The organism is Staphylococcus sp. GDB20D11A (genome assembly GCF_016893255.1).
In the GTDB taxonomy this organism is placed as follows: Bacteria; Bacillota; Bacilli; order Staphylococcales; family Staphylococcaceae; genus Staphylococcus; species Staphylococcus aureus.
On the sequence record NZ_JAFEPJ010000003.1, the window covers coordinates 204,564 to 262,234 of the forward strand.

Sequence of the window (57,671 nt, forward strand, 5' to 3'; positions counted from 1 at the left end):
GCATAAAAGCCCCTAACAACCAGAGGTTGTAAGGGGCTTTAAATGTCAGATAGTATTTTTTAAATTGATTTTAAATATTCTTGACCTTTTGCTTTGTCATATACGTTTTCCCATTTAGCTATAACGATTGTTGATAATGCGTTACCAATAACGTTTACACATGTACGTACCATATCTAAGATACGGTCAACACCAATAATTAATGCTAAACCTTGTGCCGGTAAGCCCATGGCACCTAATGTTGTTAATAAAACAACGATTGAAGTTCCTGGTACTGCCGCCATACCTTTAGACGTAATCATTAATGTTAACATCAACACAATTTGCTCTGATAATGTTAAGTGCATTCCATACATCTGTGCAACGAATAATGCTGCAATAGATTGATAAAGTGCTGATCCGTCTAAGTTAAACGTATAACCAATTGGTATAACAAAAGAAGTAATTTCTTTTGGAGAACCGAAGTTTTCCATTTTCTTCATCATTACAGGAAGTACAGCTTCCGAACTTGATGTAGAAAATGCTAAAAGTAATTCACTTTTCAAGATTCTAATAATATTCATGATATTAATACCACACATCCATGCAACTAGTCCTAATATAGCGAATACAAAGAACACCATTGCAAAGACAACAACTAATACTAATTTTAATAGTGGTAATAATGCGGATGCACCGAATGTAATAATTGTAGTACAAATGAATGCAAACACTCCAAGTGGTGCTAATTTTAAAATTTTATTAATCATCCAGAACACAGCTTCAAGCGATCCGCTTAAAAATTCTTTAACTGGTTCTGCTTTTTTACCTACTGCAGCTAATCCTAATCCAAAGAATACTGCGAAGAAGATAATAGGTAATAATTCACCCTTATTTAAAGCTTCAAAAAAGTTTGTCGGAATAATATGTACAATGGTATCAATAAAATGATTTCCATATGTAGATTGTTCTGCTGCATGTGCAGTTGATTGATATTTAGAAATATCACCTTTAGGTAATTTTGTTGGGTCTAATCCAGCACCTGGTTTAAATAGGTTACCGAAGATAATCCCTAAACCTATTGCGATTGTTGTAATAATTTCAAAGTATAAAATTGTTTTCCAGCCATAACGCCCTACAGTTTTCGATTCCCCAACGTTCGAAATAGAAAGCGCTAGTGAGCAAAATACAACTGGTATAACGATCATTTTAATTAAATTTAAAAATACGTCACCAAATGGTTTAATGTAATTTGCTACGTTTTCTTGTCCATATAATAAAAGTCCTACGACAACACCTAACACTAATGCAATAACAACTTGCATAGGTAGGCTAATTTTTCTCTTGAATAGAGCCATAGTACAAACTCCCCTTCATCTGACATCACTCAATTATATCAGAAAATTGATAATTATCTATAAAAAATTAAAATATTTATCTTTTATAGATGTCAAAAATCACTAATTTCCATACAAAAACTGTTTACCTCAAATAATTAAAATTGAAGGTACTAAACTGTTTCACCAGTTATACGTCACACTATTTTGATGGTTTATAATTTTGATTAAAATATTTATGCTTTGCAGTTTTCAAACTTTTCTTAGTCTCTGTATCAAAGCCTTCAACAAATAATCCTTTATTAGTACTGATTGGTTGCACAACATAAGTTACACCAGGTTCATCTTTAAACGTAACTTCCTTATAGAAGAGACCTTTTTTAGCACTATACTCTGTTTTTTCTGATTTAATTTTATCTTTTAGATTTTTCTCTTCCAAATAACTGTCAATTAGTTGAATATTCTTATGGCCTTGATATGTTTTCAGACCAAAGAAAAATGCTACAGCAACAATTAATGAAATAAATAATATAATGATAACTTTAATCGCGTTTTTTTTCTTCTTCATTATGTAACTCCTTTTTGCTTATCTGTTCAGTATGAACGAATCAATTTATTTAATAAAGAGTTTTTACCAGATTGTAACAAATTTTTTTATTCTCAATATTATTATAGAAATCGAATTACATACACGATGCTTTTAAAAAATTTAATAACAAATTTCATTTTACTATCTATCAAAATAATTGACTACTTTTAACAATTAAGGATGATACAATTACATTTTTTTCAATTTAAAAAATCAGTCATATCAGTCATTACCGATGAAAATACTAAGATATCGATATGTTTTGCATTATTTAACATTTAAATTCAATTATAGACAATTCAATAATTGCGATGAAATCAGTACTTGACAACTATTACACTTCATAATATTGTTTATTTTAACAAGGAGTGATTGGATGTATGTAGAAAACAGCTATCTTAGCAAACAGTTGTGTTTTTTATTTTATGTTTCTTCAAAAGAAATAATTAAAAAATACACAAACTATCTTAAGGAATATGATTTAACCTATACTGGTTACATTGTTTTAATGGCGATTGAAAATGATGAAAAACTTAACATCAAAAAATTAGGTGAACGTGTATTCTTAGATTCTGGAACACTGACACCATTACTAAAGAAATTAGAAAAGAAAGATTACGTTGTTCGAACACGTGAAGAGAAAGATGAAAGAAACCTACAAATTTCTCTAACAGAACAAGGTAAAGCAATAAAAAGCCCTCTTGCTGAAATTTCTGTTAAGGTCTTTAATGAATTCAACATTTCAGAACGAGAAGCATCAGATATAATTAATAATTTGCGGAATTTTGTTTCTAAAAATTTTGACTATTCCGACAGAAAGTAACTCCCTATCATAAGGTGATGGGCAGAAGTATGCATCGCTATGTTTATTCATTATCTTTATTGCTTGTATAAATCTCGATGCTCAGTTCTTTTGCCCTGATTCCTTATCAGGCACAATTCTACCCATTTATAACTTTTTTACCTCCCCTTTTACTTTATCTTTTTTAATACTACTCATATAATGGCTTTGTAATACAAATTTATATAATGGAAGTGATGATATTGAACTTCAATCAATTCGAGAATCAAAACTTTTTTAACGGTAATCCAAGTGATACATTTAAAGATTTAGGTAAACAAGTATTTAATTACTTTTCAACACCTTCATTTGTAACGAATATATATGAAACAGACGAATTATATTACTTAGAAGCTGAACTAGCAGGTGTAAATAAAGAAGATATTAGTATCGATTTCAATAATAATACGCTCACTATTCAAGCTACTAGAAGCGCAAAACACAAATCTGAACAACTCATTTTAGATGAGCGTAACTTCGAATCATTAATGCGTCAATTTGATTTTGAAGCTGTTGATAAGCAACATATTACTGCTAGTTTTGAAAATGGGTTATTAACTATTACCTTGCCTAAAATCAAACCAAGCAATGAAACTACTTCATCTACATCTATTCCAATTTCATAGTTAAATTTAAAATGAATACACTACTAAAGCCTTAATGTCATGCTACGAATATTGCGCATGATATTAAGGCTTTGTATTTAACTAAATGAATGTCATGTATTACATATCAACCGTTTTTCAATGAGCCATATTCTTTTTGGTATAAATGACGCATGGTAAATAATGCAATACATCCAAATACCGCTAAGAAAATAAATGCTAAATGACTTGATCCTGTTAAATTAGCTACGTATGTGATTACTAGTGGTGGGAAAAATCCTCCTAAACCACCCATCATTGATACGATACCATTTGCGGATCCCGCTTCATTTGAGAAGTATGATGGTACTAATTTGAAGATTAAGCCGTTACCAATACCTGCACAAATACTTATTGTTAAACAACCTACAGTGAATAATGCGATATGGTCTGAAATACCTAAAATAATGGCACCGATAATCATAACAACAAAATCAATCATCAATACTTTAACTGCATTAAATTTATCACCTAAAATGCCACCTATTGGTCTTAAGAATGTTGCCAGCGCAATGAATACACCTGATCGAATACCAGCATCTACTTTGTCAATTCCAAAATGATTTACTAAGTAGTTAGGTAAGAAAATACCAAATGCTACAAAAGCACCAAAAGTAATGAAATACCAATAACTCAAGTAATATAATTTGTAGTTTTTAGATAATGTTTTCATTTGTGCCATTAATGGCACTTTAATTTTACGTTCTTGTGTATCACCAAATATAAACATAATTAATGCAAATAAAGCGATAATAATTAAGTAACTTCTAACAGTTGTTTGCCAACCAATAATACCCGCAATTGGCGGTGCTAAAAATGAAGAAACTGCTGTACCGATATTCCCCATACCATAAATACCATTTGCTAGACCTACTTTTTCTTTAGGGAAATATTTAGGAACTGATGTAACGCCAACTGAGAAAATTGCACCACCTACACCAAGGAAAAACCCTGACGCCATTAACATACCCGGTGTTTGTGCTTGGCTTAAGAAAAATATCGGGAATAACAATACGATAAAACTAGTAAAGAATATCCACTTAGCGCCAACAATGTTTGTTAGATAACCAAATGGCACACGGAGCACCGATCCCAAAATAACTGGTATCGCTAAAATGATTGATATTTGACCTTCAGTAACATTGACATCTTGTTTAATAAAGGGCATTAATGGCGCAATTATACTCCAAGCCATAAACCCAACCACTAAACTTAATGTCTGTAATGTAAGTTGAAAGCCACCTTTTGTTTTGTACATACGTTTCACCTTCACCAAAATCATTTATTTTTTAATAGATATCAATACTCTGCCTATATATTAGAGGTCAATGTTATTTAAAAATGCTTTCATTTATATGAAAACATTCAATATAGACAAAGTATTGACTACATATATATTTTATTATGATTGTGAAAAAGTGAACATAAGGATTTTCCCTTATTTATGAAGTGATTTACCCTATACAATGTCCCTTTAAGATACTTTTAGACACTTATTCGCCATCATTTTAATCATATTATTTAGGAACACTCACATACTTTTCTTTAAATTTTTTCAATTAGTTACAGTTACTGCTTGAAAATCACGTTACGTTACCCTTTATGCTGACAACATAAGGAGGTTTATCATGTATAAAATCAATATTATTAGATCAGATTCCGTCTATAAGAATATACTCAAGGCACCATTAAACGATCGTGATTCAATTTTCACTAAAGAAATATTAGTACCTTTTAAAAAGAAATTTGAAGCACAACATATACCTATTTATAATGATGCCAAACAGACAATGAATGCAAATCATTTTTTAAATGCCTTTCAAATTCCACCCAAAGATTTACGCATGTCTGACCAAATATCAATACAATACCTGAATAATGATTTCTGGAGTAATTGCGAAAAATATTTAAAAGTTGCTATAGATCAATTTTCAAATTATAGTATCTCATCTCAAGTTTCTAATTATCATTTCACAGTATTACTTGGAGATAGCCAAAAACCACTTATGTATCTAAATAAAAATCGCGGTGGTGATGGTGGCATACCAGGTTATATTATGATTTATTTAGTGCCGAGTACAAGTACAATTAATTCTATGAAAAGCTTAATTGCACATGAAGTAAATCATAATATGCGCAATCAATATATTGATTGGGATGGAGGAAGTTTGATTGAATTGATTATTGCAGAAGGATTAGCTGAAAACTATGTAGAATCATTGTATGGTAAAGCGCATATTGGACCGTGGGTAACAAATACTAATTGGAGTCGTGATAACGTAAAAATTAAAAATACTATTTATAATCATTTACATTTAAAACATATATTTGAATCGATGCCTTATCTCTATGGTGATGAAATTAATAAACTTCAAGGTAGGCCTATCGTTGGCTTATCTCATGCTGCCGGGTATGCATGTGGCTATCACTTGGTGAAATACTTTTTACAAAAAACAAACATACCTATTGAAGTTGCCACAACACTTCCAGCACAAAAAATAATAAATGAGGTGACTGAATTTTGGCATACACATACACTTTAAAAGATATTATTGAAATTACAGGTGTAACTAAAAGAACTTTACATTATTACGATGAAATAGGATTATTAGTTCCAGATAAAAATGATAAAAATTATCGCGTTTATAAACAGCAAGACTTAGAAAAATTACAAAAGATTTTAATACTCAAGTCTTTTGATTTTGATATCGCTAAAATAAAACAATACATTTCATATGATAATGAACAATTGCGAAAGTTATTATCAGAGCAAGTAAGCAAGTTAGATAAAAAGATTTCTGACTTACAATTAATTAGACTCTCTGTATGTGAATTTATTAAAGGACACTCTCTAATTGATACCAGCATTTTAAACAAGACACTACAGTCACAATATGATAAAGAAGCATCTATAAAATATGGTCATACGAAAGCATATCAATCATTTATTAGACGTAAAGACAGCTTACAATCACAGGATATCAGACATAAATTGACAACTATCTTCAATAAATTTAATCATATGTCTTTGAGTCATTATCCAATCCAAAATTGTAGTGATCTCGTATTTGAGTGGAAGGCATTTATGAACATTATCGCTGATTTTGATGATGAAACATTATGCTGTATTGCCAAAACATATGAAGATGATACGCGTTTCAAAGATTACTTTAATTCATATGATAATCAAAATTTAGCATCATACATTTCAGAGGCTGTTAATTATTTTTTGAGCAATGTGAATAAGAGCGACAATTTTTAATCCTCATACAGATGCTACAACACTGAATACACCAACTAAAATACTTGTTCAAAGTAGAAAACTAATCATTTATTCTCTAAATCAATAACTATATTAAAAGTTATACCTTTGCAAAGCGAATTAGTATAGGTTACCGAAAGGAGAAGGATTAAGTTCCATTCGATTTATAAAAAAATATATTTCGAAACATACAAAAGCGCCAGAAGATAATCATTTCCTCTCGCGCTTTTATACTGAATTATATTAATTTCAAGCTCTAAAACTCTAATAATTTCTTTTTCAATGCATATTCAACTAGCTCAGGTTTACTCTTTAAGCCAAGCTTTGTCATAATATGCGTCTTATGTGCTTCTACTGTTTTCACAGATACAAATAATTTCTCTGCAATTTCTTTATTCCCGTAACCTTTGGCAATAAGTGGCAATATTTCTAGTTCTCGTTTTGATAAGATTTTAAAAGGATCTGATGTGTTTGCAGTGTCCTGATTTGAATTAGATACAAATTCATTCACTAAAGATGTTGTAAGTTTCATATCTACATATGTTTCACCTTTATATACAGTTCGAATAGCTAACAATAATTGTTCATCAGGTGCATTTTTCAATATGTAACCTTTCGCACCATTACGCAACACATGGAACAAATACTCCTCATCATCAAACATTGTTAGTATTAGTATTTTAGTTTCAGGAAAACTGTCAGCAATTTTACTCGTAGCGATAAGACCTGACTCACCTGGTGGCATACTTAAATCCATTAGTAACACATCAGGTTTATATTCCATTACTTTTTGGTAAGCTTCGACGCCATCTGCAGCCGTTGCAACAACTTCCATATCATTTTGATAATTTAAAATCATAGAGAACCCCGTACGGACAACAGCGTGATCATCGGCAATGACTATTTTCAATTTTATTCCCCCAATGTATGTTTCAAATTGGAATGTTCAATGTAACATTGGTACCCTCACCAATTTTCGTTTCAATATTGACGCTACCGCTGACTAACTCAGCTCGCTCATTCATTCCATATAAACCGAGTCCAGAACCTTTAGGCTTAGAACTTGGATCAAAACCATTTCCCGCATCTATCACTTCTGCTACCAAATGGCGCCCAGTTTGACGGATACCTACATTTATTTCATTTACATCAGCGTATTTCAACGCATTTAGAATAGCTTCTTGCACTACTCGATAAACAACCGTTTCAATATCACTATCAAAGCGGGTATTTTTAATATTTGATGTATATATGATTTTTATTCCATAATTTTCTTCAAACTGTTTAAAATATGATTTAAAAGCTGCTTCAAGGCCTAGATCATCCAAAGAAGCGGGTCTTAATTCAACCGACATATTACGTATATCATCAATTAATTTAGCGACAATATATTCAATATTTTCTGCGTCTTCCAAAAGCTTAGTTGTATCTTCTTGATATTTTAATAATCTCAATTGAACATCTACATTGAGCATTTCTTGAATCACACTATCATGTAACTCTCTTGAAATTCGCTTTCTTTCATTTTCTTGGGCTGAGATTGTTTTACGCATCATACGTTGTTGATGTAATTTCTCTTGCTGTTCAATTTGTGATGAAACATTTTGAAGCGTAAATGCATGAATTCCCCTGTCTTGATCAATCAACTGATATGTTGCTGTAAATGGCATCACTTTTTGATCTTTCGTCTTCATAAATACTTGGAAATTCGTAGCTTGTACTTGCATCGATTCTAAGAAACAGTCTTTACATGATTGTACATCATAGGCATTTGTATACCCTTCACATCTGTGACAAATCGCATTCGCCACAGCACTGTAATTATCTTCTTCAGATAATATATCTTTAGCAGCATCATTCATTGCAATAATTTTACCGTTATCATCAGCAAAAACTATCTTTTCGATTGAATGCTCATAATATTTTTTCAATAAAGTATCTAACTGTATACTGTCCTCATTAATCATGACTTACACCCTAATTCATCTCATTATTTATCATCATTGAAAATACCAAACTTACGTTGAATATCATCATTATCAAATATTTTTGGTAAAGGACGACCATCTCTTTGACCAAATAATAGTACGCCATACACTTGATTCTTATACCAAAGCGGCACTGCTAAAACTGCTGTTAATGATTCGCTCAATAAAATTGGATAGTCAATCTTTTCTTCAGGCCCTAAAGCTAAACCAACATTGGCTATTACCATACGCTTTCCTGTTTTCATTACAGTTCCAGCTAATCCACGACCTTTTCTTAGAATAATCAATTTAAATCGATTATTTTTATTACCTGAAACATAGTGCCATTTTATTGGAGATGATGGTTTGTTAGATTCATAGAAAGCGATTGCCGCAAAATCATAACCCTCTTCTTTGCGTATTTTATCTAATGTCTCTTGAAATCTACGATCTTCAATTATTGCTTCTGGTGTCAAATCCTTTCACCTCTTATGCTTACACTTTATTCTTACGGTAAATAATATATCTGCGATTTATATATGTCAAAGGTACACTCCAAACATGCACCAAACGTGTAAATGGCCAACAAGCCATAATAGTGAAACCTAACAATATATGCATTTTAAATGCAATCGGTACACCACTCATCAATGACGCATCTGGTTTTAACATAAATAATTGTCTAAACCAAATTGATAATGAAGTTCTGTAGTTAAAATCTGGATGTTGTATATTTGTTACTAATGTTGCATAACATCCCATAAATACGATAAGTAATAATAAGAAATTTACAAATATATCCGACGCTGAACTTAATCTTCGAATACTTTTCGTAGTAACACGTCTCGCTGTTAATAAAAACATCCCTACCAAAGTAATTATACCAAAGATGCTCCCAATATAAACAGCGCCTATATGATATAAATGCTCAGACACACCCACTGCATCCATCCATGATTTCGGTATTAACAATCCAACTACGTGTCCAAAAAACACTGGAATAATACCTAAGTGAAATAATAAACTTCCCCACATCAACCTTTTTCTTTCTATTAGTTCACTAGATTTAGCTGTCCAAGAAAATTTATCATAACGATAACGTGCAATATGACCTGCGACAAAGACAACTAAACATAAATACGGAAATATAACCCATAAAAACTGATTAAGCATGATGTTTCACTCCTTTTGGTGATGTCAAACATAATTTCAATGTTTTTCTAAGTGCTTGAATCACATAGGCATATGGATTGTTATCTTCACCAAGTGCATTCGCCATCACATATGTTCCATCCTCAATAATCATAATGATTAATTGAATATTCTCTTCAGCTCTTGGATCATTTCGCCATTCTGCCACTTGCAAAAATTGAAGCATCAACGGTAGATAATCAGAAAGTTCATTATCTACCATTTCTAGTCCAAACATTTCATATAATACCTTTAATTTAGCTAACATTTGCCCACGTTCTTTTTGCGTATCAAATTTGTTATACGTCATATATAATGGTGCTTTTTTCGTAAAATCAAATGTATCTGTATAAATCGCTTTGATTTCTGATAATGAAAATGTCATCATTACATTTCTAAATGCTACTAAATCTTCATATGCTGGATGATCTTTCGAAATTGTTTCTTCAAAAGTTTTTGGATGAAAAGTTAATTTTTCTGGAAAACATAACTGTTGTGCCATATATCCAAAACTTTCTTGATATTTTTTAAAATTATCGAAATTAATCACGGAAAATCCCTCCATAGAAATTCTCATTATAAATTTCTTGACCAGTTTTCCCTGAACCTACTGCAACGCCACAGCCTTCACAGTTATCTCCAAAATGCTCGCCACCGTAATTGTATCCTGTACTACCTTGTGCGTGATACGTATCTAAATAGGTTTCTTTGTGTGATGTTGGAATAACAAATCGATCTTCATATTTGGCTAGTCCTAATAAACGATACATGTCTTTAGTTTGGCGCTCCGTTATACCTAATCGCTCTAATCGAGACGTGTCAAATGGCTGTTGAGTAACTTGAGATCTCATATAACTTCTCATCATTGCCATACGTTGTAGGGCTCCTTTTACTGGTTCTGTATCTCCTGCAGTGAAAATATTAGCTAAGTATTCAATTGGTAAACGCATTTCTTCAATGGCTGGGAAAATCGCATCTGGATTTTGAGTTGTATTTTTACCTTCAAAATAGCTCATAATTGGGCTAAGTGGTGGGCAATACCAAACCATCGGCATCGTTCTAAATTCAGGATGTAACGGAAATGCAAGTTTATATTCAATTGCTAACTTATAAATTGGAGAGTTTTGTGCAGCTTCAATCCAATCGTAACCAATACCATCTTTTTCAGCTTGAGCAATGACTTCTTCGTCAAATGGATTTAAGAATATATCTAATTGTTTTTCGTATAAATCTTTCTCGTCTACTGCTGAAGCTGCTTCATGAACTCGATCTGCATCATATAATAAAACACCTAAGTAACGCATACGTCCTGTACAAGTTTCAGAGCATACCGTAGGCATACCTGCCTCGATTCTCGGGAAACAGAATGTACACTTTTCAGCTTTGTTCGTTTTCCAATTGAAGTAAACTTTCTTATATGGACAACCTGTCATACAGTAACGCCATCCACGACATGCGTCTTGGTCAACTAATACAATGCCATCTTCATCACGTTTATACATAGCACCTGAAGGACACGATGCAACGCAACTTGGATTCAAGCAATGTTCACATAAACGTGGTAAATACATCATAAAAGTTTCGTCAAATTGGAATTTAATATCTTCTTCTATTTTTTGGATGTTAGGATCTTTTGGACCTGTAACATGACCACCTGCTAAGTCATCTTCCCAGTTAGGTCCCCATTCAATTTCAATGTTATCCCCTGTAATTTCTGAATACGCTCTAGCAACTGGCGAATGCTTCCCTGATTTCGCAGTTGTTAAATGTTCATAATTATAGTTCCATGGCTCATAATAATCTTTAATTAATGGCATATCTGGGTTATAAAAAATTTTACCTAAAGCAATTTTTGAAATTCTACTTCCAGATTTTAATTCAAGTTTCCCTTTACGATTTAGTACCCAACCACCTTTGTAGTGTTCTTGGTCTTCCCAACGTTTCGGATACCCTACACCTGGCTTCGTTTCTACGTTGTTGAACCACATGTACTCAGCACCTGGACGATTTGTCCAAGTGTTTTTACATGTCACACTACACGTATGGCATCCTATGCATTTATCTAAATTTAATACCATCGCAACTTGCGCTTTAATCTTCAAGCCAATTAACCTCCTTCATCTTTCTAACTGCTACATATAAATCCCTTTGGTTCCCAATTGGTCCATAATAATTAAAGTGATAACTAATTTGTGCGTATCCTCCGACTAGTTGTGTTGGTTTCAAATGGATTCTAGTCGGCGCGTTGTGTGAACCACCACGTGTATCTGTAATTTCTGACCCAGGCGTTTGAATATGTTTATCTTGTGCATGATACATAAACATTGTACCTTTAGGCATACGATGCGAAATAACTGCTCTTGCCGTTACAACACCATTACGGTTATACACTTCTAGCCAATCATTATCTTGGATATCGTGTTTTTCAGCATCTTCATTTGATATCCAAACCGTTGGACCACCTCTAAATAGTGTCAACATATGCTTATTATCTTGATACATTGAGTGTATATTCCATTTACCATGTGGCGTTAAGTATCTGAGTACTAACGCATCTGTACCACCTTTAATTTTCTTATCTCTATTCCCAAATACCATTGGCGGCAATGTCGGTTTATATACTGGTAAGCTCTCCCCAAATTGTTGGAAAACTTCGTGATCCACATAATAACTTTGACGTCCTGTTAATGTTCTAAAAGGTACTAGACGTTCTATATTCGTTGTAAATGGTGAATATCGTCGACCTTCTTTATTTGAACCTGGAAATACTGCTGTCGGTATTACTTCTCGTGGTTGTGAAGTTATATTTAAAAACGAAATTTTCTCAGCAGCGCGTTCGCTAGAAATATCTTTTAACGGCATTCCAGTTTGTTCTTCGAGATCTTCATAAGATTTTTGTGATAATTTACCATTCGTAGCAGATGAAATACTTAGTATTGCATCAGCTACATTACGTGCTGTATCAATACGTGGACGATTCGCTCTCACAGAATCATCATTTGTATCACTCCACGTACCTAACATACTTTTTAATTCTTCATATTGTTCACTGACACCGAAACTTACACCATGTGCTCCAACTTTCCCTTTTTCAAGTACAGGACCAAGCGTGACATATTTGTCGTAAATTTTAGTGTAGTCGCGTTCTACAATTGCAAAGTTAGGCATTGTACGTCCAGGTACCGCTTCAATTTCACCCTTCGACCAATCTTTCACTACGCCGTATGGTGTTGAAATTTCTTGCTTAGTATCATGACTAAGTGGCGTTGTCACAACATCTTTAAACGTTCCAGGTAAATAGTCTTTTGCCATTTCTGAAAATGCTTTTGCCAACGTTTTATAAATATCCCAGTCTGAACGCGATTCCCATAATGGATCAATAGCTGGATTAAACGGATGTACATATGGATGCATATCTGTAGATGACAAATCATGCTTCTCATACCAAGTCGCTGCTGGCAATACAATGTCAGAATATAAAGGTGTTGCTGTCATTCTGAAATCTAAAGAAACGACTAAATCTAATTTCCCTGTTGTTTCCTCACGCCACGTAATTTCTTCTGGCTTTTCATCTTCATTTGGTGTAGCTAATAACCCTGATTTTGTGCCAAGTAAATGCTTCATAAAGTATTCTTGACCTTTTGCAGAACTTGAGATTAGATTTGAGCGCCATATAAACAGTGATTTCGGATGATTCTTTTTCAAATCCGGATCTTCTATCGCAAATTGCGTTTGTTTTGACTTAACTTCATCTATCGCGCGTTTTAAAATTGCCTCATTCGACTCAATGCCTTCATCTTTAGCTTCTTCTGCAAACAACAAACTATTTTTATTAAATTGTGGATATGATGGTAACCAACCAAGTCTAGCTGCTAAAACATTATAATCAGCTGGATGTTGATGCTTTAACTCCTCTGTTTTAGCTAATGGAGATTTTAAACGATCTACATTTGACTCTTCATATTTCCATTGGTCTGTCGCAAAATAGAACCAACTTGTTCCGTTTTGCAAACGTGGTGGTCCTTGCCAGTCTTTCGCAAATGCGACAGTACTCCATCCTTCAATCGGGCGACATTTTTCTTGTCCCACATAGTGAGCCCAACCGCCACCATTCACACCTTGACAGCCACATAACATAACTAAGTTTAAGATTGAACGATAAATCGTATCTGAGTTAAACCAATGGTTAATACCCGCACCCATGATAATCATTGAACGCCCTTCAGTATCGATAGCGTTTTGCGCAAATTCTTTAGCTACTTGAATGACAACACTTTGTTTTACGCCTGAAATGGCTTCTTGCCAAGCAGGTGTATATTTTGATTCTGCATCGTCGTATCCTTTTGATTCTAATTTATGATCAAAACGACGCACGCCATATTGACTTGCCATTAAGTCAAAAATTGTAGCAATACGGACTTTGTCACCATTTGCTAAAGTGACTTGTCGAGTTGGAATTGGACGATTGAATATCCCATCTCCATCACTATCAAAGTATGGGAATTGAATTGTTTCTAATTCGTATCCACCTTCTGTCATTGATAATGTAGGGTTAATTTTAGAACCATCTTCTGTTTCTAGTTTTAAGTTCCACTTCTTACCTTCTTCCCAACGTTGACCCATTGTGCCATTAGGTACTACTAAACTATCGCTAATTGCATCATGAATAACTGGCTTCCATTCGCCTTGCTCTGTTGTTTGACCTAAGTCACTCGCTCTTAAAAATCGACCCGCTTTATATCCATTTTCATCTTCATCCAGCATGATAAGAAACGGCATATCTGTATATTGTTTGGCGTAATTTATAAAGCGTTCATTAGGTTGATTAACATAATGTTCTTGTAAAATAACATGCGTCATTGCTTGTGCAATTGCAGCATCTGAACCAGGATTCGGTGCTAGCCAGTTATCTGCAAATTTCACATTTTCTGCGTAATCTGGTGCTACTGAAATAACTTTTGTACCTTTATAGCGGACTTCCGTCATAAAATGTGCATCCGGAGTACGTGTTAAAGGTACATTAGAGCCCCACATAATAATGTATGAGGCGTTATACCAGTCACTTGATTCAGGCACATCTGTTTGTTCTCCCCAAATTTGTGGAGAGGCAGGTGGTAAATCTGCATACCAGTCATAAAAACTAAGCATTTCACCACCAAGCAAATTGATGAATCGAGCACCTGCTGCATAACTAATCATTGACATCGCTGGAATAGGTGTAAATCCTGCGATTCGATCTGGACCATATTTTTTTATTGTATACAGTAATTGTGCTGCGATTATCTCTGTAACGTCTTTCCAATTTGAACGCACGTGCCCTCCCATACCTCGGGCTTGCTTATATTGTTTGGCTTTGTCTTCATTTTCAACAATAGACGCCCATGCAGCAACGCGATTACCATTGTTTTCTTCTAATGCTTCAGTCCATAAATCCCAGAGTTTTCCACGAATATATGGATATTTGATTCGAAGTGGACTGTATTCATACCAAGAGAATGACGCACCTCGTGGACATCCTCTCGGTTCATATTCAGGCATATCCGGACCACAACTTGGATAGTCAGTTTGTTGATTTTCCCACGTAATAACACCATTTTTCACAAATACTTTCCAAGAACATGAGCCTGTACAGTTAACACCATGTGTTGTTCTTACTTCTTTATCGTGGCTCCAACGTTCTCTGTACATTTTTTCCCATTCTCTACTTTTACTTTCTAGGATCGACCAATTCCCATTAAATTTTTCTGTTGGTTTAAAGAAATTCAATCCAAATTTTCCCATATTTATATCCTCCTACGTATAAAAATACGATGTGTAGATGTCGTGTTTTTAAATACTTTAAAATGCCCAAGACTATTGCTTTAATTAGATTGTACATTTTTTCACAAACATAAAATATTAGGGAATCACCTAATTACTTAAGGAATTTCCCTATCAATAACGGGATTTCATTGAAATAATACACAATCATGTATGGTCATGCTTATTGCCAATCTAAATCGTTCAAATTTGGCACAACGACAAATAAGGCTTCAACACGAATATATTCTCTCGGTTGAAACCTTACTTATTCATTTATTTTTTATAAATTAGTGACACAACACTGTATTAGCATCTGCACGATCGGTTGAAATATATGTTACATTTTCTTGCTGCTTAATAAATGCATCATAGTAATCATATTGCGACGAATGATATGTGCCATTCGATGTATCATTTGGGTTTAGCAAACAGCCATAACCTTCGTCATATAAATGTTCACAGAGCATAAGGGCGTCATGTTTAGAACCACTTACTACATAAAATTGCTTCGCAGGATCATATGATTTAGGAGTGTTTTCAGTATAACCAACAACTTCCCCAATAATACATATCCCTGGTTTTGCCTCAATTGAATAGTGTTGCAATTTTAAAATAATATTACTTAAACGCCCCTTAACAACAAACTCGTTAAAACACGATGCTTGAAAGACAATCGCTATCGGGTAATCAATATCTGTGTATTGTTGTATCTGTGTGATAATTTTCCCTAAACGTTTTACCCCCATATAAATTGCTAACGTGCCACCATTCACTAAGGAATTAACATCCACTTCATTTTCTTCTGAATCTTTAAAGTGACCTGTAGAAAATGTCACACTTTTAGCAACTGTACGCATTGTCAAACCTGTCTGCATAGTTGCAACTGCTGCGCTCGCTGATGTCACCCCTGGTACAATTTCAAACGCAATATGATGTTCATTTAGTGTGTCTACTTCTTCTTGCACACGACCAAATATCGCTGGATCGCCACCTTTAAGTCTAACAACCTTGTTATAACGACGCGCTGCTTCCACGATACAGTCATTTATTTTTTCTTGCTGAATATGTTTTGCATACGGCTTTTTACCAACATCGATAATTTCAGTAGTCAAATTCGCATATTGTAAAATCAACGGATTCACTAATCGATCATATAGAATGACATCCGCTTCACGTATTAAACGCTCAGCCTTTTTAGTCAAATAATTCGGATTACCTGGGCCCGCACCTATCAAGTAAACCTTGCCATATTCATCTACAGACATATATATACGTTCCCGTCTGTAACTTCTACCTCATAAACATCTACACAACCTTCATCAGGTTCTTGAACAATACCTGTATTTAAATCAATTTTTTGATCGTGGAGCGGGCAAAATACATATTCTCCACTCACTGTCCCTTCAGACAATGGTCCTTGTTTGTGTGGACAGATATTGTGAATCGCATGAATTTTGCCACTTTCTGTTAAAAACAATCCTACCTCTTTGCCTTTGACAATAACCTTTTTTCCAATTAGGGGTGTTAATTCATCTATAGTTGTCACTTTAATTTTTTCTTTTGTTTCCATGTATTACACCTTCTCCACTTCAAAAATTTTACGTGCTTGCGCATTGCTAGTTATTGCTTCCCAAGGTTCAGCTTCGACTGCTTTTTTAGCATCCATAATGCGTTCAAATAGTTCATTTTGTCTTTCTGGGTTAAGTAAGACTTCTTTTACATTTTCAAATCCAAGTCTTCTTAACCATGGCGCTGTTCTTTCAGCATATATACCTGTTTCGCGATAATATTGCATCAAAGCACCACATAATTTGATTACTTCATCTTCTGTTTCTACAGTTGTTAAAAATTCAGCTTTTTCAACTTCTGTACCACCATTACCACCGATATAGATTTGGAATCCATTTTCAACTGAGATAATACCAAAATCTTTAACACCTGATTCAACACAACTTCTTGGGCAGCCTGATACACCCATTTTGAATTTATGAGGTGTATCGATGTATTCAAATATTTTTTCTAAACGAATGCCAAGTCGTGTCGTGTATTGCGTACCAAATCGACAAAACTCTTTACCAACACAGCTTTTAACTGAGCGTGTTTTCTTACCATAAGCTGATGCTGAACGCATACCTAGGTCTTCCCATATATTTGGTAATTCTTCTTTTTTAACTCCATACAAACCAACACGTTGTGAACCTGTCACTTTAACTAATGGTACATGGTATTTCTTAGCCACTTCTCCTAGACGAATCAGTTGGTCTGCATCTGTAACACCTCCACGCATTTGAGGTATAACAGAAAATGTACCATCATTTTGAATATTCGCATGGTAACGTTCGTTAGCAAATCTTGATTCTCTTTCATCTTCATGATCATGTGGATAAACCATGTTTAAATAATAGTTGATTGCTGGTCGACATTTTGGACATCCACCTTTATTTTTAAAGTTTAAAACATGTCGAACTTCTTTAGATGTTTTTAAACCTTTCGCTCTTATTTGCGTTACAATTTGATCGCGTGTCAAATCAGTACAACCACATATACCAGCAGGTTTTGCGGCAACAAAGTCATCTCCTAAGGTGTGCTGCAATATTTGAGCAATTTGCGGTTTACATTTACCACATGAATTCCCCGCTTTTGTTTTAGCCGTTACTTCTTCAACTGTTGTAAAGCCATTTTCCGTAATAGCATTTACTATAGTACCTTTATCAACACCATTACAACCACAAATTGTTTCATCATCAGCCATATCAGCAATTGATAGCGATGCCTCTTCTCCACCTTTAGTAAGCAATGATACCAGTGTGTAGTCTTCAGTAGATTCACCTTTTTTCATCATGTTATAAAAGCGTGAACCATCATCGATATCACCATATAGTACTGCACCAACTACATTACCGTCTTTTAAAAAGATTTTTTTATAGTTATTATCAACGCTATTAAATATTTCAATACCTTTAATTTCTGCATTTTCTACAATTTGACCAGCACTATACAAGTCACAACCAGAAACTTTTAATGACGTAAATGTTGTTGATCCCTTGTATCCGTTCGTTTCTTTATTTGTTAAATGATCAGCTAATACTTTACCTTGTTCATATAGTGGTGCAACGAGTCCATAAACTTTGCCGTTATGTTCTGCACATTCACCAACTGCATATACATTGCTATCACTTGTTTGCATCACATCATTGACAACAATACCACGATTAACATCTAGACCTGATTCTTTGGCTACTTCTGTGTATGGTCGAATACCTACTGCCATAACAACTAAGTCTGCCGGAATCTCGCGTCCATCAGCCAATTTAACACCTTCAACATCATCTTCTCCTAAGATTTCAGTTGTGTTGGCTTGCATTTCAAACTTCATACCTTGCTTTTCTAGATCTGCTTTAAGCATATTTCCAGCTTTACGGTCTAGCTGCATTTCCATCAACCATTCAGCTAAATGTAACACCGTTACTTCCATACCTTGATCTAATAAACCACGTGCACACTCTAAACCTAGTAAGCCTCCACCAATTACAATTGCTTTCTTTTTAGTCTTAGCAATGTTCATCATTTGTTCAGTATCATCAATCGTTCTCCAACCAATTACACTCGGTAATGTCGAACCTGGAACTGGAATGACGAATGCTTTAGAACCTGTCGCAAAAATCAATTTATCGTATGATACTTCAATACCATTTGCAGTAGTAACTGATTGATTTGCTCTATCTACTTCAATTACAGAATCATTTGTAATTAACTCGATACCATGTTCCTCATACCACTCATATGGATTCATAATTGTTTCTTCAACTGTCATTTTATTTTGTAAAATATTTGAAAGCATGATGCGGTTATAGTTTGGATAAGGTTCTTTACCAATTACCGTAATATCATATAAATCGTTGGCGCGCTCTAATATTTCTTCGATTGTTCGAATGCCCGCCATACCGTTACCAATCATTACTAGTTTTTGCTTTGCCATAAAATATGCCCCTTTACTTCATAATATTTATTTCAAAAAGGTTTTAATTTTCGTTTGTGCTTTTATATTTTCATTGGAGTCATTAAGACTTTCTAATCTATCATTAATAATTTGTTTTAATATCGGGTCGAAGTTAATTGAAGGTGTGATGTGTATATCTGGATTAATAACCATGTTATTCATTTGCTGCTTCACTTTGTTAACAAGTCTTCCGTCATATAAAAATAAAGGTACGACAATCAATTTTTGATACCGTTTCGAGATGATTTCTAAATCATGTGTAAAACTAATCTCTCCATATAGCGTTCTCGCATATGTCGGCTTGCTAATTTGCAAATTTTGAGCGCATATTTGTAACTCTTCGTGTGCCTTAGTAAACTTTCCATTAATATTGCCATGTGCAACAATCATAACTCCAACTTGTTGTTCGTCACCTGCTAATGCGTCACAAATACGTTGTTCAATTAATCGTCTCATTAAAGGATGTGTGCCAAGTGGCTCGCTTACTTCTACCTTTATGTCTGGATACCGTCGTTTCATTTCATGAACGATATCCGGTATATCCTTGAGATAATGCATTGCACTAAAGATTAGCAATGGTACAATTTTAAAATGGTCAACCCCACTTTGAACCAACGTCGTCATTACCGTCTCTAAATCCTGATGCTCACTTTCTAAAAACGCAATATCATAGTGATGTATATCATCTTTTACTAATTCAGAAATAAATGCTAATAACGCTTGATTCTGTCGTCCGTGCCTCATGCCATGTGCAACAATGATATTCCCATTCACATTTACCAACCCTTTCACACGTATTGTATACCAAATCATTTCGTTTTTGTGAAAAGAATCACATTATAATGTAAAATCAGGGAATTCCCTGATGCCTGTAGTCATGCATATTCCTTATACATTTTTCCTTTTTGTTAAATCAAAAAAACGACCGATATATGAATCCCTACTCAACATTCATTTGAGCAAGCATCAATATATCGGTCGCTTGTAGTGTATATTATTATCTTAAAATGGTGGTTGGCCTAATATTGTTTCGTCAAAGCGCTCAGGTATCAATACTTTGCGCATGATCACACCTAAATCGCCATCATCATTTTCATGTTCGCTGTATATTTCATAACCTCTTTTTTCATAAATTTTAAGTAACCACGGATGTAATCTTGCAGATGTACCTAAAGTAACTGCCGCTGACTTCAACGTATCTCGCAAAAATGCTTCTTCAACATAAGTAAGTAATTGGCTACCATAGCCTTTCCCTTCATACTCAGGATTTGTCGCAAACCACCAGACAAAAGGATAGCCCGAAATGCTTTTCACACTTCCCCAAGGATATCTAACCGTAATCGTAGATATAATTTCATCATCAATTGTCATGACAAATGTAGTATTTTTATCTATATTTTCTTTAACAGCATCTAAATTAGCATTAACCGAAGGCCAGTCAATTCCAAGTTCTCTTAAAGGTGTGAATGCCTTATACATTAACTGTTGTAACGTTTCTGCATCGTTTTCATTCGCCAGTCTAATCGTAGTGTTTGTCATTTCAATCCCCATCACTTTCTTTTTATTTGGAATGCATCATAGTTCATTCAAACTAAAAATCCCCTTATAGCGTACCAACATTTAGCACATGTGTCAGATAACATGCCTCATCTAAATAAGATAGGCATGCGATAATCGGTTATTTCATTATTGACTGCATCAGTAAAAAAGTCTAGGACATGAATTAATGATATGTACGCTTCAAACCTTTCATTTTTCAATGTCTACTTTGAAGCGTGCAGTTCATAATGTCCTAGACTCTACAATGTTATATTGGCAGTAGCTGACTGCGGGCCCAACACTGAAGCTGACGGCAGGCCAGCTTACAATAATGTGAAAGTTGGCGGGCCCCAACATAGAGAATTTCAAAAAGAAATTCTACAGACAATGCAAGTTGGCGGGGCCCCAACACAGAAGCTGACGGAAAGCCAGCTTACAATAATGTGAAAGTTGGGGAACGGGCCCAAAAAGGATGATTCTAAATTCATTGTTGTCACAACATCTTCAATTATGACTCCATTACTGTTGCTCTAAACGATTGCGTTTACCATTTAAAAATGCATAAACAAGTCCTACAAAAATACCGCCACCTACAAAGTTACCAAGGAATGCAAAAACGATATTTTTTAATACATGTAACCAAGATACAGCATCAAGGTTGAAGAACACCATACCTGCATATAATCCAGCATTGAATACAACGTGCTCATATCCCATGTATACAAAGACTATAACACCACAAGCAATGAAGAATGCTTTTGTCAATCCGCCTTTGAATTGCATAGAAATAAAAATACCGATATTAATAAAGAAGTTACAGAAAATACCTTTTGTAAAAATATTCAACCAAGTCGAATCGACTGTCTTTTTCTGAACTAAGGCAGTTAAGGCTTGTGTCATTTCTGGTGTCATAACATGTGCATATTTCATTAAGAAGAATAATACAAAACCACCTAAAATATTTCCAAGGAAACAATATAATAAAATCCACATCATCTTATTAATAGAAACAACTTTATAATACCAGCCAACTGTAAAATACATAAAATTACTTGTTAATAATTCAGAATTCGTTAGTACAACTAAGACCAATCCTAAGCTGAAAGCAATTGCTCCCATTAAATTAATGAGACCATCAACATGTGTAATTGCGAATTGTGTTTTAATACCAAACATAAAAACAGTAACAATGGACAATAAGAAACCTGCCATCATAGATTTTAGCATGTATCGTCCTGGTGTTTGCTGTACCATCACTTGTTTCATTTGAACAGATGATGATATTGAGTCTACGATTGCTTTAGTTGAATACGTATCTTCAACTGTTTTATTATTTTTTATCACAGCACTTCCCCCATTTACTATTATCAAATAAATTTTACCTATTAATTATATTAGTATTTAGATGTAATTAATAGATTAAAATTCAGAAAATTCTTTTTACCAATTCAAAACTAATATTTACTCATAAAAATAGCGAGATAGATATCGCGACATAAAACAATTGGTATCATTTTAATTGCGCTCATCTCGCTTTATGTAAGTATTACTTATTCTTTTTTAAATTTGAAAAGTAATGTAAACCATATGCAAATATACCGTAGCCTACGACTGTACGCAAAATAAATCTAACAACTTTATTTGGTACACATTTCGAAGTAACAGTAATTGAAGATAAAAGCGTAGTAAAAATATATAATATTAATACTTTAATGTAACGTTGTGCCATCGAATCATCCTTCATTCAATTAATAATATTACGTTATTATTATAAACTGAATGGCATATAAAATTTTTTACATATTTTCAACAACTTTATTTCAATAAAGCATCAAGTTGATCTAATGTTTGATTCATCCCTTGCTCAACACCCATGTTTATGACTTGTTGAGCGGCTTCTTTTGTTGGAAATACCGATGTTGATGTCACTGTCGTTTTCGTTGTATTGAACTCGGAAAATGACAAAGTAATCTTCATGCTTGGCATTTTTGTATCTTTTGCACCTTGAGGTGTCGCAAATGAGTCAATATATTCAATTAAATATGGACGCTTAACCGTTTTATATTCTGCTAATGTATAGCTGGTCATTGTAGGTGTTTTAATCGCGTAAAATGCATCACCGCCTGAAACAGCATTAAAGCGAAACACTTTGGTACTAGCGTCTTTTGGATGAAACCATTTTTCAAATAATGCTTTTGTCGTATAGGCATCAAACACCTTTTCAATCGGTGCTTCTATCGTTCTTGAAAAAATAATTTTATTATCTTCAACTTTAATCGTCATCTTCCCACTCCCTATCTTTTATATTTACTCATCTTAACATGCATTGAGTGACATATGTTACCAAATCATTTGTTATAAACTATAGTAATATTAATCATTCCCTCTGTTGAAATTGATAACTACGAAATAAAAAACACACTCTATTCAGCTATTAACAGTTGAGTAGAGTGTGCAAACCTGTTGAATTAATGCGCTAACATTTCTTCTTTGATTTGGTCTTTATTTAATTTTGAAGGATAATATGTTGGCCAGTTATCCATTTCTTTTAATAACGCGTCATTATCATTACCCATAAAGATATGGAAGTGTTCTGCCTTTTTAGGTGCAATGTTGTGATCGCTAAATTGGATGAATTTCGGTAAGTCTTTATCATTACCATCGACCAATTTAAACATAAATCTCACGCCACGGTTACCTTTAGGATATTTCAATGTCTTCTTACCATTGTATTCATATTTACCAGTGTGTTTCTTACCATCTTTAGTAAATGTAATTTCATTTCCTTTTATATCAATGTTAGTAATATCAGTTTTATATCCTTTGTCATAATAAGCTTTTAAATCTTTAGCAGATTTTTTCGGATCATTTTCAGCTTTATGTTCCATCACTTCATCAAGCGTACCGTCTTTTAAGTAAGGGTAAACAGATTGCCATTCACCAGCATAATCGCTTAATTCACGGTCTTTAACTTGCTCATCTTTAAAATACCCATCAGAAATTGCTTTGTCGTGTTTACTTTCAGCTTTGTCGTCTTTCACTTTAACACCACTGTCTAAAGCTTTACCGATATTTTCAATATTCGATTTCATTAATGATTGATACGTAATATTATCTTTTTTCTGTTGTTCTTTATTTAAAGACTCCATGTTGTAGAATTTTAAAGGCTTCGCATCTGTTTCTTTACGAATTGTTTCAGTCACTTTATTCGCAACATTATCTTCGTAAAGAATATATTTAGCATTGCTATCTCTAATTTCTTTAACAATTTTAGTTAATTCTTTTTGTGATGGATCTTCAGCATTCATGTTTTGAATACCTTTTTGAACAAAACCATAACGATCAGCTAAGTATCCAATTGATTCATGTGAAATGAATACTGCATTACCTTGCTTATCTTTTGTAACTTGCTTCATATCGTTATCAATTTTCTTAAGATCGTCGTTTAATTTTTTGTAGTTTTTCTCATAGTCATCTTTATGTTTTGGATCTTTTTTCACTAATTCATCTTTAATTTCTTTAGCGAAAGTTTGGTTAATTTTAGGATCTAACCATACGTGTGGATCATATCCACCATGATGATGATGATGTTCTTCTTTCTCATGATCATGTCCCTCATGTTCATGCTCTTCACCATGTTCGTGTTGATCAGTTAAAAGCTTTGCTTTATCTAATTTATCTTCTAAAGACAGTTTTTTATCTTTATCTTTGATAGTAGATGCAACTTTCTTAGCAACCGGATCTAAATTATCCCCTGTATACATAAACAAGTCTGACTTGCTTGCGCTTAATATATCTTTTTGTGTTGGTTCATAGCTATGTAAATCTGTCCCTGCTGGATAGATTGATGATACCTTCACGTGTTTTCCACCAATTTGCTCTGCAAATGATTGCAATGGATAAACTGTCGTTTTAATTGTTACCTTGCCATCTTTATCTTTTCCATCATCATTCCCACATGCGGCTAATGATAAAGTTACGGCTGGTACAAGAAGTAACATACCTAATTTCTTTTTCATAGTCACCCTCCTAAATAGTAATCTTTACGTTTTAAAATTATATACTCATGCTACTTAAAATACAAGCACTGTTTTTATAAATAATATAAAGTCGAATCATACTTTAGGTATTTACCACTTTTCGTTTTATCTAATACATGACTATTGTACAAATATGATACAGAAAACTTTATAGTATTTACGAACGTCGTAATATAAGAAAAAAGACAATCTCTATCATATTGCTAATAGAAATTGCCTTTTCATATTGTCCTAAAATAACTTGCCCTATTTTTATAGTGTGACTTTTAGATTTAATAATGGTATTTACATGATGCTATTTTTATATGATTGTCATCTACTTTATAAACCAATCTATGTTCGTGATTGATACGTCTACTATAATACCCAGTCAGATTCGATTTTAACTTTTCAGGCTTACCTATACCTTTCAATGCGCCATTTCTGTCAATACTTTTAAGTAACTCATTAATCTTCTTCACCATTTTTTTATCGTTCTGCTGAAAATACTTATAATCTGCAAAGGCTTGAGGCGAAAACGTAATATTTAACCTATCCATTATACATCTATATCTTTCGTTATAGTTTTCCCACGTTCTAGATCTGCAATTGATTGAGCTAAGTGTTCAGCATTATTTGGATTCTGTTGGAGGTAAAGTGTTTCCATCATGGAGTTATAATCTGATTCTGACATGATTACTACGTTTTTATCATCAGTAGATGTTACAGTTACCATATCACTATCATCATTTACTTTTGTCATAAGTGCCTTTAAATTCTGTCGAGCGTATGAATAATTTTTAATAATCATATTTATCGCCTCCTTTTAACACACCCCAATTGTACAAATATTTGTACAATAAAACAAGAGACACAGAAAAAACTACTAATCAAGATTTTGCACGGAGAAGAATTAATACCTATCCTGTACTGATTACCTACTAAACAATGTTTACATGATAATTTCCACCTATTTAGACTTCATACATTAAAAAGACAATCTCTATCATATTACTAATAGAAATTGCCTTTCATATTGTCCTAATAAATTGGTATCACTTACTTATCTCAACAATTAAGACTATTTGATTTTATCTTTTAATAATTTTTCATAACTTTCATAATCATATGGATCTTCAACTTTCTCGCCATTAATAAATGCAGTTGGTGTCGTTTTTATATGATTATCTTTAGCTATTTTTTTATCTTTCTCTGCAGCTTTCCAAGACTTGCTATCTTTTGTCTTGTAATCTTTTATAATTTTATTTTCCGTCTCTTTATCTAAATGCAGTTGTTTAATATGCTTATCTAATAGTTCTTTTGTTAACCATTCTTTATTTTCATCTTGCTGGGCAGCAAATAATTGCTTTTGAAAATCTAAAAATGATTTAGGTGCATACATCAATACTGCATGACTCGCACGCGAACCAACAATTGAGTCTTTACCTAAGAAAGCTAAATTGACAAATTGGTATTCCACTTTGTGATTATCTATATAATTTTTACGCAACTTTGGCATGACTTTTTCATCTAATTCTTTACAATAAGGACATTTATAGTCGCCATATATGACAACTAATGGTTTGCCGTTTTTCGAAGATGTCGTTGCTGATTCTTTTTTACCGCAAGCTGTTAAAATTAACATGCTCACTATAAATAATGTTAGTAATTTTTTAGTCATAATAACTCCTGTTCATATCTAGTTCGTCATATTTTCTTCATGATAATCCGCATCATGTTGTTGATAATATCGTCTCGAATCAAAATCTTGCTTATATGATACACGTTTATCACTAAAATCATATGCATAATAATGCACTTCATCATCATTACTCAAAGGTTTATAAGCTAAAATGATAATTTTATCCTTATCATAGACATAAATATTAGCATCTTTGCGTTCAAAATGATCAACACGATCACCGTTGCCTTTTTTGGCAAGTTGTTCTTGTTTTTGATTTTGAATTTTAACTGCTTCATCTATTTCTTTCACATATTTATCATTACCACATCCTGATATAAAGACTAGTAATAATAATACCGTCGCCACAAATCGCTTCAATGCTCCCACTCCTACTATCAACTTCCAACTAACTTTCAATATAATTAATACTATACACCGTCAAACATCAATGCGCTACAACTACTACCAATGCATTTAATATAAATATCCAAAGAAATAACAGTTATGTATAGTCAAAGAAAAATATATTTCATTTTCTATGTGTATTTGCAATCAGTTTTTGATAAAATAAAAAAAATAGCATTATTAATAAATTCAAAAATTACAGTTCAATTCAGAGAGGGATGGGATAAAATGAACTTTGTAACGTTGACTTCGGATGAGTTCAATGCGTTTACAACAAAGCATTTTTCACATTACACACAATCAGCTATTCATTACAATCATAGAGTTGATTTAAAAGGCGATGTGCATCTTGTAGGGGTTAAAGATGACAATGGTCAAGTGATTGCAGGATGCTTATTGACAGAAGCACGCACACTTAAATTTTTCAAATATTTTTATACACATCGCGGGCCAGTGATGGATTATACAAATCAATCATTAGTAGCATTTTTCTTTAAAGCATTAACGTCATATTTAAAAAAACAAAATTGTTTATATGTCCTTGTAGATCCATATTTAATTGAAAATTTACGCAATGCAGACGGTGAAATTGTTAAGTCTTATGACAACCGAGCATTTGTTAGAACAATGGACACATTAGGCTATAAGCATCAAGGTTTTCCAGTCGGTTATGATTCAATGAGTCAAATCCGTTGGTTATCTGTATTAGATTTAAAGGATAAAACAGAAGACCAGTTATTAAAAGAAATGGATTATCAAACGAGACGTAATATTAAAAAAACATATGATATTGGTGTCAAAACTAAAACGTTAACGATTGATGAAACGCAAACCTTTTTCGACTTATTCCATATGGCCGAAGAAAAGCATGGTTTCAAATTCCGTGAGTTACCATACTTTGAAGAAATGCAAAAGTTATACGATGACCACGCCATGTTAAAGTTGGCGTATATTGATTTAAACGAGTATTTAAAAACGTTACAATTAAAGCAACAGCAATTAACAGCTGAACTCTCAGGTGTTGAAGAAGCATTGGAAGAAAGTCCTAACTCAAAGAAAAATAAAACGAAGCGCACACAGCTAGAACAACAGTTAAATAGCAATAAGCGTAAAATCGACAATACAATAGAACAAATTGAACAAGATGGTGCAGTCTTAAACTTAGCTTCTGCTTTGTTTATCTACAATGAGCATGAAGTTTATTACTTATCTAGTGGTTCAAACCCTAAATATAATGCTTATATGGGTGCCTACCATTTGCAGTGGGAAATGATTAAGTTTGCTAAAGCGCATCATATTGATCGCTATAATTTCTATGGTATTACCGGTGACTTTTCAGAGTCATCAGAAGATTATGGCGTACAACAATTCAAAAAAGGCTTTAACGCACATGTAGAAGAGTATATCGGTGACTTTATTAAGCCTATCAAACCATTACTATATAAGGTACAAACGTACTTAAATCATAAACGTCGATAACAGGTTGCTCCAAGATTTTGGCAATATAACAAAGAACCACGCATCATGTATATGGCTCGCCATACTAAAACATGATACGTGGTTTTATTTGATTATTCTTCATTTATAACATTTAAGAAACGTCTTAATTCTTCTGTTTTCGGACGATTGAACATCTCTTCTGGAGCCCCTTGTTCTCCGATCATGCCTTCATGAATAAATACAATGTTATTAGATACTTCTTTAGCAAAACGCATTTCATGTGTCACAATGACCATTGTCATGCCTTCATTAGCCAAATCTTTAATAACCTTTAAAACATCATTCACAAGTTCAGGATCAAGTGCAGATGTTGGTTCATCAAACAACATCACTTTAGGGTTCATTGCTAGTGCTCTTGCAATAGCAACACGTTGTTGTTGACCACCTGATAATGCATGTGGACGTTGATCTTTGACATGTGTTAAACCAACTTTCTCAAGTAACTCAAGTGATTTCCCACGTGCCTCATCCTTTTTCAACTTTTTAACTGTGATAAGACCTTCCATTACATTTTCTAATGCCGTCTTATGCGGAAAAAGGTTATAACTTTGAAATACCATACCAGACTGTTTACGAACTTCTATTTGTGATTTTTTATCTTTAGATGTATATGTTTTGCCGTTAACATAAACTGTACCTTCAGTTGGAATTTCTAACGCATTAATCATACGTAACAATGTTGTTTTGCCTGAACCAGATCGACCGATTAAGGTTACAACCTCACCTTGTTCAACAGATAAACCAATACCTTTGATGACTTCAACATCATTAAATGATTTATGGATATTGTTCAATTGAATCATGAGCGATACCCTCTTTCAATATAAGATTCATAGATACCTTGGATAATTGAAATAATAAAGCATACCACCCAGTACATTAGCGCAACTAACACATAAATTGTTAAATATTCATATGTTGTAGACGCAACTTCTTGAGCTTTTCTAAACATTTCAGCCACTAAAATAAATCCTAATAATGATGTATCTTTGATTAAACTTAAAAATGTATTACCTAGTGCAGGAATCGACACTCGAATTGCCTGCGGTAAAATGATACGTTGTATCGTTTGACCATACGTCATACCGATAGAATATGCAGCTTCTGTTTGTCCTTTCGGTATAGAAATAATACCGCCACGAATAATTTCCGAAGCATACGCACCTACATTTAATGATAAACCAATAATAGCAGCCACTACAGGTGCCAATGTCCATTGGTTGTCAGCGTCATTTGTTAATAATCTACCTAATTCTGGAATACCATAAAATATGATAAATAGTTGTACTATCATTGGTGTTCCTCGAATAATAGATACATAGACACGTGAAATACTTCTTAAAATTTTACTCGTTGAAATTCGCATTAATGCTGTAAATAATGCAATAATCAATCCTAAAACAAATGTAACTAATGTAATAGGAATTGAATATTTGACCAAACCTTCTAGCATAGGTCCGAAAGCTTGTTTTGCAGCATCTAGCGCATGTTGTTGTTCGCTATTTAGATTTAGAAACATCTTGACCAAACCATTTCTTACCTATTTTAGCTAATTCACCGTTTTCCTCGATTTTTTTCAAGCCATCATTGAATTTTTGAACTGTTTCATCATCTACTTTTTTAGAAAATGCAAATGCAGATCTACTTTGTTCAGCATTACCTTTGATTGCTTTGATCTTAGCATTAGGTTTTTGTTTTTTATAATCCAAGTATGACAGACTATCATTAAATGTACCATCAACACGCTTAGACAATAATAAATCCATTGATTGGTTAAAGCCATCAACTTTTGTAATATCAGCACCTTTATCCTTAGCTAATTTACCATAATTAGATGTAAATGTTTGTGCTAACTTCTTACCTTTAACATCATCAAAATCTTTAATATCTTTTTCATTTTCACGAATAACTAAAACAGCACTTGAGAATGTGTAAGGCTTAGAAAATTTATATTTCTTTTCTCTATCAGGATTAATACCTACTTGGTTCGCGATTACATCAAAACGCCCTGCGTCTAAACCTGCAAACATAGAATCCCAAGAAGTTTCATTAAATTTAAGTTTTAAACCTTCTTCTTTAGCTACTGCTTTAATAACATCAATATCGTAACCAGTTAATTTACCATCTTTATCATGGAAACTAAATGGTGCATAAGTCCCCTCAGTACCAACATTAATTGTCTTGCTATCTTTATTAGCTTCCTTGTCTTTCGACGAATTGTTTCCACATGCAGCTAATATGAAAACGAAAGCTATCATCACAAATAAAAGTCTTTTCATGGAATATATCTCCTTATCCTTATTATTCTAATCGGAATAAAAATATTTTAATCTGAAATGCCGGATAAGTCAATATGTTGAACTTTTGCTAAAAAGCTTTATATAGCTAGCAACTTATATTTATTGACGAGAATCAACTTCTTTTTTCTTCCCTTGTAACATAAATGAACAAAAGAAACTAACAACTGTAATCAATAATGCAAATAAAAATCCAGCGTGATAACCATGCAACATCGTATCAACTTTAATTTGATTCATCATATCAATTTTGTTCATGCCATTATAGTCTGACATAGTTGAAGAAAAGTTTTTGCTTGCATGAGATAAAATAGTAATTAATGCAGCTGTTCCGATAGAACCAGCAATTTGTTGTACTGTGTTTGTCATAGATGAACCGTGTGCATTCATTTCTGGCTTTAATTGATTCATCGTATGGGTCATTACTGGAATTAATCCTAACGCGATACCAACCATTCGAATCGCATAAACTGTTGCCAACATGATTGTTGATGTTTGTTCATCCATTACAACAAAATAAGCCGTAGTAATAACAACAATCGTCATACCTACTAAAGCAAGCTTTCTAGGACCAAACTTTTCATATAAAGCACCCGAAGTCATCGACATAAATGCCATAACAATTGCTCCTGGTAATAAAGTTAACCCAGAATCTAAAGCTGAACGATGCAATAAATTTTGCACAAAGATAGGTAAAATCGTTTCCGAACCAATCATCGATACCATTGTGACACCCATAATAATGATACCAACTGTAAATTGTTTATTTTTAAATACAGCAAAATTTAATAATGGTGTTGATAGTCGATATTGACGTAATACAAATAATGCGACTAAAACAATACCACCAATCATAGATACTAATACGATAGGATTATCAAAACCTTTTTCTGAAATTGAACTCGTTCCATACAATACCCCACCGAAACCTAGTACAGAAAAAATGACAGAAATAAAATCAATAGGTACTTTAATTGTAGTTCCAACATTTTTTATCGTTTTAAATCCAATTAAAAATGTTACAGCTGCAATTGGAGCGACAACATGGAAAAGCGATCTCCAGTTAAAATATTCAACAAGGTAACCTGAAAGAGTAGGTCCAATAGCTGGTGCTAAACCAATTACCAAACCAAATATCCCCATATATTTACCGCGTTCGTGCGGTTGGAACACATCCAAAATCGTTGTCATCATCAATGGCATCATAATACCTGCACCTAACGCCTGAATAATTCTAGCAACTAATAATGTTGCAAAGTGCGGACTCAAACCGCCGAGTAATGTACCTAAGAAAAAGATAGAAATACCCACTAAAAACACTTGTCTTGTTGTATAACGTTGTATAACAAGCGCGGACAAAGGAATAACAATCCCATTAGTCAATAAAAAAGCTGTTGTCAGCCATTGAACTTGTGTATATGAAATTTCAAAATCTTTCATAATACTTGGTAAAGCCGTCACTAATAGTGTTTCATTTAATAATCCAAAAAATCCACCCATCAGCATAGTAATAATCATCGTTAATTTTTGTTTCTTCGACATTTAAAGCTTCCCCCTCACCATCTAAAAAACGACACTCATTTTTAGATATCCGGTAATTATACCCATTTTCAAAAAAATTAGCACGACTTTATTACAATTTCTTTAAAACGTAATCATTACTATTTACATATGAGTAGTTATCGGTCATAATATATTTACAAGGAGGGATAGAGATGAAATTAGATTTACAGACTGCTCGTCGTAATTTAAATAGCCCTAACATTAAAACAAGAAAGCGTGCTTTAAAGATTATTAAACAACATAAAAGAGCGAAATAATTGTTTTAATTTGACTATATTGTATGTCTAACTATATTTTCGAGTATCCCTAGCTCGTTAATATAAACTCTATACTTAACTATTTCCTTACATTACTTCACATATTTAAGAGCTGCATATACACTCACTCCTTGTGTACATGCAGCTCTTTTTTTATAAGTAGTATTTATCTATAACTTCTAAATCATCGGTTAATTCATAAACAAGCGGTGCACCTGTTTTAATTTCATAATTAATGATATCTTCATCTGACACATCTTCAAGATATTTAATCAATGCGCGAATTGAATTTCCGTGTGCAGAAACTAATACCGTTTGACCATCTAGCAAATATTGTGAAATATGATCTGTCCAAAATGGTATCACTCGAACTAAAGTATCTTTCAGACTTTCAGAATAAGGCATCATACGTTTATCTAAATGATTATATCGACGATCAGCTAAGTAAGCTTCACGTTGTTCTTCGGTTTCAGCAGGTGGTTTCACATCATAAGAACGACGCCAAATATGTACTTGTTCTTCTCCAAATTCTTTTCTAGCATCATCTTTATTTAAGCCTTGCAATCCACCATAGTGACGCTCATTTAAACGCCAGCTTTTATATACAGGAATCCATTGTTGTTTAGATTCAGTTAAAATATAATGCGTTGTATCTAAAGCACGTGTTAATAACGATGTAAAAGCTACATCGATGGCAATGTTATTTTCTCTTACTTTTTCACCTGCTCTAGTCGCTTCATTAATACCTTGTTCAGATAAATTAACATCTTCCCATCCAGTAAATAAGTTTTTAGCATTCCACTCGCTTTGTCCATGACGACATAAAATTAATTTTGGCATAACTTATAACCTCTTTCCTTTAATCTTTAGGACGTTATTTCAGGGATATTTTAAGATGATTTAATCTTAGCAATTTTCTTTTCAATATATTTTAAAATTCAATGATTAAATCAATTATCACTAGACATTAAATACATAAATCCTATTCCCCATTTTCATTTTTTAATTCATAAATGAATCAATAACCTCCTAATAACAAATCATATTATACACCTTTGTCCGCTATTTTTCTAAGGTTTAAAAAATATTTTTAGGCATGCCTAAAAATAAATGTAATAGAAACGCCTCCTCAGATATTTATATATCTATGAAGACGTTTAAATACATTATAGATGGTCTGGTTCTGGGTGAACGTATACTGAGGAAATACCTTTTTTGTGCAAATGATGTTCGACATTGTCACAAATTTGATGCGCTTCTACTAAGGAAAGGTTAGCATCTACAACAATTGTGACATCAATAAACACACTACTTCCATGGTAACGCCCTTTAATACTTTTAACTTCTTGTACTTCATCAACTTCTAAAATATCATTGCGATACGCTTCTAATTCAGTTTCATTGAAACCATCACTCAACATAAAAATTGCTTCTTTAAAAATACCAAAACCAGTATAAACGATTAGTAAGCCTAGCAATGTTGCTAAAATAATATCGACAATTGGGAAACCGATTTGCGTAAAAATTAATCCTATCGCCGTTCCAATGCTGACTAAACTATCTGATAAATTATCTTTGGCAGCAGAATTTAAAGAACTACTTTTCGTTCTTTTCGCTAGTCTTTGATTGACTGCAAATACAATCAACATTACAAGACCACTGATTAAGCTGACGATAATTGTTATTGCGTTAGGTACAACGTCATCTTCTTTGAACAAACGAGGTGCATTTTGAATAACTACTTGGATACCTACAAACATAATGACAAATGACACCAATAATGAAGAAATATTTTCAGACTTCAAATGGCCATAAGGATGATTTCGATCGGCAGGTTTAATTGAAATTTTCAATCCAATAATAACAGCTAAAGAAACGATAATATCTGTCATATTGTTTAATGCGTCGGCTCTTACAGCTGCAGAGTTAAAGACAAAACCCGTGACATACTTAACAATAGACAAGATTATATATACAATTAAACTCAAATAAGCACCGCGTTGCGCCAATTTAAGATTTTCATTATGAGACATGCGTTGAACCACCTTGAATTAGTATAGTAACAATATTATGAATGATTTATTTTAAATTTACAACGTTTTTAATTTTTATAGATTTTTATAAAATTAAACTAATTTATTCATTCGCAACCCCTAAAAATATTTTTTAGCCTTTCTTCAAATTTATTTGTTAGAAAGGCTTATGCATTAGTAGCGAAGCTATCTAATGCGTTCCTTTATTTTCTGCGAATATTATGAGCTAGAAAGGCGCCCAACTCTTCCTACTTGTTAACTTTCGTCTCGAAAGTTTCTATGTTGGGATCCTATGCATTAGTAGCGAAGCTGTCTAATGCGTTCCTTTATTTTCTGCGAATTTTATGAGCTAGAAAGGCTTATGCATTTGACGTTTTACGTCCAACTGCGTTCCTTCGTCTTCTTCAAATTTATTTGTTAGAAAGGTACCCAACTCTTCCTGCTTGTTAACTTTCGTCTCGAAAGTTTCTATGTTGGGACCCTATGCATTAGTTGCGAAGCTATCTAATGTCGTGACCTAATTATATAGAAGAAAAAGTGCCTCAGTGACAAATCAAATGTGATTTCTACTCTACCAAACTCTCTTCGAAAGACAATTTTCTCCTCTATTTATTAGCAAACTATTGCATTTATCCATATAGTACTTCCTTACTTAAAATACGCTGAATGTTCTGAATTAAACGCTTTTTTACATAGTTAACACTAGTTAATCTATTAGTTAACATTAGTTAATAATTAGTTAATTTCCATTTGTATTCTCATGTGATAAATTCTAAAAGCATACAATAAATTTAATATGTAAAAAGAAAGGGAATACACATGAAAAATAAATATATCTCGAAGTTGCTAGTTGGGGCAGCAACAATTACTTTAGCTACAATGATTTCAAATGGGGAAGCAAAAGCGAGTGAAAACACGCAACAAACTTCAACTAAGCACCAAACAACTCAAAACAACTACGTAACAGATCAACAAAAAGCTTTTTATCAAGTATTACATCTAAAAGGTATCACAGAAGAACAACGTAACCAATACATCAAAACATTACGCGAACACCCAGAACGTGCACAAGAAGTATTCTCTGAATCACTTAAAGACAGCAAGAACCCAGACCGACGTGTTGCACAACAAAACGCTTTTTACAATGTTCTTAAAAATGATAACTTAACTGAACAAGAAAAAAATAATTACATTGCACAAATTAAAGAAAACCCTGATAGAAGCCAACAAGTTTGGGTAGAATCAGTACAATCTTCTAAAGCTAAAGAACGTCAAAATATTGAAAATGCGGATAAAGCAATTAAAGATTTCCAAGATAACAAAGCACCACACGATAAATCAGCAGCATATGAAGCTAACTCAAAATTACCTAAAGATTTACGCGATAAAAATAACCGCTTTGTAGAAAAAGTTTCAATTGAAAAAGCAATCGTTCGTCATGATGAGCGTGTGAAATCAGCAAATGATGCAATCTCAAAATTAAATGAAAAAGATTCAATTGAAAACAGACGTTTAGCACAACGTGAAGTTAACAAAGCACCTATGGATATAAAAGAGCATTTACAGAAACAATTAGACGCATTAGTAGCTCAAAAAGATGCTGAAAAGAAAGTGGCGCCAAAAGTTGAGGCTCCTCAAATTCAATCACCACAAATTGAAAAACCTAAAGCAGAATCACCAAAAGTTGAAGTTCCTCAAATTCAATCACCAAAAGTTGAGGTTCCTCAATCTAAATTACTAGGTTACTACCAATCATTAAAAGATTCATTTAACTATGGTTACAAGTATTTAACAGATACTTATAAAAGCTATAAAGAAAAATATGATACAGCAAAGTACTACTATAATAAATATTACCAATATAAAGGTTTAATTGACCAAACAGTTTTAACAACAATCGGTAGTGGTTATGGTTCATACATTAAACCACTTGAAATAAAAGAAAATAGTGGATTTGCACAAAAATCATATGCACAAGTAAGAAACTATGTAACTGAGTCAATCAACACTGGTAAAGTGTTATACGCATTTTACCAAAAGCCAGAATTAGTAAAAGCAGCTATAAAAGCTCAAGAAACAGCATCATCTATCAAAAATACAATAACTAAACTATTTTCATTCTGGAAATAATCAATCAAAAATATCTTCTCTAGTTTTACATCATTTTTTAAATAATTTTCGTAATAAACCGTGATTAAAAAGAACCGCTGATTCTCAATCGAATCTGCGGTTCTTTTTCATTTTCCATCAATTAAATGTTTCTTCGCTATTTGTCAGCCCACTTTTTTACCTGCAACTTGTTAAATAATCCTTACATCGTTAACGAATAGTTCATCATTTAGTTGAATCATCTCAACTTTATTAACTTCAAATTTTCACAATCTATTGCACAATCCATTCCTCTTCCACTTCAAGCACCTTAATTAAACAACAATTCAATAGAATAAGACTTGCAAAACATAGTTATGTAGCTATATAAACGCCTGCGACCAATAAATCTTTTAAACATAACATAATGCAAAAACATCATTTAACAATACTAAAAATGTCTCTTCAATACATGTTGATAGTAATTAACTTTTAACGAATAGTTAATTCGAAAACGCTTACAAATAGATTATTATATATATGAACTTAAAATTAAATAGAAAGAAAGTGATTTCTATGATTAAAAATAAAATATTAACAGCAACTTTAGCAGTTGGTTTAATAGCCCCTTTAGCCAATCCATTTATAGAAATTTCTAAAGCAGAAAATAAGATAGAAGATATCGGCCAAGGTGCAGAAATCATCAAAAGAACACAAGACATTACTAGCAAACGATTAGCTATAACTCAAAACATTCAATTTGATTTTGTAAAAGATAAAAAATATAACAAAGATGCCCTAGTTGTTAAGATGCAAGGCTTCATCAGCTCTAGAACAACATATTCAGACTTAAAAAATATCCATATATTAAAAGAATGATATGGCCATTTCAATATAATATCAGTTTGAAAACGAAAGACTCTAATGTTGATTTAATCAATTATCTTCCTAAAAATAAAATTGATTCAGCAGATGTTAGTCAGAAATTAGGCTATAATATCGGCGGAAACTTCCAATCAGCGCCATCAATCGGAGGCAGTGGCTCATTCAACTACTCTAAAACAATTAGTTATAATCAAAAGAACTATGTTACTGAAGTAGAAAGTCAGAACTCTAAAGGTGTTAAATGGGGAGTGAAAGCAAATTCATTCGTTACACCGAATGGTCAAGTATCTGCATATGATCAATACTTATTTGCACAAGACCCAACTGGTCCAGCAGCAAGAGACTATTTCGTCCCAGATAATCAACTACCTCCTTTAATTCAAAGTGGCTTTAATCCATCATTTATTACAACATTGTCACACGAAAGAGGTAAAGGTGATAAAAGCGAGTTTGAAATCACTTACGGCAGAAACATGGATGCTACATATGCATATGTGACAAGACATCGTTTAGCCGTTGATAGAAAACATGATGCTTTTAAAAACCGAAACGTTACAGTTAAATATGAAGTGAACTGGAAAACACATGAAGTAAAAATTAAAAGCATCACACCTAAGTAAACAGTTCAATCATTTTATAAAATCCTGGGACACTTCATACTTGTCTCAGGATTTTTTAACATATTGAACGAGCCTCATAACATTAAATTATTTTATCTTACATTAAATTTAATAATAACAACTGATTTTTATAAGAACAAAGTATCGCACCATAGTAGATACACAAATAATACAAATGAAGCAATTTAACTTGAAAACTTAAATAAATATTCTCAAGTTAATAAATAATTAACTTTTAGATGGATTCATCAAAAATTGTAAAAAAGAACAATTTGTATTTTACAAACATTAATTAAAAATAAAAGCAAGACATTCGTGCAATCGGTTACCTTAAATTGTTTACAACTGTCAACAATACCAAGGTTTTATTAACTATATTTCTCACAAAATTAGCTTTTAGCATTCCAAACAAAAAAGGTTAAATTGAACGGAATTATGGCATTTTTAACTTAATTGTAAAAAAAGTTGATAATGGTCAATTGTTAATGAACAGTTAATTATAATAACGTTCAAAATATATTATTATTTAATTAAGTTAAATAATATTATAGAAAGAAAGTGAAACTTATGCTTAAAAATAAAATATTAGCTACAACTTTATCTGTGAGCTTACTTGCCCCTCTTGCCAATCCGTTATTAGAAAATGCTAAAGCTGCCAACGATACTGAAGACATCGGTAAAGGAAGCGATATAGAAATTATCAAAAGGACAGAAGATAAAACAAGTAATAAATGAGGCGTGACTCAAAATATTCAATTTGATTTTGTGAAGGATAAGAAATATAACAAAGATGCTTTGATATTAAAGATGCAAGGATTCATTAGCTCTAGAACAACATATTACAACTATAAAAAAACTAATCATGTTAAAGCTATGCGATGGCCATTCCAATATAACATTGGTTTGAAAACAAATGATAAATATGTTTCTTTAATTAATTATTTACCTAAAAATAAAATTGAATCTACAAACGTGAGTCAGACATTAGGATACAATATCGGTGGTAATTTCCAATCAGCCCCATCACTCGGTGGTAATGGATCATTTAACTATTCTAAATCGATTAGCTATACACAACAAAATTATGTAAGTGAAGTAGAACAACAAAACTCAAAAAGTGTTTTATGGGGCGTCAAAGCGAATTCATTCGCCACTGAATCAGGTCAAAAATCAGCATTTGATAGCGATTTATTTGTAGGCTACAAACCTCATAGTAAAGATCCTAGAGATTATTTCGTTCCAGACAGTGAGTTACCACCTCTTGTACAAAGTGGATTTAACCCTTCATTTATCGCCACAGCATCTCATGAAAAAGGTTCAAGCGATACAAGCGAATTTGAAATTACTTACGGAAGAAACATGGATGTCACTCATGCCATTAAAAGATCAACGCATTATGGCAACAGTTATTTAGACGGACATAGAGTCCATAATGCATTTGTAAATAGAAACTATACTGTGAAATACGAGGTCAATTGGAAGACTCATGAAATCAAGGTGAAAGGACAGAATTGATATGAAAATGAATAAATTAGTCAAATCATCCGTTGCTACATCTATGGCATTATTATTACTTTCTGGTACTGCTAATGCTGAAGGCAAAATCACACCAGTCAGCGTAAAAAAAGTCGATGACAAAGTTACTTTATACAAAACAACAGCCACAGCAGATTCTGATAAATTTAAAATTTCACAGATTTTAACATTCAATTTCATCAAAGATAAAAGTTATGATAAAGATACTTTAGTACTTAAAGCTACTGGGAATATTAACTCAGGCTTTGTGAAACCTAATCCTAATGACTATGACTTTTCAAAATTATATTGGGGAGCTAAATACAATGTATCTATAAGCTCACAATCTAATGATTCAGTAAACGTCGTTGATTATGCACCAAAAAATCAAAATGAAGAGTTTCAAGTTCAAAATACTTTAGGCTATACATTTGGTGGTGACATTAGTATCTCTAATGGTTTATCTGGTGGACTTAATGGAAATACAGCTTTTTCTGAAACAATTAATTATAAACAAGAAAGTTACAGAACAACATTAAGTCGCAACACAAATTATAAAAATGTTGGCTGGGGAGTTGAAGCACATAAAATTATGAATAATGGTTGGGGACCTTATGGACGAGATAGCTTCCACCCAACATATGGTAATGAACTCTTCTTAGCTGGCAGACAAAGCAGTGCATACGCTGGCCAAAACTTCATAGCGCAACACCAAATGCCATTATTATCTAGAAGTAACTTCAATCCAGAATTTTTAAGCGTACTATCACACAGACAAGATGGCGCTAAAAAATCTAAAATTACAGTAACTTATCAACGTGAAATGGATTTATACCAAATTCGTTGGAATGGCTTCTACTGGGCAGGCGCAAATTATAAAAACTTTAAAACTAGAACATTTAAATCAACATATGAAATTGATTGGGAAAATCACAAAGTGAAATTGTTAGATACAAAAGAAACTGAAAACAATAAATAACTAGTAAAACACGGTCGCCAACAGTAATTGTGACGACCGTGTTTTGATTTATTATCTTAGTAAGACTGCCATTCTTTTTCTCAATGTGAGATATAAAGGAATAGCTACAATTAAAGTGAATATTACGCCTGGAATCGCGTTTAATAACACTACCCACACAGGTAAATTTAAAATAATAGATAATAGTAGCCTAGATACCAAACTGCCTAATACACTTGCTAAAACTAATGATAGTACATTTATTTTCAATAAATAAACAACAGCAATAGCTATAACTCTAAATATAATCGAAATAATCACATTAATTGGATTAAATACGCCAAATATCAGCAATAATACGCTTGATAAAAGCCCACCTAAAAAGTACTTTTTAATTCCAAAGAAAGCTAATATTAATAATGCTGCCGGTGCAGATAATTGAAAATCTAATCCTGGTATAATGGATGGTATTTTCAAAACTGCCAAAATGGTTAAAATCGCAGCAATGACACTAATTTGAGTAATATCTTTTGATGTCATACTAAAACCCCTATACCGTTTCATAAACAACTTGCTTCGGTGTGCTTTCTAAAAATGATATGTAATGATTTAAATCAATTCGATCGTCCACAAATATTATTCTGCCTCCATATCTCGTATTAACTGGTTTAATATCAAATAATCGATGGTAACCAATTTTCCCAGAGGCAAAATAACCTGTCGTATACGTTAAGTCATCGGACACACAAAGTTCTCCTTTGACATACGGATGCGCATTGATACAACTAGCAATTGCTAAGGCATCAGTCACTCTTTCATTAAGATCACCTTTATTATTTATATCTTCAAACGAAAAATGTGTTGCCCTAATCCCCCTTTGTCCAAATGAATCTAAACGTTTACCAGATATAGCAGATAGAATAATAGCTCCTGTATAAACCGTTTCATTTTTAATATATGTCATCCCTTGATTTAGCGCTTGTTCAGTTACACCACATTCTTGTGTTAAATGTTGGAGATTTGCTTTATCATCCTCAATAATTTTTAATGCTTTTATTTGTTGAATCGGTTCCATAATTTTTTGTATTTTTATATTGAGAAAATCCGGTTGCCCATTTTCATGAAAAAAACCTTTATTATAAAACCTTTGTACCGTCTGTTCTATTTTGTCAAACTCACAAATCGTTTCAGCACCACTAATATGAACATCTTGATTGCTAGAACGCATTTTTATACTATACATGACGATCACCTCAATCTTCTTGATGCAAAATTTCAAACAACCTATCTACATCTTGTTCAGTATGAAAATACGACAATGATATTCTTAACATTGGCTTAGTCACAGTTGGATACCTTAAATAACTTGTAAACACATGATGCTTTAATAATGTTTGATGAATGTTCTCAGCCGCTTCTATGTCATCAAACTCAATAAACTTAATCGGCGAGTTTGAACTATTATAATTAACATTGAGTGCTTTTAACTTTTGGTTAAAATATTTACTCAAACTATTTAATTTAGTGCGTCTATCATCAGCATTTATTAACTTTTCAATATTTCTTTTTATAAAATACAAATTATAAATTGGCAAACTACTTGAGTAGATGAGTGGTCTACCGTGATTAATTAACATATCCTTAACATCATTTGAACTTAAAATCACACCCCCGTATGCACCACATGCTTTAGATAAACTAGAAGTGAGTATATCTATGCCTTGATAATTCGAGTAATTCTCTATTCCAAAACTATGTGAAACATCGAGTATCAGTGTTGCGTTATATTTATGCTTTAATGAGACTAATTGACCAATATCCACAACGTCGCCATTCGTTGAAAATACACTATCAGATATGATTATTTTTTGTTTATTTTGATTAGGATATTCCGCTAACCTTTTTTCTAAATCAGCAATATCTAAATGCTTATATATCACTGTTTCTAAACCGCTTAACTTAATACCGTCAATAATACTCGCATGATTTTCTTGATCTGAAAACACGACACAATTTGTATTTTTGAAAATATTAAATAACGCCAAATTAGCATCATAACCACTATTTAAGATAGTACATGCACTATATCCGAGCCAACCTGCTAACTTTGTTTCAATTTCTTCATAAGCTGTCGAACTTCCACTAATTAATCTTGAACTTGATAAGTGATAACTATACTTCCGCATAAATCTTTCGAAATCATCCTTATCAAACGCTATTTGTCCTAATCCTAAATAATCATTAGATGTATAATTCGTACATCGCTTATTTTCTACTTCAATATACTGTCTATCTATATACCCTACCGATTTAAGCGACCGATATAACCCTTTCTGTTGTAATAAATCAATTTGCTCTTGAAACATCATTCTTGTTTTCCTTATTTTCACAAGTGTCATAATCAATTTCAAAGCCCAAATCATTAATCATATCGTAGTCTAATTGGTTCGGTTGCCCACCAGTAATTAGATAATCACCGACAAATATGGAATTCGCCGCTTTTAATGCTAATGGCTGTAACGAACGTAAGTTGACCTCTCTTCCTCCAGCAATACGAATTTCTTTCGTAGGATTGATTAATCGGAATAATGCTACGATTCTTAAACATTTCATTGGTGTTAAATCATCCATACTTCCAAACTTTGTCCCTTTGATTGGATGCAAAAAATTAATCGGAATACTGTCGGCATCCATTTCTTTCAAAGCAAATGCCATATCCACAATATCTTGATTAGATTCTCCCATACCACAAATCACGCCAGAACATGGTGATATATTATTCGCTTTCATTAGTTCTATCGTATCTGTTCTATCTTTATAACTATGCGTTGTCACGACGTTATCATGGTAATTTTCACTTGTATTAATATTGTGGTTATATCTGTCTACACCAGCTGACTTAAGTTTCTTGGCTTGTTCGTCATTCGTTAATCCTAAACATGCACATATTTTTAGTTGCGGGTGTTGAGATTTAATCGTTCTTACAGTGTTACTAATATGATCAACTTCTTTATCGCTCGGTCCTCTACCACTCATAACAATACAATATGTTCCAATATGATTATCATGTGCCACCTTTGCTCCATCGATAATTTGTTCCTCTGGAATTAAAGCATATCGCTGTTTTTGTTTAATATCTCGTGATTGTCCACAGTACCCACAATTCTCAGGACATATACCACTTTTAGCATTTAAAATCATGTTTAATTTTACTTTTTTACCGAAATAATGTTTTCTTAAAATATACGCCTCATTTAACAAATCTAAGGTATCAATATTAGTATCCTCATAAATTTTCAATACAGTCTCTTTTGTTAATTGTTCCCCTTGTAATATGCATTTAGCCAAATTCATATTAACACTTCCTATCTAAAATGTTATGTACTGCCTTTTTAAAAATACGTACCATCGTTTTCACTTCTTTATTTGACATACTTAACACTGGCACAAACGTAATGACATTTTCTAAATTTCTAATCATTAGCCCGTTTTCTTTACAATTACGTACAATACGTTCAACTTTTTCAATTTCTAACGGCGTTTTACTATCTTTATCTGTAACTAATTCAACTCCAAACATTAAGCCTCGACCTCTTACATCACCAACATTTCGATGACGCTTCAGCGCATGTAACTGTTTCTCAAGTGTTGATGATGTCGTTTCAATATGTGACAATAACTTACGTTTTTCATAAAGTCTTATATTTTCTAATGCAACCGTACAAACAATTTGATTTCCGGTGTATGTATGACCATGGAAAAAGGTATTCACACCGTGCGAATCACTTAGAAACGCATCGTAAATTTTTTGAGACGTCAACGTTGCTGCAAGTGGTAAGTAGCCACCTGTGATCGCCTTACCTAAACACATAATATCCGGTTGAACATCTTCATGATTACATGCAAAAATCTTTCCAGTTCTCCCAAAACCAACTGCTACCTCATCACAAATTAATAAGACATCGTATTTTTTGCACAATTTATCGACTTCTTTCAAAAAGCCTTTAGGATGAACAAACAAGCCTGTCGCACCTTGAATCAACGGTTCCAATATAAACCCTGCGATTTCATCATTTCTTTCAATTAGAATTTGCTCTATATTCGTTAAAATAGCTGTCATCATTCCATTTTCAGTATCGTAATTACTGCGATAGAAAGATGGGCTTTCTACTTGAATATTCTCAAATATTAAGTCTTTAAATATTTTATGAAAGGTCTTGATACCACCAACACTTACCGCACCAATCGTATCGCCATGATAGCCGTGATTTAGCGTTATAAACTTGTTTTTCTTGGCATATTTTTCTCTATCAATATTTTTCCAATACTGATATGCCATCTTTATTGCGATTTCAACAGACGCACTGCCTGTATCAGAATAAAATACTTTTCTTAGATTACTTGGCGTGATTTCGATTAATTTTTCCGCAAGTTCTATTGACGGAATATTTGATGATCCTAGTAGCGTAGAATGGGCAATTTTATTGAGTTGCTTTTTAATTACCTTATTCAAGTACTTATTATTATGACCATGCACATTGACCCACAACGATGCATAACCATCTAAATATTTATTGCCATTCGTATCGTAAAGGTAACTACCCTTTCCTTTTTCAATGATGATTGCTTCTTCTTTGCTATATACACCCATTTGTGTAAATGGATGCCAAACATATTCTGAGTCTTTTTGTTTAAGTTGTTGTGTGTAATTCATTTTTAACTCCTATTAATTGTTTTAAAAATGCTTCTGAGAAATTTTCATACGTGGCATATTCTTCAAATGTATAGACTGTTTTATTTGTTAATTTTCCAATCGTCATTTGATTGTCTTTTTCAATATAACTGTCTGTATAGCGATTCATGATTAAAAAATTACTCGCCGATACATTCTGATTAACATAATCTTGGTGAACAATGGCATCGCTAATAGCACCTAATTTTGAAGGCAACACACTGATGACACAATCTGCACAATCATTGATTAGATCTTTAGTCATGTAGAAATCATCTGTACCTTCATATATTGGTGCGGCAATTCCCCCAGCACCCTCAATTAAGATAAAATCAAATTCCTTATCTAAAACTTTTACCTTATCTAATACACGCTGCTTATTTAGAAAAATTTGATCTGCCATTTTAAATGCAAGGTGTGGTGATACAGGTTGCTTAAAAGTATAAAGTGACGTTATGTCATAGCTTAAATCACATTCATTTTTAAATACTTCTAAATCTGGAAACGTCCCGTCTTGGCGTTCCTCAGTTTGAAATGGTTTAAAAACACAAACACGATGACCACGTCTTTTCAAAGCATGGTATAAATGCTTTGTAACATAGGTTTTGCCTACATCAGTATTCGTACTTGTAATAAAAATCCTCATAAAAAATAAGCACCTCAATCCAAATGTAAACTTTTATAATTAATAAGTTTACATTTAAGGCGCATGTTTTTCAAGAAAACATGAATTTAAACTTCTCAGTATAACTATAAATTTTGGCAAAATTTTGACCTTGCTATTGAAATGACTAAGGCTTCTTACGGAATTCGGGCAGATATAAACAGCGATTCGATAAAATATGTCAGTTGAAATTAATAATTGCATTATTTCTTAATAAAAAGACATCCTAGCTTTACCATGTTGTGAAACAATCCATTAATTGTAATATTACGTTGAGCGCCTTGTTCATCAATGCTATAATTAGTTACATAATAAATTGAACATCTAAATACACCAAATCCCCTCACTATTGCAGTAGTGAGGGGATTTATTTAGGTGTTGGTTATTTGTCACCTTTTTTATTTCCACATTCTGTTTCCATATTAAACTATTATTTATAATTTCCAGCCTGCTGACTTACTTTTTATTGTTATAAAGTCTTGATACATCCCTGGTTTTTGAATTAATTCATCATGACTTCCTCTTTGTATTATTTCACCATCACAGAGTACGATAATTTGATCTGCATTTTTAATAGTTTCTAGTTTGTGTGCAATTGTAATAACCGTTTTGCCTTTACTCAATTCATCAATTGCATGTTGAATGAGATGTTCGTTTTCAGGATCAATACTTGCTGTTGCTTCGTCTAAAATAATAATTGGTGCATCTTTCAAAATTGCCCGGGCGATAGAAATTCTCTGTCTTTCTCCACCAGATAAATTACTACCTTTTTCATTTAGCATTGTTTGATATCCCTCAGGTAATGACATGATGAAGTCGTGGCAACATGCTTGCTTCGCTGCACGAATAATTTCTTCTTTCGTTGCACCTGGATTGCCAAACAATATGTTATTTTCAATCGTATCATTAAATAAATACACCTTTTGAAATACTGCACTAATTTTCGACATTAACGTACTTAATGTCATATCTTTAATATCAACACCATCGATGCGAATATTTCCATCATCGATATCATAAAAGCGCAAGAGTAAGTGACATAATGTAGATTTCCCACTTCCTGAAGGTCCAATTATTGCTGTTGATGTTTGTGTAGGTATCTCAAAATTCACATTCTTTATCACTTGTTTATCATCATATGAAAAATTCACGTTTTGAAAAGCGATATTTTCATTTTTAATCGTCAAATTTTTTCCATTCTCATCCAGTTCTGGAGCATTTTTTATCTTTTCAATATCATCTATCGTCATATCTATCATTTCAAGTACGTGTGCAGCACTATTAATATTTTCAACACTATCAAATATCACAAATGAAAAAATTGAAATCATAATAAGGGTAGGTAAATCAATACTATGATTCATATATAATAAGCATGCAACTAATACAATCATTATTGAAACAACTTTTAAACTAAGTAAATGCAATAAATTGAATGGGATATATTGCATTTCTATTTTTGTATTTATACGTTTACTTTCATTGACTGCTTGGTTAAAACTTTTAAGACTCTTATTTTCTTTCGCGAATGATTTTATTACTTGAATACCACGAATAACCTCCAATACCTTTTCCACTAATTGGTTTTGTACATTATGATACGCTGGCGCATTTTGTCGACTCTTTCTTTCTAATAATTGAATCGCAAAAAATGATAGTAATACGCCAATGCATGCTAATAATGATACTTGCCACGAAACTACAAGTAGAGACAATATGAGTACTGTAATTAATATGTATCCATTAACAACAACGTCCACCATTTTCATAGCAAAGTTTTCTAAAAAGGTTAAATCTGTTGTTACTATTGTTGTTAACTCATTTGAATGATGCGAATTAAAATAACCTAACCTTACATTTTTCAATTTATCCCCTATATCTAAACGTTCTTTCGCACTCATTTCATAAGCGATGCTCTCATGGCTTTTGCTTTTGAAATATGCTGTAATAAATCGTCCAATCACTAATAAAACCATGATAATTACAACATTCAATATATCTTTCATATAAATAGGTTTATGAGATAGCACATTATTAAATATTTTTGCAGCTAAAAAGATAGGTAACGCAATAAAAATAGCATTTAAAAATGACATGCTAAATCCTAAAATCATTCTTGCTTTATATGGTCTTATCCAGTTTAAAATTTTAAATGTAATTTGAAACATATTTGACCTCCTTTTCTCATTAGTTTAATTATGTCCAGTATTGATTCCCCAATCTTTTGTATGCATGTGCGTATCCCACATTTTCTTATAATTACCGTTTAATTTTAGCAATAAGTGATGTGACCCTTTTTCTAAAATTTGTTGTTTACCTAAAACAATAATTTGATCTGCATGTTGAATCGTAGATAACCGATGTGCAATAACAATCAATGTTTTATCCTGCGTCAACACATTTAATGCTTCTTGAATTTTTTGTTCGTTGTCTGGATCAACGTAAGCAGTCGCTTCATCTAATACAATGATAGGCGCATCTTTTAATATCATTCTTGCAATAGTGACTCGTTGTTTTTCACCACCAGACAATTTATCTCCCACTGTACCAACATTCGTATCATATCCATCTGGCAACTTTTCAATAAATTCATGACATTGTGCTAACTTGGCAGCTTTTTCAACTGCCTCATCCGTAGCTTCTGGATTGCCAAGTTTAATATTTTCTTTAAAAGTAAGATTTAATAAAAAGTTATCTTGTCCAACAAAACCAACTAAATCGTTAAGTTGTTTCGATTCAATATCTTTTATATTTATACCGCCAATCGTAATTTCACCTGAAGTCACATCCCAGTATCGTGATATAAGCTTGGCAATGGTTGACTTACCGCTACCAGATGCCCCGACGATAGCTGTGAAATTATTTTTTGGTACTGTAAATGATAAATGCTTAAAGACCAGATCGTCCTTATCTTTGTTATATGAAAATCCAACATTATTAAAAGCAATTTCATAATGTTGAGGCTTCTTAAATTTTGTTGACAATACTAACTCTTCTAGACTTAATATTTGATTCACTTCAGTTAATGCGTATTGTATAGACTTTAAATGATTTACATAATTAGTAAAATTCTTAATCGGTGCTACTACACCTAAAGATAATACGATGCATAGGAAAAATTCCGCATAGTTTAATTGGTTGATAGATATCAAATACATGCCGACCGGTAAAATCCCTAAAAATGTTGAAGGTAATACACTTGAACCTAAATTCATATATCCCCATGTATTTTTAAACCAATTCAAAGTGTGAATCTTATAATTATCTACTGCATCTTTATACTTTTTATATGAACTTTGAGATTGATTAAATGTTTTAATCACTTCAATGCCTTCGATAAACTCTACAATCGCGCTATTCATATAATTATTCGATTTCATTTGTTCAGCATATGTCTCATTAAATCCAGACATAACTTTTTTAAAAGCGAAAATTGAAATTGGTATCGTTACTAATAAGGCACTAGCCATACGCCAATCAATGAGCATTATGTATAAAAAGATAGCAGCTGACAAAAGTAAGTTTCCTATAACTTCAGGAATCATATGTGCTAAAGGTAATTCTATTGTTTCAACCTTATCGACAAATATATTTTTTAATTCACCTATTTTCTTAGATTCCACTACGCCTAAAGGGAGACGCATTAATTTTTGAGCTAATTTTTTACGAATTTCAGATAAAATTTCATATGCCGTAATATGTGATAGCATCGTTGACGCTCCAAAACAACACACTTGTGAAATATAAGCGATTAAAGCAATAAAGATATAAACCATAATCGAATTAATCGTATATGCATTGTTAATCATCATTAAAATAATTTTAAAGACTGCCCAATATGGAACTAATCCAGAAAAGACACTGATGATAGACAACAAAATTGATAACATAATTTTCCATTTACTATCAGAAGCAAATCCGCTGAGTATCTTTATCCAATTTGTCTGATTGTTCATCGTATATGTAACTCCTTTCAATTAATAATCTAAATTAAGCCGCTTATATTATTTATTTCACTGGATGATATACATAATATAAATTTGTTATTTGTTAAAAATCAATACTTATTACAAGTACATCATATATTAGTTGATAACGATTATCAATGTCGCGTGGATTTGTGACACATTTCTTTTAAAAATTCACAAGGTTATGGGGCAGAAATGATAAAGAGCCACTAATGATTTATTATGTAATGATTCTTTATCCTTAGCCACAGCTAATATGTACTTAAAAATAGGAATACATGAGTAAAACTCTATGTTGGGGCTCCGCCAACTTGCACATTATTGTAAGCTGACTTTCCGCCAGCTACTGTGTTGGGGCCCCGCCAACTTGCATTGTCTGTAGAAACTGTGGATCCAATTTCTCTATGTTGGGTCCCTGAGTATAGCCTTGTAGAGTCTAGTACATTGATTTGTATCCCAATGTCCCTATAATTGATTATTCGCTTTATCTAATGATCCTATGACTCAACTATTAAATCATTTTTCGAAATACTTAATTCTAATACAATTAAATTCATTTATTGTAATATTGCAAAAATACATTGCACACCTTGTTCATCAATGCTATAATTAGTTACATAATAAATTGAACATCTAAATACACCAAATCCCCTCACTACTGCCATAGTGAGGGGATTTATTTAGGTGTTGGTTATTTGTCACCTTTTTTATTGTTGCGCGTTCGTAACCAATGTGCAAAAAACGCAACAAGACAGCCGCTTAAAGCTGAAGTCATGATGTCAATTAATAAATTGAACATCCGTCATACACCTCCTCTCTGCGTTAAAGTAACGCCCGAGATGTTAGGCGACCATTATATTATATCATTTATTTATTATATTTCACGCAATATTAAAGTTCGAGTAAAGCGTTTTTTAGTGGTTTACGCTAATTTAATTGCTATCTTTTAAAATCCATTTAGATAATATAAATGTGATGGGTATCGTAATAATTAAACCAGCAAATGGTGCAATTTCTGCTGGCAAATTTAGCCAGGATACAAATACATATAATAAAACTGTTTGTAAGCTTACGTTGACAATCTGCGTAATTGGAAAACTAATGAATTTTCTCCAAGTAGGTTTTACCTTGTAAACAAAATAACAATTCAAATAATACGAAATCACAAAAGCGACTATAAATCCGGTAATATGACTAATCATATATTCAATGTGTAATAATTTTAACAGCAATAAATAGACAACATAATAGTTTAACGTATTAATGCCGCCAACAATGATAAATTTTAAAATTTCAGCATGCGTTTGTGTTAGTTTCATATGTGTAACTCCTCAACATCAAAATATATGTATAACTGCGTTCTCCAACATACTCGAATATGCGAGCCAATCCGCTTCTCTTCAAATATACTTATTTCAGTTTTTATACCCTTTCACAGCAAATTTAGTCTCTTTCCCCTCATCCTTATACGCCATTATAATGTAACTGATTTATCGTGCGACTCATTAGCACTATAGAGATTACTTTAGTTCAATAGTAATTTTATATACAATAAGAGCGACAACAGTAATGAGAGGATGTCTACTATGCAATTACAAAAAATTGTCATCGCTCCTGACTCATTTAAGGAAAGTATGACCGCACAGCAAGTTGGCAATATTATAAAACAGGCATTTACTAATGTTTATGGGAATACCCTTCATTATGATATCATTCCGATGGCTGATGGTGGTGAAGGTACCACAGATGCTTTAATGCATGCAACAGGTGCTACTAAGTATACAGTCATCGTTAATGACCCTTTAATGCGACCTATTGAAGCATGTTATGCACGCGCAGACGAACAACAAATTGCAATTATTGAAATGGCAGCAGCGTCAGGTTTGGATTTATTAGAAAAAGAGGAACGTAATCCTTTATACACATCATCATATGGTACCGGTGAACTAATTAAAGATGCATTAAATCATGGTGCTAAGACCATTATTTTAGGGATTGGTGGCAGTGCAACAAATGATGGTGGTACAGGTATGCTAAGTGCACTAGGCGTAAAGTTTACTGATGTAAACGGGGACTTATTACAAATGAATGGTGCTAATCTTGCTCACATTGCACAAATCGATATAACCAATCTAGATTCGCGATTAAAAGAAGTGACTTTTAAAGTGGCCTGCGATGTTTCAAATCCTTTATTGGGTGAAAATGGTGTTACCTATATTTATGGTCCTCAAAAAGGCGCTGATGCAAAGATGATACCAAAGTTGGATTTCGCAATGTCGCATTATCATGATAAGATAAAAATGTGCACAGGAAAGTCCGTTAATCAAATACCAGGTTCTGGTGCAGCTGGCGGTATGGGCGCAGCATTATTAGCGTTTTGTGAGACAACTTTAACAAAAGGTATTGATGTCGTCTTTGACATTACAGATTTTCATCAAAGAATTAAAGATGCAGACCTCGTTATTACTGGAGAAGGACGCATGGATTATCAGACCATCTTTGGTAAAACACCCGTAGGCGTTGCGTTAGCTGCAAAACAATATCATATTCCTGTCATCGCGATTTGTGGCAGTCTAGGCGAAAATTATCAACATGTTTACGATTTCGGTATTGATAGTGCCTATTCTATAATCTCTTCACCTAGCACTTTAGAAGATGTCCTACAAAATAGCGAACAAAATTTATTAAACACTGCAACTGACATTGCTCGTATTCTGAAATTACAATAATGTCAAAGTAAATCATCAGCTTTATTATTTGCAGTTAAAACTTGAATGAGGTGAAACCCATGAAAAGAACTGATAAATACCGTGATTCATATCAATACGACAATCAAAACCAAAATCATCGTCGTCAATCTGAAGACGCATCGTATAGACAACAATATGCTAAAGGCGATCCTGAAGAGCACCCGGAACGATACTATAACGGTAGAGATTATCGAAGAGAACAAATTCTTGAAGAAGAAAACGAGAAATCACGCCGTTCAAAAAAATGGTTATATATCATTATTGCTATTCTCTTAATTATTGTCGCTATTTTTGTCACACGCGCCTTACTTAACAATGATAGCGATAAAGTTAGTAATGACCCTAAAGTCTCTCAAAATTATAAAAAACAAGTTGAAAATCAAGACGGCCAAATTAATCAGCAAGTCGATAATGCTAAAGAAAATATTAAAAACAACCAAAAAACTGATGACATTATTAAAAATTTACAAAATCAAATCGACAACTTGAAGCAGCAAGAACAAAACAAAGCTGATTCTAAGCTAACTCAATTTTATCAAGACCAAATCAACAAATTGACAGAGGCAAATAATGCACTTAAAAACAATGCAAGCCAAGGTAAAATTGAAAGCATGTTAAATGATATTAATACAAAATTCGACAGTATTAAATCAAAATTAGAAAGTCTATTTAAAGATGACAATGGTGGTGGCAATTAATTATTTCACCTTTCAATAAGTATATAAATTAATTAAGTCCTATACTTTATCTGTATCACTAAGTTATTCGTGATGATGCATTAAGAGTATAGGGATTTTTTTTATAAACTTGTATTCTAACTACATACAAATACACACAAAACGTATATAATTTATATAATTATATCATTTAAAGGAGTCTGATCATGCAATCTTCGAAAACCAAAACGAAGCATTTTTCATTTTTATTGCTAATTACGTTAGGCGTCATGACCGCTTTTGGCCCACTAACTATAGATATGTACGTACCATCATTACCTAAAGTGCAAGGTGATTTTGGTTCTACTACATCAGAAATTCAATTAACATTATCATTCACAATGATTGGTCTTGCACTAGGCCAATTTATCTTTGGACCTTTATCCGATGCTTTTGGTCGCAAACGGATTGCTGTATCCATTTTAATCATTTTCATTTTGGTATCAGGTTTGTCTATGTTTGTTGATCAATTGCCATTATTCTTAACTTTACGATTTATTCAAGGTTTGACAGGTGGTGGCGTCATCGTTATTGCCAAAGCCTCTGCTGGTGATAAATTTACTGGCAACGCACTCGCTAAATTTTTAGCATCTTTAATGGTAGTTAATGGCATCATCACTATTCTTGCACCATTAGCCGGTGGATTAGCTTTATCCGTAGCAACATGGCGTTCTATTTTCACAATTTTAACTATTGTGGCACTCATCATTTTAATTGGCGTCGCTTCTCAATTACCTAAAACATCTAAAGATGAATTAAAGCAGGTGAATTTTAGTAGCGTCATTAAAGACTTTGGAAGTCTTTTGAAAAAACCAGCATTTATTATTCCAATGTTATTACAAGGTTTAACTTATGTAATGCTATTTAGTTATTCATCTGCATCGCCATTTATTACTCAAAAATTATATAATATGACACCCCAACAATTTAGTATCATGTTTGCTGTTAACGGTGTAGGTTTAATCATTGTCAGTCAAGTCGTTGCTTTATTAGTAGAAAAATTACATCGCCACTTATTATTAATCATTTTAACTATTATACAAGTGGTAGGTGTTGCTTTAATTATCCTGACACTTACATTCCATTTACCACTTTGGGTCTTACTCATCGCATTCTTCTTAAATGTGTGTCCTGTGACGTCAATTGGACCGCTTGGTTTCACAATGGCTATGGAAGAACGAACAGGTGGCAGTGGTAACGCATCAAGTTTACTTGGCTTATTCCAATTTATCTTAGGTGGCGCTGTTGCACCATTAGTTGGCTTAAAAGGCGAATTTAATACATCACCATATATGATTATTATCTTCATTACAGCCATTCTATTAGTCAGTCTACAAATCATTTACTTTAAAATGATTAAAAAGCAACATGTCGCATAACACTTCAACATAATTAGAACCCTAGCAAAGATATCTATCTTTGTCGGGGTTCTTCTTTATGAATTATGAGATCCAATCTTCAACTAAAATTACGCCTTCATATCAAGTACATTTCTATTCAATCACCCTTTAACAGGCATCCAAATTTCTGTAATATATTTTTCACTTGTAGTATCACCATCCTGATACAACTCAAAAAATGGTGCTGATTTTACCGTATCTGCTTGATATTGATGTATGTAGTGATGAACCTCTTCCATTTTTTGTTGAACTGCTTTAGGTACTGAGCCCTGTGCTTCAAATACCATATACTTTGAACTTGCTAATGTTATGACATCATATTTTTCAATATCAGCACTATTATCTCCGGTAACTGCAATCATATATGACATCTTACCGTCTAATTCGGGTATACATAAGCCAAGTATCCCGGCTAAATCACCATTATTTTTTAACTGTAAATCCGCAATTACTCCCTCTTGATAACATCTTTGCCAAAACCCTGCTATATGTTGCTGAGCCTGTCGTCCATTTTCATACGTTTCTTTAATACCTACTAACGTTAACGACGCAAGTTGTTGTAATTGATATTCCATTTAATCACTCCATTAATTTTATTCACTCATGTAAAACATATGTTTAGGACATTTTGCATTGACGCTATATAATTATATTAAATATTTATTGAATCAATGCGAGGACTATATTATGAACCGAAAAATATTACCAGTTAAACCTATCAGTCAGCTATTTCCTATCCCTATGGTCATGGGGTGTGAAGGTGTTTCCGCAGCCATGATGTTGCAATACAATAACCAACATATCCCTGCTACAGAAATTATGAGGCATTGGCCGACACATCCGAACAATCCACATAAAGGTTATGTTGGACATCACTTATTCATTAAGCTTGGCAATTATCATCAAACAATATTTCCAGAAGCATATGTACCATTTTTACAAAAATACAATCCTAATATCGTAGACGGCACTGGTAAATCCTTAGAAGATCTTAAAGGTATTATCGATCAAGGTCAACCTGTGTTAATATACCATACTAATCTTGGTTCTAAACCATTACTACGTGTTTTCCGCTTTGATAACAAGCCAGCGAAACAAGTTTCAAATATTCACGTAACGTTACTCATTGGGTACGATGATTACTATTACTATTATATCGATCCACTTTGGAGTCATATTCGTCGTGGCCTAGTTTTACCTGCCATCATTCCAAATCGCAAACAAATTATTAAAATTCGTAAAGAGAAAATGGAATACAGCTTTAATTCACCAGGAAGAAAGTGCATTTATGTGCAACCACATTCATATACAATTGAAAATCAACAACAAAATAAACACACGTAAGTAAACACATTACTCGCGTGTGTAAAACATAAAATGCGCAAACTGGGTCAGGTTTGCGCATTTTAAATTTCTATTATTTGTATCGTCTCATTTATTTCCTGGTAAATATCTTCTGAACGCCATTGTCTTGGATAGCCTAGACACGGACAGAGATAACATCTGCCATCATCCATCACACTTTTCCGAAAATGAACATGGCCCATAATACTATATGGTATATCGAACATCGCATACAAAGGATTGAAATCACTTGTCCCAATAAATGCATTATAAAAATCGAATATACGATGCGGCATAGGAACAATGAAATCAGGGTACGTCACAACATGTGTGACTAAAATCACTCGTCTATTTCCTACTTCTAATATATCTTTCTTCACTTGTTCAGCCGCTATTTTAGATAAATTTTGATCTGATATGCCCCAAGATATTCGTTCTTTATCTTGCCAAGTCGCACCATAATGTTTTCCTCTTTGTAACTCATCTAATGAAAATCGTTGTGCTGCAAAGCTATAATCATACCAACCTGTATGTCCTATTATTGCCCATTCTTCATTTACTATAAATGGTTTTCCTACCAAGCACTGTGACATACTCTTATAATTATTCCAAATGTCTTGCGTAGTCATACTTTCAACTTCCCATAAATCATGGTTTCCAGGAACAAATTTCACAGGTATATCTAATTGTTTTGTCAATTGCGTTATAAATTGGTGCGTCAATTGATAATGATTTGAGATATCTCCCGCAATCAACAATATATCCAAATTTTTATACTTAACTATTTCAACCAATGCCTCTAAGTAATCTTTGGATGTTTTTTTATTATGACGATCAAAATGTAAATCGGCGATTGTCCCTATCTTCATACCCATACCTTCTTTACTCAAATTAAAATGTTATTTATTATGCCATAGCTTATCTAATATATATAGTTAACTGCTTCATTTAGATGATTATTTTATATTTTTGCATAAAAACTTATATCTTTTCAAAAAATCGATAAGTTTTAGTTATCATACCCTTGCCTATCAAATGTTTTTTCTTATATTTAAAAAAATAATTGCTTTATTAAATGGATTTCTTTAGTATTTATAATTAAGAAAACGCTTACACACAACT

At 32.8% G+C, this 57,671-nt stretch carries 55 protein-coding genes and 4 pseudogenes; 14 read left to right on the forward strand and 45 right to left on the reverse strand.

Features of this window, described 5'->3' with window-relative positions; all coding sequences use genetic code 11:
* Nucleotides 1-59: 59 nt before the first annotated feature.
* Together JV528_RS03240 and JV528_RS03245 are read right to left on the reverse strand one after the other, a co-directional pair.
* The gene (locus JV528_RS03240; RefSeq protein ID WP_001173165.1) at nt 60-1,337 is read right to left on the reverse strand and encodes a cation:dicarboxylate symporter family transporter; all 1,278 of its coding nucleotides are present in this window, start codon (nt 1,335-1,337) and stop codon (nt 60-62) included.
* Between the two features lie 181 nt (nt 1,338-1,518).
* Nucleotides 1,519-1,884: a DUF3139 domain-containing protein gene (locus JV528_RS03245; protein ID WP_000727537.1), complete on the reverse strand. Its 366-nt coding sequence runs from the start codon at nt 1,882-1,884 to the stop codon at nt 1,519-1,521.
* Nucleotides 1,885-2,281: 397 nt separating this feature from the next.
* Here JV528_RS03245 and JV528_RS03250 point away from each other — a divergent pair, with 397 nt between their 5' ends.
* Both JV528_RS03250 and JV528_RS03255 read left to right on the forward strand, forming a co-directional pair.
* Nucleotides 2,282-2,728 carry a MarR family winged helix-turn-helix transcriptional regulator gene (locus tag JV528_RS03250; protein ID WP_000289215.1) on the forward strand — a complete coding sequence of 149 codons (447 nt, stop codon included), beginning with the start codon at nt 2,282-2,284 and terminating at the stop codon, nt 2,726-2,728.
* 215 nt (nt 2,729-2,943) lie between these two features.
* Complete coding sequence (locus JV528_RS03255; protein WP_014532690.1) at nt 2,944-3,372, forward strand: Hsp20/alpha crystallin family protein; 429 nt, start codon at nt 2,944-2,946, stop codon at nt 3,370-3,372.
* Nucleotides 3,373-3,478: 106 nt separating this feature from the next.
* Here JV528_RS03255 and JV528_RS03260 read toward each other — a convergent pair whose 3' ends face one another.
* A complete protein-coding gene (locus JV528_RS03260) occupies nt 3,479-4,648 on the reverse strand; it encodes a nitrate/nitrite transporter (protein WP_204177286.1) in 1,170 nt (389 codons plus the stop codon).
* 370 nt (nt 4,649-5,018) lie between these two features.
* Here JV528_RS03260 and JV528_RS03265 point away from each other — a divergent pair, with 370 nt between their 5' ends.
* Together JV528_RS03265 and JV528_RS03270 are read left to right on the forward strand one after the other, a co-directional pair.
* Nucleotides 5,019-5,933, forward strand: a complete 915-nt coding sequence (locus JV528_RS03265; RefSeq protein WP_000276764.1) for a DUF2268 domain-containing putative Zn-dependent protease — start codon at nt 5,019-5,021, stop codon at nt 5,931-5,933.
* The gene (locus tag JV528_RS03270; RefSeq protein ID WP_204177288.1) at nt 5,912-6,652 is read left to right on the forward strand and encodes a MerR family transcriptional regulator; all 741 of its coding nucleotides are present in this window, start codon (nt 5,912-5,914) and stop codon (nt 6,650-6,652) included. Before JV528_RS03265 ends, JV528_RS03270 begins: the two co-directional genes overlap by 22 nt.
* A 256-nt stretch (nt 6,653-6,908) precedes the next feature.
* Here the strand turns inward: JV528_RS03270 and nreC are convergent, their stop codons facing one another.
* The 22 genes and pseudogenes from nreC to JV528_RS03375 form a co-directional block, all read right to left on the reverse strand.
* Complete coding sequence (nreC, locus tag JV528_RS03275; protein WP_000706314.1) at nt 6,909-7,562, reverse strand: nitrate respiration regulation response regulator NreC; 654 nt, start codon at nt 7,560-7,562, stop codon at nt 6,909-6,911.
* Nucleotides 7,563-7,584: 22 nt separating this feature from the next.
* Complete coding sequence (nreB, locus tag JV528_RS03280; protein ID WP_000606546.1) at nt 7,585-8,619, reverse strand: nitrate respiration regulation sensor histidine kinase NreB; 1,035 nt, start codon at nt 8,617-8,619, stop codon at nt 7,585-7,587.
* A gap of 23 nt (nt 8,620-8,642) precedes the next feature.
* On the reverse strand, nt 8,643-9,095 hold the full coding sequence (nreA, locus tag JV528_RS03285) for a nitrate respiration regulation accessory nitrate sensor NreA (protein WP_000186933.1): 453 nt from the start codon (nt 9,093-9,095) through the stop codon (nt 8,643-8,645).
* A gap of 19 nt (nt 9,096-9,114) precedes the next feature.
* Nucleotides 9,115-9,792 (reverse strand): respiratory nitrate reductase subunit gamma, encoded by a 678-nt coding sequence (gene narI / locus JV528_RS03290; RefSeq protein ID WP_000934156.1) that lies wholly within the window; start codon nt 9,790-9,792, stop codon nt 9,115-9,117.
* Nucleotides 9,785-10,360, reverse strand: coding sequence for a nitrate reductase molybdenum cofactor assembly chaperone (gene narJ / locus JV528_RS03295; RefSeq protein ID WP_000606768.1), 576 nt, complete (start codon nt 10,358-10,360; stop codon nt 9,785-9,787). The genes narI and narJ overlap by 8 nt, the downstream gene beginning before the upstream one ends.
* On the reverse strand, nt 10,353-11,912 hold the full coding sequence (gene narH / locus JV528_RS03300) for a nitrate reductase subunit beta (RefSeq protein ID WP_000692645.1): 1,560 nt from the start codon (nt 11,910-11,912) through the stop codon (nt 10,353-10,355). The genes narJ and narH overlap by 8 nt, the downstream gene beginning before the upstream one ends.
* A complete protein-coding gene (locus JV528_RS03305; RefSeq protein ID WP_000514393.1) occupies nt 11,902-15,591 on the reverse strand; it encodes a nitrate reductase subunit alpha in 3,690 nt (1,229 codons plus the stop codon). Before JV528_RS03305 ends, narH begins: the two co-directional genes overlap by 11 nt.
* Before the next feature lie 308 nt (nt 15,592-15,899).
* Nucleotides 15,900-16,877 carry a uroporphyrinogen-III C-methyltransferase gene (gene cobA, locus JV528_RS03310; protein ID WP_000109708.1) on the reverse strand — a complete coding sequence of 326 codons (978 nt, stop codon included), beginning with the start codon at nt 16,875-16,877 and terminating at the stop codon, nt 15,900-15,902.
* On the reverse strand, nt 16,868-17,182 hold the full coding sequence (gene nirD, locus JV528_RS03315; RefSeq protein WP_000448222.1) for a nitrite reductase small subunit NirD: 315 nt from the start codon (nt 17,180-17,182) through the stop codon (nt 16,868-16,870). The genes cobA and nirD overlap by 10 nt, the downstream gene beginning before the upstream one ends.
* 3 nt (nt 17,183-17,185) lie before the next feature.
* Nucleotides 17,186-19,591 (reverse strand): nitrite reductase large subunit NirB, encoded by a 2,406-nt coding sequence (gene nirB, locus JV528_RS03320; protein WP_204177290.1) that lies wholly within the window; start codon nt 19,589-19,591, stop codon nt 17,186-17,188.
* Nucleotides 19,592-19,653: 62 nt separating this feature from the next.
* Nucleotides 19,654-20,386, reverse strand: a pseudogene (locus tag JV528_RS03325) (sirohydrochlorin chelatase).
* A gap of 228 nt (nt 20,387-20,614) precedes the next feature.
* The gene (locus tag JV528_RS03330) at nt 20,615-21,151 is read right to left on the reverse strand and encodes a GNAT family N-acetyltransferase (protein ID WP_000185901.1); all 537 of its coding nucleotides are present in this window, start codon (nt 21,149-21,151) and stop codon (nt 20,615-20,617) included.
* Nucleotides 21,152-21,670: 519 nt separating this feature from the next.
* Nucleotides 21,671-22,495 (reverse strand): formate/nitrite transporter family protein, encoded by an 825-nt coding sequence (locus tag JV528_RS03335; RefSeq protein WP_000594631.1) that lies wholly within the window; start codon nt 22,493-22,495, stop codon nt 21,671-21,673.
* A gap of 202 nt (nt 22,496-22,697) precedes the next feature.
* On the reverse strand, nt 22,698-22,880 hold the full coding sequence (locus tag JV528_RS03340) for a hypothetical protein (RefSeq protein WP_000079140.1): 183 nt from the start codon (nt 22,878-22,880) through the stop codon (nt 22,698-22,700).
* Between the two features lie 86 nt (nt 22,881-22,966).
* Nucleotides 22,967-23,434, reverse strand: coding sequence for an SRPBCC family protein (locus tag JV528_RS03345; RefSeq protein WP_000153340.1), 468 nt, complete (start codon nt 23,432-23,434; stop codon nt 22,967-22,969).
* A gap of 185 nt (nt 23,435-23,619) precedes the next feature.
* Nucleotides 23,620-25,170: a zinc ABC transporter substrate-binding lipoprotein AdcA gene (gene adcA / locus JV528_RS03350; protein WP_000727763.1), complete on the reverse strand. Its 1,551-nt coding sequence runs from the start codon at nt 25,168-25,170 to the stop codon at nt 23,620-23,622.
* 178 nt (nt 25,171-25,348) lie between these two features.
* Nucleotides 25,349-25,447 carry a hypothetical protein gene (locus JV528_RS14625; RefSeq protein ID WP_224089274.1) on the reverse strand — a complete coding sequence of 33 codons (99 nt, stop codon included), beginning with the start codon at nt 25,445-25,447 and terminating at the stop codon, nt 25,349-25,351.
* A gap of 16 nt (nt 25,448-25,463) precedes the next feature.
* Nucleotides 25,464-25,730: a Txe/YoeB family addiction module toxin gene (locus JV528_RS03355; protein WP_000375483.1), complete on the reverse strand. Its 267-nt coding sequence runs from the start codon at nt 25,728-25,730 to the stop codon at nt 25,464-25,466.
* Nucleotides 25,730-25,981 (reverse strand): type II toxin-antitoxin system Phd/YefM family antitoxin, encoded by a 252-nt coding sequence (locus JV528_RS03360; RefSeq protein WP_000584499.1) that lies wholly within the window; start codon nt 25,979-25,981, stop codon nt 25,730-25,732. Before JV528_RS03360 ends, JV528_RS03355 begins: the two co-directional genes overlap by 1 nt.
* Before the next feature lie 163 nt (nt 25,982-26,144).
* Nucleotides 26,145-26,233 (reverse strand): annotated as a pseudogene (locus JV528_RS03365) (hypothetical protein); the annotation flags it as partial.
* Between the two features lie 18 nt (nt 26,234-26,251).
* Nucleotides 26,252-26,851, reverse strand: a complete 600-nt coding sequence (locus JV528_RS03370; protein ID WP_000162810.1) for a DsbA family protein — start codon at nt 26,849-26,851, stop codon at nt 26,252-26,254.
* A gap of 18 nt (nt 26,852-26,869) precedes the next feature.
* On the reverse strand, nt 26,870-27,232 hold the full coding sequence (locus JV528_RS03375; protein WP_000819843.1) for a DUF4467 domain-containing protein: 363 nt from the start codon (nt 27,230-27,232) through the stop codon (nt 26,870-26,872).
* A 255-nt stretch (nt 27,233-27,487) separates the two neighbouring features.
* Here JV528_RS03375 and fmhA point away from each other — a divergent pair, with 255 nt between their 5' ends.
* Nucleotides 27,488-28,738: a FemA/FemB family glycyltransferase FmhA gene (gene fmhA, locus JV528_RS03380; protein ID WP_001012239.1), complete on the forward strand. Its 1,251-nt coding sequence runs from the start codon at nt 27,488-27,490 to the stop codon at nt 28,736-28,738.
* Between the two features lie 92 nt (nt 28,739-28,830).
* Here the strand turns inward: fmhA and JV528_RS03385 are convergent, their stop codons facing one another.
* The 4 genes from JV528_RS03385 to mdeA all read right to left on the reverse strand — a co-directional run bounded on the left by JV528_RS03385 (nt 28,831) and on the right by mdeA (nt 32,598).
* Nucleotides 28,831-29,562 carry an amino acid ABC transporter ATP-binding protein gene (locus JV528_RS03385; RefSeq protein ID WP_204177291.1) on the reverse strand — a complete coding sequence of 244 codons (732 nt, stop codon included), beginning with the start codon at nt 29,560-29,562 and terminating at the stop codon, nt 28,831-28,833.
* Nucleotides 29,559-30,278 (reverse strand): amino acid ABC transporter permease, encoded by a 720-nt coding sequence (locus tag JV528_RS03390; protein ID WP_000479576.1) that lies wholly within the window; start codon nt 30,276-30,278, stop codon nt 29,559-29,561. The genes JV528_RS03385 and JV528_RS03390 overlap by 4 nt, the downstream gene beginning before the upstream one ends.
* Entirely contained in the window at nt 30,259-31,038 is a 780-nt protein-coding gene (locus JV528_RS03395) for a transporter substrate-binding domain-containing protein (RefSeq protein WP_000825922.1), read from the reverse strand. The genes JV528_RS03390 and JV528_RS03395 overlap by 20 nt, the downstream gene beginning before the upstream one ends.
* A 120-nt stretch (nt 31,039-31,158) precedes the next feature.
* Nucleotides 31,159-32,598: a multidrug efflux MFS transporter MdeA gene (gene mdeA, locus JV528_RS03400; protein ID WP_000038963.1), complete on the reverse strand. Its 1,440-nt coding sequence runs from the start codon at nt 32,596-32,598 to the stop codon at nt 31,159-31,161.
* Nucleotides 32,599-32,771: 173 nt separating this feature from the next.
* On the opposite strand from mdeA, the gene JV528_RS03405 reads away from it, so the two are divergent.
* The gene (locus JV528_RS03405; protein WP_000762708.1) at nt 32,772-32,876 is read left to right on the forward strand and encodes a putative metal homeostasis protein; all 105 of its coding nucleotides are present in this window, start codon (nt 32,772-32,774) and stop codon (nt 32,874-32,876) included.
* A 153-nt stretch (nt 32,877-33,029) separates the two neighbouring features.
* Here the strand turns inward: JV528_RS03405 and JV528_RS03410 are convergent, their stop codons facing one another.
* From JV528_RS03410 to JV528_RS03420, 3 genes are all read right to left on the reverse strand, one after another.
* Complete coding sequence (locus JV528_RS03410) at nt 33,030-33,716, reverse strand: 2,3-diphosphoglycerate-dependent phosphoglycerate mutase (RefSeq protein ID WP_001125208.1); 687 nt, start codon at nt 33,714-33,716, stop codon at nt 33,030-33,032.
* 326 nt (nt 33,717-34,042) lie between these two features.
* Complete coding sequence (locus JV528_RS03415) at nt 34,043-34,909, reverse strand: cation diffusion facilitator family transporter (RefSeq protein ID WP_000019127.1); 867 nt, start codon at nt 34,907-34,909, stop codon at nt 34,043-34,045.
* 629 nt (nt 34,910-35,538) lie between these two features.
* Nucleotides 35,539-35,634, reverse strand: coding sequence for a hypothetical protein (locus tag JV528_RS03420; protein ID WP_014532694.1), 96 nt, complete (start codon nt 35,632-35,634; stop codon nt 35,539-35,541).
* A gap of 94 nt (nt 35,635-35,728) precedes the next feature.
* Between JV528_RS03420 and sbi the strand changes: the two genes are divergently transcribed.
* The 4 genes and pseudogenes from sbi (at nt 35,729) to hlgB (ending at nt 40,996) form a co-directional block, all read left to right on the forward strand.
* Nucleotides 35,729-37,039: an immunoglobulin-binding protein Sbi gene (gene sbi, locus JV528_RS03425; RefSeq protein ID WP_000792556.1), complete on the forward strand. Its 1,311-nt coding sequence runs from the start codon at nt 35,729-35,731 to the stop codon at nt 37,037-37,039.
* 534 nt (nt 37,040-37,573) lie between these two features.
* Nucleotides 37,574-38,502, forward strand: a pseudogene (gene hlgA / locus JV528_RS03430) (bi-component gamma-hemolysin HlgAB subunit A).
* A gap of 567 nt (nt 38,503-39,069) precedes the next feature.
* Nucleotides 39,070-40,017, forward strand: a pseudogene (gene hlgC, locus JV528_RS03435) (bi-component gamma-hemolysin HlgCB subunit C).
* A 1-nt stretch (nt 40,018) separates the two neighbouring features.
* Nucleotides 40,019-40,996 carry a bi-component gamma-hemolysin HlgAB/HlgCB subunit B gene (gene hlgB / locus JV528_RS03440; RefSeq protein ID WP_000783428.1) on the forward strand — a complete coding sequence of 326 codons (978 nt, stop codon included), beginning with the start codon at nt 40,019-40,021 and terminating at the stop codon, nt 40,994-40,996.
* Nucleotides 40,997-41,047: 51 nt separating this feature from the next.
* On the opposite strand, the gene JV528_RS03445 is transcribed toward hlgB, so the two are convergent.
* The 11 genes from JV528_RS03445 to gtxA all read right to left on the reverse strand — a co-directional run bounded on the left by JV528_RS03445 (nt 41,048) and on the right by gtxA (nt 51,658).
* Nucleotides 41,048-41,515 carry a QueT transporter family protein gene (locus JV528_RS03445; RefSeq protein WP_000200954.1) on the reverse strand — a complete coding sequence of 156 codons (468 nt, stop codon included), beginning with the start codon at nt 41,513-41,515 and terminating at the stop codon, nt 41,048-41,050.
* A gap of 10 nt (nt 41,516-41,525) precedes the next feature.
* The gene (locus JV528_RS03450; protein WP_000286871.1) at nt 41,526-42,218 is read right to left on the reverse strand and encodes a 6-carboxyhexanoate--CoA ligase; all 693 of its coding nucleotides are present in this window, start codon (nt 42,216-42,218) and stop codon (nt 41,526-41,528) included.
* Between the two features lie 10 nt (nt 42,219-42,228).
* On the reverse strand, nt 42,229-43,344 hold the full coding sequence (locus tag JV528_RS03455) for an aminotransferase class I/II-fold pyridoxal phosphate-dependent enzyme (protein ID WP_000971537.1): 1,116 nt from the start codon (nt 43,342-43,344) through the stop codon (nt 42,229-42,231).
* Nucleotides 43,322-44,329 (reverse strand): biotin synthase BioB, encoded by a 1,008-nt coding sequence (gene bioB / locus JV528_RS03460; protein ID WP_204177292.1) that lies wholly within the window; start codon nt 44,327-44,329, stop codon nt 43,322-43,324. The genes JV528_RS03455 and bioB overlap by 23 nt, the downstream gene beginning before the upstream one ends.
* A gap of 1 nt (nt 44,330) precedes the next feature.
* Nucleotides 44,331-45,689: an adenosylmethionine--8-amino-7-oxononanoate transaminase gene (gene bioA, locus JV528_RS03465; RefSeq protein WP_001110074.1), complete on the reverse strand. Its 1,359-nt coding sequence runs from the start codon at nt 45,687-45,689 to the stop codon at nt 44,331-44,333.
* Entirely contained in the window at nt 45,667-46,353 is a 687-nt protein-coding gene (bioD, locus tag JV528_RS03470) for a dethiobiotin synthase (RefSeq protein ID WP_001217906.1), read from the reverse strand. The genes bioA and bioD overlap by 23 nt, the downstream gene beginning before the upstream one ends.
* Before the next feature lie 54 nt (nt 46,354-46,407).
* The gene (locus JV528_RS03475; protein ID WP_041204334.1) at nt 46,408-46,575 is read right to left on the reverse strand and encodes a hypothetical protein; all 168 of its coding nucleotides are present in this window, start codon (nt 46,573-46,575) and stop codon (nt 46,408-46,410) included.
* A 230-nt stretch (nt 46,576-46,805) separates the two neighbouring features.
* Nucleotides 46,806-48,539 (reverse strand): ABC transporter ATP-binding protein, encoded by a 1,734-nt coding sequence (locus JV528_RS03480; protein ID WP_204177293.1) that lies wholly within the window; start codon nt 48,537-48,539, stop codon nt 46,806-46,808.
* A gap of 24 nt (nt 48,540-48,563) precedes the next feature.
* Nucleotides 48,564-50,327, reverse strand: a complete 1,764-nt coding sequence (locus JV528_RS03485) for an ABC transporter ATP-binding protein (RefSeq protein ID WP_001064817.1) — start codon at nt 50,325-50,327, stop codon at nt 48,564-48,566.
* Nucleotides 50,328-51,030: 703 nt separating this feature from the next.
* Nucleotides 51,031-51,138, reverse strand: a complete 108-nt coding sequence (locus JV528_RS03490; RefSeq protein ID WP_000482647.1) for a type I toxin-antitoxin system Fst family toxin — start codon at nt 51,136-51,138, stop codon at nt 51,031-51,033.
* A gap of 133 nt (nt 51,139-51,271) precedes the next feature.
* Nucleotides 51,272-51,658: a flippase GtxA gene (gtxA, locus tag JV528_RS03495; protein WP_000779350.1), complete on the reverse strand. Its 387-nt coding sequence runs from the start codon at nt 51,656-51,658 to the stop codon at nt 51,272-51,274.
* 267 nt (nt 51,659-51,925) lie between these two features.
* Between gtxA and JV528_RS03500 the strand changes: the two genes are divergently transcribed.
* From JV528_RS03500 to JV528_RS03510, 3 genes are all read left to right on the forward strand, one after another.
* Nucleotides 51,926-53,068 (forward strand): glycerate kinase, encoded by a 1,143-nt coding sequence (locus JV528_RS03500; protein ID WP_001176868.1) that lies wholly within the window; start codon nt 51,926-51,928, stop codon nt 53,066-53,068.
* 59 nt (nt 53,069-53,127) lie between these two features.
* Nucleotides 53,128-53,787, forward strand: a complete 660-nt coding sequence (locus tag JV528_RS03505) for a hypothetical protein (protein ID WP_000831299.1) — start codon at nt 53,128-53,130, stop codon at nt 53,785-53,787.
* A 185-nt stretch (nt 53,788-53,972) separates the two neighbouring features.
* Complete coding sequence (locus JV528_RS03510; protein WP_001191928.1) at nt 53,973-55,184, forward strand: putative multidrug effflux MFS transporter TcaB; 1,212 nt, start codon at nt 53,973-53,975, stop codon at nt 55,182-55,184.
* 122 nt (nt 55,185-55,306) lie between these two features.
* Here JV528_RS03510 and JV528_RS03515 read toward each other — a convergent pair whose 3' ends face one another.
* The gene (locus tag JV528_RS03515; RefSeq protein WP_000456493.1) at nt 55,307-55,780 is read right to left on the reverse strand and encodes a GyrI-like domain-containing protein; all 474 of its coding nucleotides are present in this window, start codon (nt 55,778-55,780) and stop codon (nt 55,307-55,309) included.
* Nucleotides 55,781-55,892: 112 nt separating this feature from the next.
* On the opposite strand from JV528_RS03515, the gene JV528_RS03520 reads away from it, so the two are divergent.
* Complete coding sequence (locus JV528_RS03520; RefSeq protein WP_001080281.1) at nt 55,893-56,549, forward strand: C39 family peptidase; 657 nt, start codon at nt 55,893-55,895, stop codon at nt 56,547-56,549.
* A 62-nt stretch (nt 56,550-56,611) separates the two neighbouring features.
* Here JV528_RS03520 and JV528_RS03525 read toward each other — a convergent pair whose 3' ends face one another.
* Nucleotides 56,612-57,418: a metallophosphoesterase gene (locus JV528_RS03525; RefSeq protein WP_000690189.1), complete on the reverse strand. Its 807-nt coding sequence runs from the start codon at nt 57,416-57,418 to the stop codon at nt 56,612-56,614.
* Nucleotides 57,419-57,671 lie beyond the last annotated feature (253 nt).

Bases quoted from the DNA above. Each gene is read 5' to 3' on its own strand.
- JV528_RS03240 (WP_001173165.1), bottom strand. From the start codon at position 1,337: ATGGCTCTATTCAAGAGAAAAATTAGCCTACCTATGCAAGTTGTTATT.
- JV528_RS03245 (WP_000727537.1), bottom strand. From the start codon at position 1,884: ATGAAGAAGAAAAAAAACGCGATTAAAGTTATCATTATATTATTTATT.
- JV528_RS03250 (WP_000289215.1), top strand. From the start codon at position 2,282: ATGTATGTAGAAAACAGCTATCTTAGCAAACAGTTGTGTTTTTTATTT.
- JV528_RS03255 (WP_014532690.1), top strand. From the start codon at position 2,944: ATGATATTGAACTTCAATCAATTCGAGAATCAAAACTTTTTTAACGGT.
- JV528_RS03260 (WP_204177286.1), bottom strand. From the start codon at position 4,648: ATGTACAAAACAAAAGGTGGCTTTCAACTTACATTACAGACATTAAGT.
- JV528_RS03265 (WP_000276764.1), top strand. From the start codon at position 5,019: ATGTATAAAATCAATATTATTAGATCAGATTCCGTCTATAAGAATATA.
- nreB (WP_000606546.1), bottom strand. From the start codon at position 8,619: ATGATTAATGAGGACAGTATACAGTTAGATACTTTATTGAAAAAATAT.
- narI (WP_000934156.1), bottom strand. From the start codon at position 9,792: ATGCTTAATCAGTTTTTATGGGTTATATTTCCGTATTTATGTTTAGTT.
- JV528_RS03305 (WP_000514393.1), bottom strand. From the start codon at position 15,591: ATGGGAAAATTTGGATTGAATTTCTTTAAACCAACAGAAAAATTTAAT.
- cobA (WP_000109708.1), bottom strand. From the start codon at position 16,877: ATGTCTGTAGATGAATATGGCAAGGTTTACTTGATAGGTGCGGGCCCA.
- nirD (WP_000448222.1), bottom strand. From the start codon at position 17,182: ATGGAAACAAAAGAAAAAATTAAAGTGACAACTATAGATGAATTAACA.
- nirB (WP_204177290.1), bottom strand. From the start codon at position 19,591: ATGGCAAAGCAAAAACTAGTAATGATTGGTAACGGTATGGCGGGCATT.
- JV528_RS03330 (WP_000185901.1), bottom strand. From the start codon at position 21,151: ATGACAAACACTACGATTAGACTGGCGAATGAAAACGATGCAGAAACG.
- JV528_RS03340 (WP_000079140.1), bottom strand. From the start codon at position 22,880: ATGGCACAACGTTACATTAAAGTATTAATATTATATATTTTTACTACG.
- JV528_RS03345 (WP_000153340.1), bottom strand. From the start codon at position 23,434: ATGACGATTAAAGTTGAAGATAATAAAATTATTTTTTCAAGAACGATA.
- adcA (WP_000727763.1), bottom strand. From the start codon at position 25,170: ATGAAAAAGAAATTAGGTATGTTACTTCTTGTACCAGCCGTAACTTTA.
- JV528_RS03355 (WP_000375483.1), bottom strand. From the start codon at position 25,730: ATGGATAGGTTAAATATTACGTTTTCGCCTCAAGCCTTTGCAGATTAT.
- JV528_RS03360 (WP_000584499.1), bottom strand. From the start codon at position 25,981: ATGATTATTAAAAATTATTCATACGCTCGACAGAATTTAAAGGCACTT.
- JV528_RS03370 (WP_000162810.1), bottom strand. From the start codon at position 26,851: ATGACTAAAAAATTACTAACATTATTTATAGTGAGCATGTTAATTTTA.
- fmhA (WP_001012239.1), top strand. From the start codon at position 27,488: ATGAACTTTGTAACGTTGACTTCGGATGAGTTCAATGCGTTTACAACA.
- JV528_RS03385 (WP_204177291.1), bottom strand. From the start codon at position 29,562: ATGATTCAATTGAACAATATCCATAAATCATTTAATGATGTTGAAGTC.
- JV528_RS03390 (WP_000479576.1), bottom strand. From the start codon at position 30,278: ATGTTTCTAAATCTAAATAGCGAACAACAACATGCGCTAGATGCTGCA.
- JV528_RS03395 (WP_000825922.1), bottom strand. From the start codon at position 31,038: ATGAAAAGACTTTTATTTGTGATGATAGCTTTCGTTTTCATATTAGCT.
- mdeA (WP_000038963.1), bottom strand. From the start codon at position 32,598: ATGTCGAAGAAACAAAAATTAACGATGATTATTACTATGCTGATGGGT.
- JV528_RS03405 (WP_000762708.1), top strand. From the start codon at position 32,772: ATGAAATTAGATTTACAGACTGCTCGTCGTAATTTAAATAGCCCTAAC.
- JV528_RS03410 (WP_001125208.1), bottom strand. From the start codon at position 33,716: ATGCCAAAATTAATTTTATGTCGTCATGGACAAAGCGAGTGGAATGCT.
- JV528_RS03415 (WP_000019127.1), bottom strand. From the start codon at position 34,909: ATGTCTCATAATGAAAATCTTAAATTGGCGCAACGCGGTGCTTATTTG.
- JV528_RS03420 (WP_014532694.1), bottom strand. From the start codon at position 35,634: ATGTTAACTAATAGATTAACTAGTGTTAACTATGTAAAAAAGCGTTTA.
- sbi (WP_000792556.1), top strand. From the start codon at position 35,729: ATGAAAAATAAATATATCTCGAAGTTGCTAGTTGGGGCAGCAACAATT.
- hlgB (WP_000783428.1), top strand. From the start codon at position 40,019: ATGAAAATGAATAAATTAGTCAAATCATCCGTTGCTACATCTATGGCA.
- JV528_RS03445 (WP_000200954.1), bottom strand. From the start codon at position 41,515: ATGACATCAAAAGATATTACTCAAATTAGTGTCATTGCTGCGATTTTA.
- JV528_RS03450 (WP_000286871.1), bottom strand. From the start codon at position 42,218: ATGTATAGTATAAAAATGCGTTCTAGCAATCAAGATGTTCATATTAGT.
- JV528_RS03455 (WP_000971537.1), bottom strand. From the start codon at position 43,344: ATGATGTTTCAAGAGCAAATTGATTTATTACAACAGAAAGGGTTATAT.
- bioB (WP_204177292.1), bottom strand. From the start codon at position 44,329: ATGAATTTGGCTAAATGCATATTACAAGGGGAACAATTAACAAAAGAG.
- bioA (WP_001110074.1), bottom strand. From the start codon at position 45,689: ATGAATTACACACAACAACTTAAACAAAAAGACTCAGAATATGTTTGG.
- bioD (WP_001217906.1), bottom strand. From the start codon at position 46,353: ATGAGGATTTTTATTACAAGTACGAATACTGATGTAGGCAAAACCTAT.
- JV528_RS03475 (WP_041204334.1), bottom strand. From the start codon at position 46,575: ATGCAATTATTAATTTCAACTGACATATTTTATCGAATCGCTGTTTAT.
- JV528_RS03480 (WP_204177293.1), bottom strand. From the start codon at position 48,539: ATGTTTCAAATTACATTTAAAATTTTAAACTGGATAAGACCATATAAA.
- JV528_RS03485 (WP_001064817.1), bottom strand. From the start codon at position 50,327: ATGAACAATCAGACAAATTGGATAAAGATACTCAGCGGATTTGCTTCT.
- JV528_RS03490 (WP_000482647.1), bottom strand. From the start codon at position 51,138: ATGTTCAATTTATTAATTGACATCATGACTTCAGCTTTAAGCGGCTGT.
- gtxA (WP_000779350.1), bottom strand. From the start codon at position 51,658: ATGAAACTAACACAAACGCATGCTGAAATTTTAAAATTTATCATTGTT.
- JV528_RS03500 (WP_001176868.1), top strand. From the start codon at position 51,926: ATGCAATTACAAAAAATTGTCATCGCTCCTGACTCATTTAAGGAAAGT.
- JV528_RS03505 (WP_000831299.1), top strand. From the start codon at position 53,128: ATGAAAAGAACTGATAAATACCGTGATTCATATCAATACGACAATCAA.
- JV528_RS03510 (WP_001191928.1), top strand. From the start codon at position 53,973: ATGCAATCTTCGAAAACCAAAACGAAGCATTTTTCATTTTTATTGCTA.
- JV528_RS03515 (WP_000456493.1), bottom strand. From the start codon at position 55,780: ATGGAATATCAATTACAACAACTTGCGTCGTTAACGTTAGTAGGTATT.
- JV528_RS03520 (WP_001080281.1), top strand. From the start codon at position 55,893: ATGAACCGAAAAATATTACCAGTTAAACCTATCAGTCAGCTATTTCCT.
- JV528_RS03525 (WP_000690189.1), bottom strand. From the start codon at position 57,418: ATGAAGATAGGGACAATCGCCGATTTACATTTTGATCGTCATAATAAA.